Below are 57,671 nucleotides of genomic sequence, written 5' to 3'. Positions count from 1 at the left end.
GCGGCTGCGGCGCAGTTCGGTGAGTTCGTTCTCGTTCATCGCGGTGATCTCGGTGCCGCCGAGGCGGACGGAGCCCTCGGTGGGCAGGTCGAGTCCGGCGGCGCACTGCAGGAAGGTGGACTTGCCGGAGCCGGAGGGGCCCATCACGGCGGTGAAGCTGCCGCGCGGCAGGCTGAGGTCGATCCCGCGCAGCGCGTGCACGGCTGCGGACCCCCGGCCGTACTGGCGGCGCACTCCGCGCAGTTCGACGGCGGCGGTGGTGCCGTACCGCTCCCCCGCGTCGTCTGTGCGCCGCTTGCTCCGCAGGAACCCCATGGTGTGCCGCCTTCCGCGTTCGCCGGCCACGTCTTGACCGTGCCTCCGACGCTACGGATCACCGGGTGGCGGGGGCCATGGCGGGGGCTGGCCGGTCGGCGGTGGGGAAAACCCCACCTCGGGGCGGGGGTCAGGCGGAGCGGCGGATCAGCAGCAGGGCCCGGTCGTCGTTGACGTCCTTGGCGACCTTCTCGATCAGGTGCCAGGCCGCGCCGTCCCAGCCGGCGGCGACGTAGCGGTCGGCCTCGCCGGTGAGCCGGTCGATGCCCTCGCTGATGTCGCGGTCGGCCGTCTCGACCAGGCCGTCCGTGAACAGCATCAGGACGTCGCCGCGCCGCAGGTTGCCGCGGGCGGGTTCGAACTCGGCGCCGTCGTAGACGCCGAGCAGCGGGCCCTCGCCGGACTTCTCCTGCCAGCGGCCGGTTCCGGCCGAGAGCTGGAGGGCCGGGAGGTGGCCGGCGGAGAGGAGTTCGTAGTCGCCGGTCTCCAGGTCCAGGACGAGGTGGATCGAGGTGGCGAAGCCCTCGTCCCAGTCCTGGCGGAGCAGGTAGCCGTTGGCGGCGGGCAGGAAGCCGTGCGGGGGCAGCGCGCCGAGGAGGCCGCCGAAGGCGCCGGACAGCAGCAGGGCCCGGGAGCCGGCCTCCATGCCCTTGCCGGAGACGTCGGTCAGGACGATCTCCAGGGTCCGGCCGCCGTTGGTGCGGGCCGCGACGACGAAGTCGCCGGAGAAGGACTGGCCGCCGGCCGGGCGCAGCGCCATCTCGCGGTGCCAGCCGCGGGGCAGCGCGGGCAGCTTGCTCTGGACGCGGATGCGTTCGCGCAGGTCGAAGAGCATGGTTCCGCCGCGCCGCCAGGGCACGCCGACGCGGCTGCGGAACTGTGCGATGACCAGCCCGAAGAACCCGCAGGCGGCGACGACCAGGACGGTGCCGGGGGTGACCCTGGCCGGCCCCTGGGTGTACGGGCCGAGGACCAGCGCCTCCACGATGAGCGCGGCCGCGGAGGCCGCGTACAGCGCGAGGAGGCTGGCGGGGCGCAGCAGCAGCCCGCCGGCCACGATCGGCAGGACGAGCGCGGCCGGCGAGAACCAGACGGGCAGCATGAGGGTGCCGCAGGCGATGGCGGGGATGGTCAGCAGCAGTCCGCCGAAGGCCAGCCAGTCCGAGGCGTCGCCGCGGAAGTAGTCGACGGCTGATTTGCGCAGGGCGGTGCGGGCCCGGTGCGACAGCATGCGCGTCCGGGCCAGGAGGGTTTCCACACGTGCTCCGGCCATTGTTCCGGACCCTATCCATCCTCGCTGTGAGTGCGCAGGGGTACCCCCGGACCTGGGGGCCCTCGGGCGGAGGAAAACCCTTCGACCGGGGCGGAATGCCCTGATAGGGATGGCTGTATGGCTCTTGAGATGCGCGTATTGCAAGCTGATGAGTGGGATGTCTGGTACGACCATCTGGAACTGGCGTTCGGTGGTGTGCCCGATTCCCCCGCGGAGCGGAAACTCTACAAGTCGTTGATCGAGGCGGAACGTTCTCTCGGCGTCTGGGACGGCGAGACCTGCGTCGGCTCGGCCGGGGCCTTCACCTTCCGCCTCTCGGTGCCGGGCGGCGCGCTGGTCCCCACCGCCGGGGTCACGACGGTGGGCGTCGCCCCCACGCACCGCCGGCGCGGGGTGCTGACGTCGATGATGCGCCGCCAATTGGACGACATCCGGGCGGGTGGCGAACCGGTCGCCGTGCTGACGGCCTCGGATCCGGCGATCTACGGGCGTTTCGGCTACGGCACCGCCGCCTACGCCGTGTCCGTCGACATCGACACCACGCGGGTACGCCTCTCCGTGCCGCCGGGGACCGACGACGTACGGCTGCGGCTCGCCGACCCGGAGAAGGCGCTGGCCGACTGCGAGCGGGTCTACGCCGGGCTCGTCGCGCGGCGCCCCGGGATGCCGGCCCGGCAGCCGGGCTGGGAGCGGCAGGGGCTGCTGGACCCGGCGGCCGTGCGCAACGGCGCGTCCCCGCTGAAGTGCGTGCTGGCCGAGGGGCCGGACGGCGAGGTCGTCGGGTACGCGCGCTACCGGGTCAAGGCGGACTGGGAGCAGTCGGGCTCGGACGGCAAGGTCCACGTCCAGCAGGTGGAGGCGCTGGACCCGGCGGCGTACGCGGCACTGTGGCGGTACTTCTTCGACATCGACCTGACCTGGCGGGTGCAGGCGTACGGGCGGCCGGTGGACGATCCGGTGCTCCACCTGGTCAGCGACATCCGGCGGACCCAGGTGCGGCACCGGGACGCACTGCACGTACGGCTGGTGGACCTGCCCGCGGCGCTCGGGGCGCGGACCTACGGGGCTCCGCTGGACGTGGTCATGCAGGTGGAGGACGCGTTCTGCCCGTGGAACGGGGGCCGGTGGCGGCTCGCGGTCGACGCCGGGGGCTCCGCCGTCTGCACCCGGACCGAGGAGCCCGCGGACCTGGAGCTGTCGGTCCGGGAGCTGGGCTCGGCGTACCTCGGCGGGGTCACCCTCACTTCGCTGGCGGCGGCCGGGCACGTGCGCGAGCTGCGCCCGGGCGCGGTGGCCGAGGCTTCGCGCGCCTTCGCGGGCGATGTGGCGCCCTGGCTCCCGCACGGGTTCTGACCCGGGCTACCCGACCCTGATCCGCCAGACATCCCCTAGCGGGGCTGGCAGCCCGGGCACCAGAAGAGGTTGCGGGCGGCGAGACCGGCGGTGCGGATCTCGCCCCCGCAGATGTGGCAGGGCATGTTCGCCCTTCGGTACACGTACACCTCGCCGCCGTGGTCGTCCACCCTCGGCGGCCGGCCCATGGCCTCGGGCAGGTGCTCGTCGCGGACGGTGTCGATGCGGTTCTTGCGTACGCCCTCGCGCATCAGCGCGGCCAGGTCCGCCCACATGGCGTCCCATTCGCCGCGCGCGAGGTCCCTGCCGAGCCGGTACGGGTCGATGCCGTGCCGGAAGAGGACCTCGGCGCGGTAGACGTTGCCCACGCCCGAGACGATCTTCTGGTCCATGAGCAGGGCGGCGATGGTGGTGCGGGAGCGGGAGATCCGGGCCCAGGCGCGGTCCGGGTCGTCGCCGGTCCGCAGGGGGTCCGGGCCGAGCCGGTCGCTGACCGCCCGCTTCTCCTCGTCCGTGATCCACGCGCAGGTGGTCGGACCGCGCAGGTCGGAGAACCAGTCGTCGTTGGCCAGGCGCAGCCGGACGGTGTCGGTGGCCGGCGGGGCCGGTGCGGGGCCGAGCGCGTACTTGCCGAAGAGCCCGAGGTGGATGTGGATCCAGCCGTTCTCCCCGAAGCCCAGGAAGAGGTGCTTGCCGTGGGCGTCGACGCCGTCCAGGGCACGTCCGTCGAGCAGGGCCGCGCTCTCGGCGAACCGCCCCTGGGGGCTGCTGACCGAGACCTCCCGGCCGGCGAACCGCCGGCGGTGGTCCTGGGCGAGGCGGTGGATCGTATGCCCCTCGGGCACGGCGGTGCTCCTTGAACGGAAACGGCCGTGCCACCCCCGGGGGCGGCACGGCCGGAAAGCGGAATCAGCCCTGCGGGTGGTGGGCCGGGATCGGGGGGAGCTCGCCGGTCGTCTCGTAGGCGGAGAGCATCTCGATGCGGCGGGTGTGGCGCTCCTCGTCGGAGTACGGGGTCGCCAGGAAGGCCTCGATGAAGCTGACGGCCTCGTCCTGCGTGTGCATCCGGCCGCCGACGGAGATGACGTTGGCGTTGTTGTGCTCGCGGCCGAGCTTCGCGGTCTCCACGCTCCAGGCGAGGATGGCGCGGACGCCCTTGACCTTGTTCGCGGCGATCTGCTCGCCGTTGCCGGAGCCGCCGATCACGACGCCGAGGCTGTCGGCGTCCGCGGCGGTCTTCTCCGCGGCGCGCAGGCAGAACGGCGGGTAGTCGTCCACCGCGTCGTAGATGTGGGGCCCGCAGTCGACGGGCTCGTGGCCGTTGTTCTTGAGCCAGTCCACCAGGTGGTTCTTGAGCTCAAAGCCGGCATGGTCGGAACCGAGGTACACGCGCATGGTTCGAGTGTGGCACGAGCGGGCCCGGTGGCCCGCAGCGGGTGTCGCGTAAGTCACTTCTAAAGCTCAAGTAAACCCAAAGAACGCAGATGGGACACCGCGGGACCGAGGTCCCGGACGTTCGCCCCTGCGCAACGATCCGGATTGGGGTCTTCCGCCCTGCGTTCATCTCAGGTTTGAATGCCGGGGCTCGCAACCCGAGAACCTAAGGATCCGTCCATGAGCTCCACGACGACCCTTCAGAAGGCAGGCGACCCCACCGGTGAACCCGGTGACGCCCAGTCCTCCGACGGTCTGAAGGCCGGTCTCAAGAACCGCCACCTGTCCATGATCGCCATCGGCGGTGTCATCGGCGCCGGCCTCTTCGTCGGCTCCGGTGGCGGTATCGCCAAGGCCGGCCCCGCCATCCTGGTCTCCTACGCGCTGGTCGGCGCGATGGTGGTCTTCGTGATGCGCATGCTCGGTGAGATGGCCGCCGCCAGCCCGAACTCGGGCTCCTTCTCCGCCTACGCCGACCGCGCGCTCGGCCGCTGGGCCGGCTTCTCCATCGGCTGGCTGTACTGGTTCTTCTGGGTCGTCGTCCTCGCGGTGGAGGCCACCGCCGGTGCCGCCATCCTGGAGAGCTGGATCCCGTCCGTCCCGCAGTGGGCCTGGGCGCTGATCGTGATGGCGGTCCTGACCGTCACCAACCTCGGCTCGGTCGCCTCCTACGGCGAGTTCGAGTTCTGGTTCGCGGGCATCAAGGTCGTCGCCATCGGCGCGTTCGTGATCGTCGGAATGCTGGCCGTCTTCGGCGTGCTGCCCGGCTCGGACAACCCGGGCTCCGGCTTCGCGCACCTGACCGACGCAGGCGGCTTCATGCCGAACGGCTGGGGCTCCATCCTCACCGGCGTGCTGATGGTCGTCTTCTCCTTCATGGGCAGCGAGATCGTCACCCTGGCGGCCGGCGAGTCGGAGGACCCGCGCCGCGCGGTCACCAAGGCCACCAACTCGGTGATCTGGCGCATCGGCGTCTTCTACCTGGGCTCGATCTTCATCGTCCTGACGCTGCTGCCGTGGAACGACCCGTCGATCACCGAGAAGGGCTCCTACGTCGCCGCCCTCGACTCGATCGGCATCGCGAACGCCGGCACGATCATGGAGGTCATCGTCCTGACCGCCGTGCTGTCCTGCCTGAACTCGGGCCTGTACACGGCGTCCCGGATGGCCTTCTCGCTCGGTGAGCGCGGGGACGCCCCGAAGGCCTTCGCCAAGGTGAGCAAGCGGGGCGTGCCGACCGCCGCGATCCTCGGCTCCGTGGTGTTCGGCTTCGTCGCCGTCTACTTCAACTACGCCTTCAAGGACACGGTCTTCAACTTCCTGCTGAACTCCTCGGGTGCGATCGCGCTCTTCGTGTGGCTGGTCATCTGCCTGACCCAGCTGCGGATGCGCGGGATCCTCATGCGCGAGGCGCCGGAGAAGGTCACCGTGAAGATGTGGTTCTTCCCGTACCTGACCTGGGCCACCGCGGCGATGATCGTCTTCGTCCTGGGCTACATGCTCTTCGACGACGCCAACCGCGAGGTCGTCCTGCTGTCGCTGCTGGTCGCGGCCGTGGTGCTGGTCATCGGTGTGGTCCGCGACGCGCGCCGCAAGGCCGCCGAGCGCCTCTCCGCGTAACCCGCTGATCCACAAGAAACGCCGGCAGCCCCGGACCGCCGCTCGCGGTCCGGGGCTGCCGTGCGTCGTGGCCGGGTCAGCCGCGGCGGCCCACCAGCTTCCAGGCGGCCGGCAGCACGCCCATCGCCAGCGCGGCCTTGAGCGCGTCGCCGATCAGGAACGGGGTCAGGCCCGCCGCGACGGCCGCGGACAGGGACATCCCGGTGGCGCCCATCAGGTAGGGCACGCCCACCGCGTAGATGACGGCGGAGCCGAGCACCATCGTGCCCGCGGTACGCAGCACCGAGCGGTCGGCGCCGCGCCGCGCGAGGGCGCCGGCGAGGGTGGCGGCGAGCAGCATGCCGAGCACGTAGCCGAAGGAGGCGCCGCCCGCACCGGAGGTGCCGCCCGCGAACCACGGCACCCCGGCCATGCCGACGAGGGCGTAGAGGGCGAGCGAGAGGAAGCCGCGGCGGGCGCCGAAGGCGGTGCCCACCAGCAGGGCCGCGAAGGTCTGGCCGGTGACGGGGACCGGGGAGCCGGGAACGGGCACGGCGATCTGCGCGGCCAGGCCGGTGAGTGCGGCTCCGCCGGCGACGAGCGCGATGTCGCGGACGCGGCTCGCGGGCAGCAGGTCGGCGAGGACGGCGCCGGGCCGGAAGGAGACGGAAGCAGTGCTCATCGGGGGCTCCGCGAGGTGGTGGTGACAGGACGATCACCGACGTTAGTGCGGGGCCCGGCGCCGCCCCAGCGTCGCCCGGGACAAAGCCCTACTCCCCGGTTTGGTGGGGACCGGACAAAGGTCCTGACTTACACCCGAGTTGAAGTGATCCGTGTCACGGCCCACATTCGACGACACGTCCTTTTTGCTCCTACGGGCTTCCTCCAGCGAGACTGTAGGTTCCCGCCAATCCCTTGTGCAGCCCCCAGCGCCGCTTGGCCGACCGAGAGTACGAGCATCCCCCTCATGCGCGACCACCTGCCCGACCCGGCCGATTCCCCGGAACCCCTGAGCCACAGCCTCAAGCAGCGCCACCTGACCATGCTGGGCCTCGGCGGCGTGATCGGCGCCGGGCTCTTCGTCGGCTCCGGCGCCGGCATCGGCATCGCCGGTCCCGCGATCATCTGCTCGTACCTGCTCGCGGGCGTGCTCGCGATGCTGGTGATGCGGGCGCTGGGCGAGATGTCGGCGGCGATGCCCGCCTCCGGCTCCTTCTCCGTCTACGCCGAGAAGGCCCTGGGGCGCTGGGCCGGCTTCTCCGCGGGCTGGCTGTACTGGTTCCTGCTGGTGGTGGTGCTGGCGGTGGAGGCCACCGGCGCGGCGGACATCGCGAACCGCTGGGTCCCCTCGGTCGACCAGTGGGTGTGGGTCCTGGTCTTCATGCTGGTCTTCACCGTGGCCAACCTGGCGGCCGTGCGGAACTTCGGCGAGTTCGAGTTCTGGTTCGCGGCGCTCAAGGTCGGCGCGATCGTGCTGTTCCTGATCCTGGGCACCCTCGCGGTCTTCGGCCTGCTGCCGGACACGGAGCCCGTCGGCCTGGCCAACCTCACCGGCCACGGCGGCTTCTTCCCGGCCGGCCTCGGCGGCGTCGTCGCCGGCATGCTCGCCGTGGTCTTCGCCTTCGGCGGCCTGGAGGTCGTCACGATCGCGGCCGCCGAGTCCGACGACCCGGCCCGGTCCGTGGCCCGCGCGGTGCGCAGCGCGGTGTGGCGCATCCTCTTCTTCTACGTCGGCTCGATGCTGGTCATCGTGGCCCTGCTGCCGTGGGACTCGCTGAAGCCGGGCCAGAGCCCGTACGTCGCGGTCCTCGACTCCATCGGCATCCCGAAGGCCGGCACGATCATGGAGATCGTGGTGTTCGTGGCGCTGCTTTCGGCGCTGAACGCGAACCTCTACGGCTCCTCGCGCATCGTGTTCTCGCTGGCCGAGCGGGGCGAGGCGCCGAAGTCCCTGCTGAAGGTCTCGCGCGGCGGGGTGCCGCGCATCGCGGTGTGCGCGTCGGCGGCGTTCGGCTTCGTGTCGGTGGTGCTGAACCTGCTGTGGCCGGACACGATCTTCCTCTACATGCTCAACGCGGTCGGCGCGGTGCTGCTGTTCGTATGGGCGCTGATCGCCGTCTCGCAGTTGAAGCTGCGCCGCCGGATCGAGCGGGACATGCCGGAGCGGCTGACCCTGCCGATGTGGCTGTTCCCGTACGCGACGTGGGCGGCGCTGCTCGGGATGGCGGCGGTGCTGGTGCTGATGCTGTTCGACGACTCGGCGCGGCCGCAGCTGCTGTGGTCCTCCGGCGCGGCGGCGGCGGTGCTGGTGGTCGCGGGCGTGCGCGAGCTCCGCGCGCGCCGGGCCGCCTGACGCCCCGGCACGGCACGCCCCGGCACGGCCTGCCCCCGGGCCGGCGCGGGCCGTACGAGGGGGATCACGGCCAGTGAGTCCGATGTCCGGATAATGGACAAGATCCGTCCGATTATCGGACGGTAGGCAGACTTGTCCGCATGATCCCGAGCACCATCACGCCCACCGAGCCCGAGGCGCCGTCCCAGACCGGCGCCGGATCCCCCCTCGGCAGCGGACTCAAGCAGCGCCACCTCTCGATGATCGCCCTCGGCGGCGTCATCGGCGCCGGACTCTTCGTGGGCTCCGGCGCCGGCATCGCCGCCGCCGGTCCCTCGATCGTCATCGCGTACGCCGTGTCCGGGCTGCTCGTGATGTTCGTGATGCGGATGCTCGGCGAGATGTCCGCCGCCAACCCCGTGTCCGGCTCCTTCTCGGTGCACGCGGAGCGGGCCATCGGCCCGTGGGCGGGCTTCACCGCGGGCTGGATGTTCTGGACGCTGCTGTGCGTCGGCGTCGCCATCGAGGGCATCGGCGCCGCGCACATCATGACCGGGTGGTTCCCGGGCACCCCCTCCTGGATGTGGGTGCTGGTCTTCATGCTGGTCTTCACCGGGTGCAACCTGGCCGCCGTCTCCAACTTCGGCGAGTTCGAGTTCTGGTTCGCCGCCCTCAAGATCGGCGCGATCGCCCTCTTCCTGGGCCTGGGCGTGCTGGCCGTCATGGGCGTGCTGCCCGGCACCGACTCCCCCGGCTCCGCCAACCTGCTGCACGACGGCGGCTTCCTGCCCAACGGCATGGACGGCCTGCTCGTGGGCCTGCTCGCCTCGGTGGTCGCGTACGGCGGCCTGGAGACGGTGACCATCGCCGCCGCCGAGTCGGACAACCCGGTCAAGGGCGTGGCCAAGGCCGTGAAGACCACCATGTGGCGGATCGCCGTCGTCTACGTCGGCTCCATGCTGGTGATCGTCACGCTGCTGCCGTGGAACGACCCTGCGGTGACCGAGGCCGGCCCGTACGCGGCCACCCTGGACCACCTGGGCATCCCGCACGCCGGCCAGGTCATGAACGTGGTCATCCTGATCGCCCTGCTCTCCGCGATGAACGCCAACATCTACGGCTCCTCGCGCATGGCCTACTCCCTGGTCTCCCGCGGCCAGGGCCCCAAGGCGCTGGCCAAGGTCGGCGGCCGGGTGCCGCGGCGCGCGGTGCTGCTCTCCTCGGGCTTCGGCTTCGTCACCGTGCTGCTGTCCTACTGGTACCCGGACACCCTGTTCGCCTGGCTGCTGAACATGGTCGGCGGGGTCATCCTCATCGTCTGGGGCTTCATCGCCGTCTCGCAGTTCGTGCTGCGCCGCCGCCTGGAGCGCGAGGCCCCCGAGAAGCTGGTCGTGCGGATGTGGGGCTTCCCGTACCTGACCTGGGTGGCGCTGGCCGGGGTCGCCGGGGTGCTGCTGCTGATGGCCCTGGGCGAGGACACGCGGGTCCAGGTGGTCTTCACCGGCGGGCTGACCGTCGTACTCGCGGCGACCGGCTACCTGATGCAGCGTCGGGCGGCCGCCAGGGCCTGACCCGGGGGTAGGTGACCCTTACGTGCCGGCCGGAATAGATGCTGCTAGCGTGCAGTTGCGCATTAATTGCAATAGCAGTTGGCAGGCTGAGGGGACCGGATAACACGCATGGCCATCTACACGCTTCCTGAGCTTCCTTACGACTACGCGGCGCTCGAGCCGGTGATCAACCCGCAGATCATCGAGCTGCACCACGACAAGCACCACGCGGCCTACGTCGCGGGCGCCAACACCACGCTGGAGCAGCTGGAGGAGGCGCGCGACAAGGAGAACTGGGGCGCGCTGAACGGCCTGGAGAAGAACCTCGCGTTCCACCTCTCCGGCCACATCCTGCACAGCATCTACTGGCACAACATGGCCAGCCCGAAGACCGGCGAGGGCGGCGGCGAGCCCACCGCGGCCGACGGCCTGGGCGACCTGGCCGACGCGATCACGGAGTCCTTCGGCTCCTTCGCCAAGTTCAAGAAGCAGCTGACCTTCGCGTCCTCCGCGACGCAGGGCTCCGGCTGGGGCGTGCTGGCGTACGAGCCCGTCAGCGGCCGTCTGGTCGTCGAGCAGGTCTACGACCACCAGGGCAACGTGGGCGTCGCCAGCACCCCGGTCCTGGTGTTCGACGCCTGGGAGCACGCCTTCTACCTGCAGTACAAGAACCAGAAGGTGGACTTCATCGAGGCCATGTGGAACGTCGTCAACTGGCAGGACGTGGCCAAGCGCTACGCCGACGCCAAGGCGAACACGCCGCTGCTGATCCCCGCCAAGGGCTGATCCGCGCCCGAAAAGCCGTCCGCCTCGTGATCGTCTTCTCAACCTTCACTTGCGGGCGTTTCCACCAGAAGGCCCCCGCGAGGACGTGACTCGCGGGGGTCTTCTGCGTCCACCAGACCGTCGACCTCGGCGACCCTCGCGGGCGCGCCGGGTGATCAGCACCCCGCGCCAGCCGCTGTCCGCCGCGTGCGGGATCCCGAGGGCGGTCCACAGCGGGGGCACCGCGACGCAGGCTGCCCGCAGCACCCGATCTCGGGGGCGTGCGGGCAGGCTGGCGTGCGGTGCGTTGTCGCGCGGGTCATCGCTCCCCATACCGGGACGTTAAGGGAGGATGCGGACGCGGGCTACTCGAAGGAGGGGCCCTGGGTCCGGGTGCGCTTGATCTCGTAGAAGCCGGGGACGGAGGCGACCATCAGGGTGCCGTCCCACAGCCGGGCGGCGGCCTCGCCGCGCGGGGCCGGGGTGACGACCGGGCCGAAGAAGGCCACGTCGCCGCCGTCGGCGCCGGGCACGGAGATGACCGGGGTGCCGACCTCCTGGCCGACGCGGTCGATGCCGTCGTTGTGCGAGGCGCGCAGCACCTCGTCGTACTCGTCGGAGTCGGCGTAGTGGATGAGCTCGGCGGGCAGGTCGACCTCGGCCAGCGCGGCGGCGATGGCCTCGCGGGTCGGGCCCTGGTCCTCGTTGTGGAAACGGGTGCCGAGCGCGGTGTAGAGCTTGCCGGTGACCTCGTCGCCGAACTTCTGCTGGGCGGCGACGACCACGCGGACCGGGGCCCAGCCCTTGGGGCCGAGGAGCTCGCGGTAGCGCTCGGGCAGTTCGTCGAGCTTGTTCTCGTTCAGTACGGCGAGGCTCATCACGTGCCAGCGGACCTCGACGTCACGGACCTTCTCGACCTCCAGCATCCAGCGGGACGTCATCCAGGCCCAGGGGCAGAGCGGGTCGAACCAGAAGTCGACCGGGGTCTTCTCGCGCACCTGGGTGTCGGTCATGTCTCTCCTCAAGTCGAAGCGTCCTCCTGCCCAACCGGCCCGGATCCGGCCGCATTCCCCATGGGAGGATTCGGTGAGGTCAGGATTCGCGATCACACCGAGGAGTGCATGTGCCCGGCAAGAGTCTGTCCCGTGACGAGGCGCGCGAGCGGGCCGAGTCGCTGTCGGTCGACGGCTACGAGCTGTCGCTGGACCTGAGGTCCGCGGTGGACGAGGCCGAACCGGCCGAAGGCCCCCGCACCTTCCGCTCCGTGACGAAGATCCGCTTCCGGGCCACCGCCCCCGCCACCTTCGTCGACCTGATCGCCCCCTCGGTCAACAGCGTCACTCTCAACGGGCGCGAGCTGGACGTGGCCGCCGTCTTCGACGGCTCGCGGATCGCCCTGGACGGGCTGGCCTCCGAGAACGAGCTCGTGGTGGACGCGAACTGCGCCTACAGCCGTACCGGCGAGGGCATGCACCGGTTCGTGGACCCCGAGGACGGCGAGGTCTACCTCTACACCCAGTACGAGCCGGCCGACGCCCGGCGGGTGTACGCGAACTTCGAGCAGCCGGACCTCAAGGCGCCCTACCGCGTCGAGGTGACCGCGCCCGAGGACTGGCAGGTCTGGAGCAACGGGGCCGAGGAGTCCCGCGAGGGCGGGACCCGGCGCTTCGCCGAGACCGCGCCCATCTCGACGTACATCACCTGCGTGGTGGCGGGGCCTTACCACTACGTGACGGACACCTACACGCGCGGGGACCTGACCATCCCGCTGGGCGCGATGTGCCGCAAGGGGCTCGCGAAGCACTTCGACGCGGACGACGTCTTCCTCGTCACCAAGCAGGGCTTCGACCTGTTCCACGAGCTGTTCGACTACCCGTACCCCTTCGGCAAGTACGACCAGGCCTTCGTGCCGGAGTACAACCTGGGCGCGATGGAGAACCCGGGGATGGTGACCTTCAAGGAGGAGTACATCTTCCGCGGGAAGGTCACGCAGGCGTCGTACGAGCGGCGCGCGAACACGATCCTGCACGAGATGGCCCACATGTGGTTCGGCGACCTGGTCACCATGAAGTGGTGGGACGACCTGTGGCTGAAGGAGTCCTTCGCGGACTTCATGGGCTCCTTCGCGCTCGTGGAGGCCACCCGCTTCGACCAGGCGTGGGTCACCTTCGCCAACAACCGCAAGGCCTGGGCCTACCGCGCCGACCAGCTGCCGTCCACGCACCCGATCACGGCGGACATCCCGGACATCGAGGCCGCGAAGCTGAACTTCGACGGGATCACCTACGCCAAGGGCGCGGCCGTGCTCAAGCAGCTCGTCGCGTACGTCGGGCGGGAGGCGTTCCTGGAGGGCTCGCGGCGGTACTTCAAGGCCAACGCGTACGGGAACACCACCCTGGACGACCTGCTGTCGGTGCTCGGGGAGGTCTCCGGCCGGGACATGGCCGAGTGGTCCCGGGCCTGGCTGCAGACGGCCGGCGTGAACTCGCTGACGCCCGTGGTGACCTGCGACGCGGGCGGCCGGGTGACGGAGCTGGCGGTGGTCCAGGACGGCGACGAGCTGCGCCCGCACCGGGTCGCGGTGGGCCTCTACCGCCTGGAGGCGGGCGCCCTGGTGCGGTACGCGCAGGCCGAGGCCGACGTGGCGGGCGCGCGCAGCGTGGTCGCCGAGCTGGCGGGGCAGGAGCGGCCCGACCTGGTGATGGTCAACGACGAGGACCTCACCTACTGCAAGGTCCGCTTCGACCAGGCGTCGGCGGACACCCTGCGCACGCACCTGGGCGCGGTGGCGGACCCGCTCACGCGTGCGCTGTGCTGGTCCGCGCTGTGGAACCTGACGCGTGACGGCCTGATGCCGGCGCGGGACTTCGTCTCCATGGTCCTGGCCCACGCGGGCCGGGAGAGCGATGTCGGCGTCCTGCAGATGCTGCACTCGCAGGCGCTGACCGCGGTCACCCACTACGCGGCCCCGGACTGGCGCGAGCAGGGCGGGCGGGTGCTGGCGGCGTGCGCGCTGCAGGAGCTGCGCTTCGCGGAGCCGGGCTCGGAGCACCAGCTCACCTGGGCCCGCTTCTTCGCGGCGAGCGCGGCGACGGAGGGCGACTTCCAGCTGCTGCTGGGGCTGCTGGAGGGTTCGGCGCGGATCGACGGCCTGGAAGTGGACCAGGAGCTGCGCTGGGACTTCCTGCTGCCGCTGGCCGCGCACGGGGCGGTGGACGAGAGCGTCCTCGCCGCGGAACTGGCCCGGGACGACACGGCGTCGGGCAAGCGCTACCAGGTGCGGTGCCTGGCGGCCCGGCCGTCGGCTGCGGTGAAGGACCAGGCGTGGGCGGCGGTGGTCGAGTCCGACGCCCTGTCCAACGCGCTGGTGGAGGCCACCGTCGCGGGCATGGACCAGTCCTCGCAGCGCGAGCTGCTGGCCGGGTTCGGGGAGCCCTACTTCTCCGTCATCGAGCGGGTCTGGGCGGAGCGGTCGATCCAGATCGCGATGACCGTCGTACGGGGCCTGTACCCGTCGCTGCAGGACTCGCAGTCCACCGTCGAGGCGACGGACGCCTGGCTCGCGGAGCACGAGTCGGCCCCGGCGGCCCTGCGCCGCCTGGTGCTGGAGTCCCGGGACGACCTGGCCCGCGCCCTGCGCGCGCAGGGCTGCGACGCGGCGGCCGGCGCCGAGTAGCCGTGCGGTCCGCTCCCGGGGTCGCACCCGGGAGCGGATCCCCCATCGGCAGTCGAACGCCCGTACTTTAGCCCTGGCTTGTCCGGGTTTGTCGACGAGCGCGTAACAGGCGTTAGCAGGGCCATGGCCTGAGGGAATCACCGCGTCATGAACCACAACGCACCCCTCCCCCTCGCCCACCTCACCGGCACCCGCCCCCGGGTGCTCTCCGTCGCCCAGCTCCGCGAGCACGGCGTCTCCCCCTCCGAGGCCGCCGAGCGCCCGTGGCAGCAGGTCCTGCCCGGGGTGTTCCTGCTCCACTCCGGGCCCGCGACGAGCGAGGAGCGGCTGCACGCCGCCCTGCTGTACGCCGGCCGCCGCGGCGACGAGGTCATGATCACCGGCCTGGCCGCACTCGCGCTGTACCGGTTCAGCTCCGCGCCCGCCCTGCTGGGCCTGGGCCACATCGACGTACTCGTGCCGAACACGCGGCGGCTGCGGTCCACCGGGGACGTGCGGATCGTCCGGGCGCACACCGCGCCCCGCCCGATGGAGGTCACCGGGCTGCCCGTGGCCCCCGTCGCGCGGGCCGTCGCCGACGCCGTCGCCCAGCTCTCCGACGCCGGCACCGTGCGCCGCCTGCTCAGCGAGGCCGTCCGCGGCGGGCACTGCGAACCCGCGGCCGTCGTACGGGAGCTGACGGTGGCCCGGCTGCTGAACCGGCCGCACGTGGTGGACGCGGTCGAGTCCCTGCTCGCCGAGGGCCGGGCCATCGCCGAGGACCGGCTGTACCAGCTCGTACGGGGCTTCGACCTTCCCGAGCCGGTCTGGAACGTGGACCTCCGGCTGCCCGGCGGCCCGCACCTGGGCGGGGTCGACGCGTACTGGCCCGAGCACTCCGTGGCCGTGGAGATCGACACCCGGGCCCCGCGCCAGGGCGAGGACGAGCAGTGGTCGGAGTCCGTCCGCAAGCGCGAGACCCTGGAGCGGCTCGGGGTGACCGTCCTGCACATCACCCCGCGCAAGCTCCGCGACTGGCCCGAGCAGCAGGCCGCGGTCGTCCGGACCGCCCTGACGGCGTCCGGCGACCGCGAGCCCGCCGCCTACCTGGTCGTACTCCCGAGGTGACGCGGCAGCGGCGGATTGGCCGGGGAGTACTCCGGGGCGCTCCACAGCAGCCGCCCCGGGTGCAGGCTCTCCACCACCGACTCCACGGCGAAGTGCACCCGCCTGCTCCCGTCCGCGTCGAACTCGGTCCGGGCCCGGCCGCTGATCTGGAGCAGCCTCCCGCTCTCCCAGTGCGGGAAGAGCAGCCCGGCCCGCGGGTCCGCCGCCAGGTTCCCCAGGGTCAGGAACATGGCGTTGCCCGCATAGTCGGGCCAGCTCAGCGCGGTCGGGGAGGTCACCTCCACGAAGCCCGGGAACCCGCCCCGGTGGCTGGCGTCGGCCCCGTCCCCGGCGGTGGTGGCGACGAAGAAGGTGTCGGCGGAGCGGACGGCCCGCTCCTGGTCGGGGGTGAGCGCGTCCCCGCGCCGCACGACACCGGCTCCTTGGGCGGCGAGCTCCAGCGGCTGCCGCTTCTGCAGGTACTTCGGACAGTTCGAGAAGACCCGCTGCGCCGCGATGGCGAAGCCGCGCGGTGTCACCTCCAGGGTTCCGCCCAGGCGCATCCGGCGCCGGGTGCGCGGGTCGAGGGAGATGGTCCCGACGCTGGTCCCCTCGGTGGCCAGGGCCTGCGCGAGGGGGTCGCCGTCCGGGACGCCGCCGGCGACCGCGATCCGGTCCGGCCCGGTGGCCCGTACGAACCCGGGGGCGCCGGTCAGCAGCGAGGCCCAGAGCCGGCCGTCCGCGTCGGCGGCGCCGACCACCAGGTGCGGCTGCTGCGCCAGGAAGGCCGCGGCGACGTCCCGGATGCCGGTGCCGATCGAGCGGCCCACGTGCTCGGCGAGCTCCCGTACGCCCACCCGCTCCTGCATGGCCAGCGAACCCCAGTGATAGCCGGACATTAGAAGAACCCGCAGGTCGGAGCCCCCGCGGTCGGGGCCGGGGCGCCCTCGGCGCCGGTGGGTACGGAGATCTCCAGCCGGACCCCGTCGGGGTCGTGGAAGAAGATGCCGCCGGAGGCCGCACCCTCCGCGTGGGCGACGACTCCCTCGTACGCGAACTCGACCCCCAGGCCGCGCAGCCGCTCCTCGTACTCCCGGACCTCCTCGATCGTGCCCGCGGAGAGCGCGAGGTGGTGCAGCCCGGCCGCGGCCGGCGCGTAGCCGCCCGAGGCCTGCTGCCACAGCGTGAGGACGAGCTCGCCGTCCTGGCCGAGGAAGGCGAAGCGGCGGTCCCCCTCCTTGCCCTCGCCCAGCAGTCCGAAGCCGAGCACGTCCCGGTAGAAGACGAGCGAGCGGTCGAGGTCGGTGACGTTCAGACCGACGTGGCCGGTGCGCAGCTTGCCGATGACAGCCGTCACGGCTGCCCCCTTTCTTAGGGCCCCCAGCGAGGCGTTCTAACCTTCTAAATCAAAGTTAAGGGTTAGGGCGGCCAGAGTCAACCGGTCACGTACCCTTGAGGGGTTAGCAGGCGGCGCCGAGGCGGCAGCAGAGGGAGTACGGCGATGACGGCACAGGTGACGGACCCGCGTCCGCTGACCGGCGAGCCCGTCGCGCTCGACCTGCTGAACACCCGCTGGATGCATGAGGGCGAGCTCGTCGACCTCTTCGCGGGCGCCTTCGGGCTCACCCGGGTCGAAGGGCTCGCGATCTGGCTGCACAGCGCGGGGCTGGCCGACCGCTTCCGCGCCGACGCGGCGACCCTCGTCCACCTGCTCACCGCGCGCGAGGCACTGGCCCGCGCGGTCGCGGACCCAGCCGACGGGAGCGCCCGCTCCCTGGTCGACTCCGTCCTGGAGCACGGCCGGATCCGCGCCACGCTGACCGCCGAAGGTCCGGGCGAGCGGGCCGAGTTCGCCGATCCCGCCTGGGGTCCGGCCTGGACGGCCGCCCGCGACTACCTCGACCTGCTGGGCTCCGCGCCCGACCGGATCCGCAAGTGCGCCTCCGAGACCTGCGTACTGCGCTTCCACGACACCTCGCGCAACGGCACCCGGCGCTGGTGCTCGATGGCCGCCTGCGGCAACCGGGCCAAGGCCTCGCGCCACTACGCGCGCACGCGCGAGCGCTGAACGCGCGAAAGTTGTCACACCCGATTCGAGACGGAGCTCCGCTCCGCGGCTGACTCGCGGTCGGGAAATCTACAAATCAACTCGTCAACCCCTGCGGGTCGTACCGGTTCATCACGGTACGGCCCGTCTGGCGTTCACTCCGCATTGGCGAGTGTCCGCCATGGCAGGTATCGGTCAATGACAAGGCTCCCCAAACAGCTGTCACTTGCGCAAAGCTGACCGGTCATCCGGCACCGAAATCCGGACCGTTTCTTTCACTTACCAGGGATGCTGATGACCCTCGAATCCCCCAGCTCCATATCCGGGGCCCGGCGCGTCGCACGCGTCGCGGCCGCGGCCGGTCTGGTGGCCGCCCTCGCGGCCACCGGCGCCGTGCCCGTATTCGCGGCCACCGGCGCCGACAACCCGGGCACCACTCCGGCGGTCAAGTCGGCCGACCAGAAGCTCGGTTCGGCGGATGCCGAGCTGCTCCAGGAGGCCAAGGCCAAGGGTGACGCGAACGTCACCGTCATGGTCGCGACCGCCCCCGGGCAGACCAAGCAGGTGGCCGACCAGCTCGACGCCGTCCAGGGCGCCTCGGTCGGGCAGACGTACGACAACCTCGGCTACGTCCGCGCCACCCTGCCGACCGACAGGGCGGAGGCCGCGCTGAAGTCGGCCGCCAAGCTGTCCTCCGTGCACGGCATCGACCTGCGGCACGAGATCCAGCTGCCCGACCCGCGTCCCGACGCCGACCGCGAGACCGGCACGGTCAAGCGGACCGCGGGCGCGACCTTCGCGGCGCCGGACAAGAACACCCCGGCGAAGAACCCGTACAACCCGTCCTTCGAGACCGGTGCCGTCGACTTCGTCAAGGACAACCCGCAGGCCGACGGCCGCGGCGTGACCATCGGCATCATGGACTCGGGCGTCGACCTCGGCCACCCGGCCCTGCAGACCACCACCACCGGCGAGCGCAAGATCGTCGACTGGGTGACGGCGACCGACCCGATCACCGACGGCGACGCCACCTGGCGCGCCCAGATCACCCCGGTCACCACCGCCGCCGGCACCTTCACCGCGGGCGGCCAGAGCTGGAAGGCCCCCGAGGGCTCCTTCCAGTGGAGCCGGTTCAGCGAGTCGATCACCGCCAACGGCGACATGAAGGGCGACGTCAACCGGGACGGGGACACCACCGACCGGTTCGGCCTGCTCTACGACGCCGCCGCCGGCACCGTCCGCGTCGACACCGACCAGGACGGCGACTTCACGAACAACGAGCCGATGAAGCCGTACAAGGACGGCTACCAGATCGGCTACTTCGGCACGGACAACCCGGCGACCCAGGTCGCCGAGCGCATCCCGTTCGTGATCGAGATCCGCAAGGACGTCCCGATGGACCCGCTGGGCGGTGACTGGGTCGGCAAGAAGGCCGACTTCGTCAACGTCGGCATCATCGAGTCCGAGCACGGCACGCACGTCGCGGGCATCACCGCCGCCAACAGCCTCTTCGGCGGCAAGATGAACGGCGAGGCGCCCGGCGCCAAGCTCGTCTCCTCGCGCGCCTGCTCCTGGTCCGGCGGCTGCACCAACATCGCGCTGACCGAGGGCATGATCGACCTCGTCGTCAACCGCGGCGTGGACATCGTCAACATGTCCATCGGCGGCCTGCCGGCGCTGAACGACGGCAACAACGCGCGCTCCGAGCTCTACAAGAACCTCATCGACACCTACGGTGTCCAGCTCGTCATCTCGGCGGGCAACGAGGGTCCCGGCATCAACACCATCGGCGACCCCGGCCTCGCGGACAAGGTCATCTCCGTGGGCGCCGCGGTCTCCAAGGAGACCTGGGCCGCCAACTACGGCTCCGCCGTGGACAAGAAGTACAACATGTTCCCCTTCTCCTCGCGCGGTCCGCGTGAGGACGGCGGGTTCACCCCGACCATCACCGCCCCCGGCGCCTCGATCAACACGATCCAGACCTGGCTGCCCGGCGCCCCGGTGAAGGAGGCCGGCTACGACCTGCCGGCCGGTTACGGCATGCTCCAGGGCACCTCGATGTCCTCGCCGCAGGCGGCGGGCGCCAGCGCCCTGCTGATCTCGGCCGCGAAGCAGCAGAACATCAAGCTGACGCCGGCCGCCCTGCGCATCGCGCTCACCAGCACCGCGAAGAAGATCGACGACGTCCCGGCGCACGCCCAGGGCTCGGGTCTGATCGACGTTCCCGGCGCATGGGAGTCCATCCAGCGCGACGCGAAGGCCAACGAGTTCACCGTCAAGGCGCCGGTCGACACCGCGATCGACCAGTTCCTGAAGACCCCGGGCTTCGGCACCGGCATCTACGACCGCGAGGGCGGCCTCAAGGCCGGCCAGAAGAAGGTCTACAACGTCGTCGTCACCCGCACCACGGGCGTCAAGTACGGCACCCCGCACAAGCTGTCGTGGCGCAACAACGACGGCACGTTCAAGGTCCTCAGCGACTACGACTACGTCACGCTGCCCCTGAACAAGCCGGTCACCATCAAGGTCGAGGCCAAGGCCAAGACGGCCGGCGTGCACAGCGGCATCCTGCAGCTGGACGACCCGACCACCGAGGGCATCGACAAGCAGATCCTCTCCACGGTCGTCGTCTCCGCCCCGCTGGCGAAGCCGTCGTTCGCCTACTCGGACACCTCGTCCGTGCAGCGCAACAGCCACAAGTCGTACTTCGTCACCGTCCCGCAGGGCGCCAAGACCCTTGAGGTCGCCCTCGGCGGTCTGAAGCCGGGCAGCCAGACGCGCTTCATCTCGATCCACCCGTACGGTGTGGGCGTCGAGGACAGCGCGACCACCCAGTGCTACCCGAACTACGACAACCCGGCGAACCTCTGCCGCCCCGACCTGCGTTCGTACGAGAACCCGCAGCCGGGCGTCTGGGAGATCGAGGTCGAGTCGCGCCGTACGTCGCCGCTGCTCGACAACCCCTTCAAGCTGGACATCTCGGTGCTCGGCGCGGCCTTCGACCCCGCGGTCAAGGTCCTGCCCGAGGTCAAGAAGGGCACCCCCGCCCCGGTCCAGTGGAGCATCAAGAACGAGGCCGCGGCCATCGCCGGCGGCAAGCTCCAGGGCGGCCCGCTCGGTTCCGCGAAGGTCGCCAAGCCGACCATCGCCAACGGTGAGACCCAGACCACCGAGGTCGTGATCGGCGAGGGCGTCTCCCGCCTCGACGTCGCGATCGGCGGCGTCTCCGACACCGGCGCGGACCTCGACCTCGAGGTCTACAAGGACGGCGTCAAGGTCGGCACCTCCGCCGACGGCGACTCCGAGGAGGCCGTGAGCCTGGTCAACCCGGCCGCGGGCACCTACAGCGTCAAGGTGATCGGCTACGCGGTCCCGGCCGGCACCACCACGTACGACTACCGCGACGTGTTCTTCTCGGCCGCCCTGGGCTCCGTCCTGGTCGACGAGACCGCCGCGGTGAACCTCGCCAACGGCGCTTCGGCGAACGTCTCGGCGAACGTCCTGGTCAACAGCGAGGCCCCCGCGGGCCGTCAGTTCTTCGGCCAGGTCAAGCTGCTCAACGGCCGCGGCACCGCCGCGGGCACCGGAAGCGTCCAGATCGACAAGGTCCTGCCGTAGCGCGTACGCGCGTGACGGTGTGACCGCATGAAGAAGGGGCCGGTGCTCAACGCGAGCACCGGCCCCTTCCACTTGTCCCATGCGGCTGCGAGCTGGAGGAAAGGCCGTTGGGTGTGCCATCCGTTTCAGGGAACTAGAGTTCCTCGGTCGGATGGGTGACCTGTTGTCCGTTGGTTCGTTGATGTGATCGATGACATCAGCGGGTCCCGGTGACAGGGGGGTGGGGTGGTGGGGTCGCCCGTGTTGCGTTCGCTTGCCGCACCTTTCGTGGCCCCGCCCCCTGCGGCTGTGGCGGTACGGACCCGCCTGAGGCTGACAGCCGGGGATGAGCGGGTGCTGCGAGAGGTAGGCGGCTTTCTGGGCTCTCTGGCATCGCGGGATCTGAAGGCGCGGTGCGCTCTCGGCCTGGGGCATGGCGCGGCCGGGTGGGCGGAACGTAAGCGGGCACTGACGCCGCAGTCGTCCTCGCGGTGGGCAGGATCAGTCACGAGGGCCACCCATGATCAGTGGGCTCTAGCGATCGCGGTTGAGGACCTGGACTTCGCCGAGTCCAAGACCCGGGAGAAGCACGGGCGCAGGAAGCGCTTCCGGCGATTGATCTCCCGATTCCCCACCGCACGCCTGGCCGACCGGCTTACCGCTATGGCCGCCGAGTAAGAGATCGCGGTCATTGCGGTCGACCCCGCGTGCACCAGCCGATGGGGCGGCGAGCACTGGCAGCAGCCGCTCACCGCCTCCGGCCGAAAGACCACCCGCCACGACGCCGCGAGCGTCGTGATCGGAAGGCGCGCCCAGGGGTACGGGGCGCGGCGACGGACGGCACCGCCCCCACGTGACCGGAGTGATCACGTGGGGCATCGGACCGCCCAGGCCGCACTCCACACCCCAGGGCGTGAGGGAAGCTGTCCACCCCGGACCGGACCACCGCCTAGAGCGGTGAAGCCGCCAGGCTCGCGAAAGCAGCAACCCAGCCCGTCTCACACCGCCCGGGACGAGCACAGTGATCAGAAGTGGGTCCACGGCCTACTCCCGCTCGCTGAAGTAGAACGGTCCGCAGGAGACACTGTCCGATCCGCGGACAATGGATTGGACAAGGACCGGACGGTCGAACGCATGATGGCTACAGCGCCCGCGTCGTACGTACTGAAGGAGTCACCGTGAGGGTCGGAATCGTCGGAGCCACCGGACAGGTCGGCGGAGTCATGCGCGGCATCCTGGCCGAGCGGAAGTTCCCGGTGGACGAGCTGCGGCTGTTCGCCTCGGCCCGCTCCGCGGGCTCGACGCTCCAGTGGGAGGGCCGGGAGATCACCATCGAGGACGCCTCCACGGCCGACTACAGCGGCCTGGACATCGTGCTCTTCTCGGCCGGTGGCGCCACCTCCAAGGCCCTCGCCGAGAAGGTCGCCTCGCAGGGCGCCGTCGTGATCGACAACTCCTCCGCCTGGCGCAAGGACCCCGAGGTCCCGCTCGTCGTCTCCGAGGTCAACCCGCACGCGATCAAGAACCGCCCCAAGGGCATCATCGCGAACCCGAACTGCACCACCATGGCCGCGATGCCGGTGCTGCGCCCGCTGCACGAAGAGGCCGGTCTGACCGCGCTCGTCGCCACCACCTACCAGGCCGTCTCCGGCTCGGGCCTGTCCGGCGTCGCCGAGCTGCGCACCCAGGCCTGCGCGGTCTCCGAGGCCGCCGACCAGCTGACCTTCGACGGCGGCGCGGTGGACTTCCCGGAGCCGGCCGTCTACAAGCGGCCCATCGCCTTCAACGTCATCCCGCTGGCCGGCTCGATCGTGGACGACGGCTCCTTCGAGACCGACGAAGAGCAGAAGCTCCGCAACGAGTCCCGCAAGATCCTCGAAATCCCGGAGCTCAAGGTCTCGGGCACCTGCGTGCGCGTGCCCGTCTTCTCGGGCCACTCCCTCCAGGTCAACGTCCGCTTCGAGCGCCCGATCAGCGTGGAGCGCGCGTACGAGCTGCTGAAGGACGCCCCCGGCGTCGAGCTCTCGGAGATCCCGACCCCCCTCCAGGCCGCCGGCAGGGACGCCTCGTACGTGGGCCGCATCCGCGCCGACGAGACGGTCGACAACGGCCTCGCGCTGTTCCTCTCGAACGACAACCTGCGCAAGGGCGCGGCGCTGAACGCGGTGCAGATCGCCGAGCTCGTCGCCGAGGAGCTGCGCGGCTGATCCCGCTCGCACGACCGAGGGGCGGCGCCGTCACGGCGCCGCCCCTCGGTCGTGCCGGCCGCCTCAGCCGCGGCGGACCTCGTAGAGGAAACAGCCGAACTCGACGGCCCGGACGTGCACGAGGGCGACCTCCGGATCGGCGAAGGCCTCGTCCAGGGCGCGTCCGAGCTCGGCATCGGCCTCGGTGTCCGCGGCGAAGCCGAGGACGCGGCCGCCGAGGATGTGCCCGCGGGCGCTGTACCGCCGGGCGGCGCGCTGCACGCCGGGCCGGACGAAGGGGTACGCGCCGCCGGCGGCAGGTCCGCCGCAGTCCTCGGCGTGCACGAACACGGGCCCCTGCTCGTCGTACGCCCCCGGCTCCGCGCCGGTCGCGGCGGCCCAGCGCCGCAGCGGTGCGTAGGAGATGAGCGCGATCCGCTCGCCCGCCGCGCTGGGCCGCAGGCAGCACCTGAGCGGCGCGCCGCCCTCGTCGTCGGTGTACGGGACGCAGCTGCGCCCGGCGTCGTCACGGACCCGCAGTGCGGCGAGGGCATCGGGGGCGATGGGGAGCACGGTGTGCCTGGTCACGGTGGTCATGGCTCCAGGGTGCGGGTCCGGGGCCCGGCAGGTCTGGCAGGAATCGGACGTCGCGTTCGCCCCTGGATGACTCCGGCGCGGTGGCGCCGACCGCGTGGAAGGATGGCGGGGCAACGTCACCATCAAAGGAGATGAACGCGTGCCTGGCACGAACCTGACCCGTGAAGAAGCGCAGCAGCGGGCGAAGCTGCTCACCGTCGACTCCTACGAGATCGAGCTCGATCTCAGTGGGGCACAGGAGGGCGGGACCTACCGGTCCGAGACCACCGTGCGCTTCGACTCGGCCGAGGCCGGCGCCGAGACCTTCATCGACCTGGTCGCGCCGGCCGTCCACGAGGTGGTCCTGAACGGCAAGGCGCTCGACGTCGCCGCCGTGTTCCGGGACTCGCGCATCGCGCTGAAGCACCTCGCGGCCGGGGCCAACGAGCTCCGTGTCGTCGCGGACTGCGCCTACACCAACACCGGCGAGGGCCTGCACCGCTTCGTCGACCCGGTGGACCAGCAGGCGTACCTGTACACCCAGTTCGAGGTGCCGGACGCCCGGCGGGTCTTCGCCAGCTTCGAGCAGCCCGACCTGAAGGCGACCTTCCGGTTCACCGTGACGGCCCCCGAGGGCTGGACGGTCATCTCGAACTCGCCACGTGACACTTCCCAGGGGGCCGAGCCGAAGGACCGGGTGTGGGCCTTCGAGCCGACCCCGCGGATCTCCTCGTACATCACGGCCCTGATCGTGGGCCCGTACCACGCGGTGCACAGCTCCTACGAGGGCCCGGACGGGCAGTCCGTGCCGCTCGGCATCTACTGCCGGCCCTCGCTCGCCGAGTTCCTCGACGCGGACGCGATCTTCGACGTGACCCGGCAGGGCTTCGACTGGTTCCAGGAGAAGTTCGCCTACGACTACCCGTTCGCCAAGTACGACCAGCTCTTCGTCCCGGAGTTCAACGCGGGCGCGATGGAGAACGCCGGCGCGGTCACCATCCGCGACCAGTACGTCTTCCGCTCGAAGGTGACGGACGCGGCGTACGAGGTGCGCGCGGAGACCATCCTCCACGAGCTCGCGCACATGTGGTTCGGCGACCTGGTCACCATGGAGTGGTGGAACGACCTGTGGCTGAACGAGTCGTTCGCCACCTACACCTCGATCGCCTGCCAGGCGTACGCCGAGGGCTCGAAGTGGCCGCACGCGTGGACGACCTTCGCGAACTCCATGAAGACCTGGGCGTACCGGCAGGACCAGCTGCCGTCCACGCACCCGATCATGGCCGACATCCGCGACCTGGACGACGTCCTCGTCAACTTCGACGGGATCACGTACGCCAAGGGCGCCTCGGTGCTCAAGCAGCTCGTCGCGTACGTCGGTCAGGACGCCTTCTTCAAGGGCGTGCAGGCGTACTTCAAGGCGCACGCCTTCGGGAACACGCGCCTGTCCGACCTGCTCGGCGCCCTTGAGGAGACCTCGGGCCGCGACCTGACCGCCTGGTCGAAGGCGTGGCTGGAGACGGCGGGGATCAACATCCTGCGCCCGGAGATCACCACGGACGAGGACGGTGTCGTCACCGCCTTCGCCGTCCGCCAGGAGGCGCCGGCGCTGCCCGCGGGCGCCAAGGGCGAGTCCACGCTGCGCCCGCACCGCATCGCGGTCGGCCTGTACGACCTCCAGGACGGCCGGCTGGTGCGTACGGACCGCGTCGAGCTGGACATCGACGGCGAGCTGACCCCGGTGGACGCGCTCGTCGGCCGGCCGCGCGCGGCGGTCGTGCTGCTGAACGACGACGACCTGTCGTACGCGAAGGTCCGCCTCGACGAGGAGTCCCTCGCCACGGTCACCGCGCACCTGGGCGACTTCACCGAGTCGCTGCCGCGGGCGCTGTGCTGGGCCTCGGCGTGGGACATGACCCGCGACGGGGAGCTGGCCACCCGCGACTACCTCGCGCTGGTGCTGTCGGGCATCGGCAAGGAGTCGGACATCGGCGTCGTCCAGTCGCTGCACCGCCAGGTGAAGCTGGCCGTCGACCTGTACGCCGACCCGGCGTGGCGGGAGCAGGGGCTGGCCACCTGGACCGGGGCCACCCTGGAGCACCTGCGCGCGGCCGCCCCGGGCAGCGACCACCAGCTGGCCTGGGCCCGCGCGTTCGCGGCGACGGCCCGTACCGAGGAGCAGCTGGCGTACCTGTCGGGTCTGCTCGACGGGTCCGTGGAGATCGAGGGCCTGGCCGTCGACACCGAGCTGCGGTGGGCGTTCCTGGAGCGCCTCGCGGCGACGGGCGTCAGCGGCGAGGCGGCCATCGCGGCCGAGCTGGAGCGGGACGCGACGGCGGCGGGCGAGCGCCACGCCGCGACCGCGCGGGCCGCGCTGCCGACGGCGGAGGCCAAGGCGGCCGCGTGGGCCTCGGTCGTCGAGAGCGACTCGCTGCCGAACGCGGTGCAGGAGGCGGTGATCGGCGGCTTCGTGCAGACCGACCAGCGCGAGCTGCTCGCGCCGTACGCGGAGAAGTACTTCGCGGCGGTCAAGGGGGTCTGGGACAGCCGGAGCCACGAGATCGCACAGCAGATCGCGGTGGGCCTGTACCCCTCCCTGGCGGTGTCCGAGGAGACCCTGGCGGCGACGGACGCGTGGCTGGCCTCGGCCGAGCCGAACGCGGCGCTGCGGCGGCTGGTGTCGGAGTCCCGCGCGGGCGTCGAGCGGGCGCTGAAGGCCCAGGCGGCCGATGCCGCTGCCGCTCGGGTCTGACGCACCACCCCCGGGCGGGGGGTGCACCCCCCGCCCGGGCCCCATGGCGGGGCTGGATCTCGGCTGATGCCGCGTTTCGGCGGGATGGATTGCGCGAAGCGCAATTTCAGCCCCGCCGGCGATCGAGGCGCGGGTCCGGGCGGAGCCCGCGGGAAGCCCGCGCAGCGGCTACGTCCGGGCCGCGACCGTGCTCAGGGCCGCGAGGGCATGGGCCACCGCCGGGGCGGATTCGGAGCCGCGGCGGACCGCTGCGATGACGTGCCGCGTCGGGCGGTCGTGGGTGAGGACCCGGACCGCCACGCCCGATGCCCGGCTCGACACCATGCGCGGGACCAGCGCCACGCCCATGCCCGCCTCGACCATGGCCAGGATCGCGGTCCAGCCGGACGCCGAGTGCGCCTGCTCGGGGACGAAGCCCGCCGCCTCGCACGCACCCACCGCGATCTCCGACCAGGGGCCGCTGCCGCCGTAGATCCACGGGTCGCCCGACAGGTCCGCCAGCCGCAGGTCCGGCGCGGCCGCCAGCGGGTGGCCCGGCGGCAGGGCCACGTCCAGCGGGTCCTCCAGCAGCGTGACCCGGGTGAACCGCGCGTCCCGCGCGGTCGGCGCGTGCGCCGCCAGGGACAGCGCGAGGTCCACGCCCCCGGCGGAGAGCAGCTCGTACGATTCCGCGGCCTCGGTCTCCCGTACCCGTACCTCCACCCGGGGGTGGGTGCGCCGCAGCTCGGCCACGGCGGGGACCACCAGGGCCGGCACCGCGGTGGAGAAGGCCCCGACGCGCACCTCCCCCGCCTCCCCGGCGAGGTACCCGGCGAGCTCCGCGTCGGCCCGCTCCAGCTGCGCGAACACCGCCTCCGCGTGCCGCAGGACCAGGTGGGCGGCGTCCGTGAGCCGGACCCGGCGCCCCTGTGCCTCCAGCAGCGGCACCCCCAGCAGCCGGCCGAGGTTGGTCAGCTGCTGTGAAACGGCCGAGGGCGTCATGTGCAGCGCCTCGGCCGTCGCGGTCACGGTCCCCCGCTCGGCGAGGGTCCGCAGGATCCGCAGCTTCTTGATGTCCCACTCGGTCATGGGCCCGAACCTACCGCCGGGCACCGAGTCCCACGCCGCCCAGGATCAGCGCCATGCACAGCAGTTGCGCCGGGCCGGTCCGCTCGCCGATGAGCAGGAGGCCGAGGCCCGCGACGCAGACCGGCTGGAGGTAGTAGACGACCCCTGCGCGGGCGGCGCCGATGACCGAGACGGCCTTGTTCCAGGCGAAGAAGGCGACGGCGGAGGAGAAGACCCCGACGTAGAGCAGCGGTCCGACGGTGCCCGCGGTGACCTCGAAGCCGCCCTGGACGGTGACGGACACGGCGTACGCGGGGGCGAGCATCAGCGCGCCGAGGAGGAAGGTGGTGATCAGGAAGGCCAGGCCGCCCAGTTCGGCGGGCTTGCGCTTGAGCAGGGCGCTGTACGTGGCGAACGACAGCGCGGCGCCGAACATCCACAGGTCGCCGGCGCCGAAGTCGAAGCCGAGCGAGCCGTCCCCGACCAGCAGCAGCACGCCGAGGGCGGCGAGGGCGAGCCCGAAGGTGCGCCGGGCGCCGAGCCGTTCGCCGCCGAGGCGGGCGTACAGGGCCATGAGGACCGGCGAGGCGGCCATGATCATGCCCATGTTGGAGGCGGAGGTGGTCAGACCGGCCTGGTGGACCAGCGTGTTGTAGAGGGCGACGCCGAACAGCGTGGCGAGGGCGATGAATCCGAAGTGCCGCCGGATCAGGTCCCGCTGCTGCCAGGCCTGCCGGGCGGCGAAGGGGGCGACGGCGAGGGTGGCGATGATCCAGCGCCAGAACACGGCCTGGACGGGCGGGACGGTGTCGGCCATCCCCCGGGTGGCGACGAAGCTGCCGGACCAGACGACCGTCGCGAGCAGGGCCAGGAGCACGCCGACTCCGGCGGCCCCCTTCTTCCCCGTGCCCCGGGCGGTGGGCTTGCCTTGCGAAGCGGTGCGGACGCGGTCCATGACGGCCACTGTGTGTCTCCCCCTCGGAGTCCGGTGTGTCGGTCGAGGCTCTACCGTCCCACCGGCCCATCCGTCAGGTCCATCGAAATGTTTCGATCATTCTTTTCAGGAGAACTGAACGATTCGGTCTTCGGCGGCCGGGGCGCACCGATCGTCAGCTGGCCCGCGACGGTGGCGCCGAAGGCGATCGCCATGCCCGTCACCTGCACCGGCGTGAGCGCCTGGCCCAGGGCCGCCCAGCCGATGGCGGCGGCGGTCAGCGGGGAGAGCGGGCCGAGCAGGGTGACCGAGGTGGCGGTGAGCCGGCCGATGCCGCGGAACCAGAGCCAGTACGCGATACCGGTGTTGATCAGCATCATGTAGCCGTAGCCGAGGAAGGCCCTGCCGTCGAGTGCGGGCGGGGCCCCTTCGACGATCGCGGCGATCGGGATGATGATCAGCCCGCCCGCGGTGAGCTGCCAGCCGGTCATGGCCAGCGGCCCGACCCCTTCGGGCCGCCCCCAGCGCTTGGTCATGACGGTTCCGGCGGCCATGGAGGCGGAGGAGACGACGCCCGCGACGATGCCGACGAGGTCGAGCTCCGCCTCGGCGGTCAGGACGACCATGCTGACCCCGAAGGCCCCCACGACGGCGGCGAGCACGGTCCGCAGCCGCGCCCGCTCGCCCAGGACGAGGGCGGCGAGCCCCACGACGAACAGCGGCCCGGCGGAGCCGAGCACGGCCGCGACGCCGCCGGGCAGCCGGTAGGCGGAGAGGAAGAGCAGCGGGAAGAAGGCGCCGATGTTGAGCCCGCCCAGGACGGCGGACTTCCACCACCACTCGCCCTTGGGCAGGGTGCGGGAGAGGGCCACGAGCAGCAGCCCGGCGGGCAGGGCCCGCATCACGCCGGTGAACAGCGGCCGGTCGGGCGGCAGCAGTTCGGAGGCGACGGCGTACGTGGAGCCCCAGGAGACGGGGGCGAGGGCGGTCACTGCGACGGTGGCGAAGCGCTTCATGGCGGTTGACTCCTCGGGCGGGTGAGGGCAGCGGGAGCGGACGGCGGCTCGGGCGGTGGCGGGCTGAGGCGGAGGTGGCTCAGGCGGAGGTGGCTCAGGCGGAGGCGGGCACCGGCGGCCGCGGGGCGCCGGCCGGCGGCTCGGCGGGCGCGGCCTCGGCGGACAGGGCCTCGGCGTGCACGGCCTCGGCGGGCAGGTGCCGCTCCAGCCGGACCAGCGCCAGAGCGGCGCCCAGCGCGGCGACGGCGAGGACGGCCCAGGGCAGCCGGCCGTCGACGGCGAGCAGGGCGGTGAACAGGGAGGGGGCGAGCGCGGTGGCCAGCGAGTAGGACAGCTGGTAGGTGGCCAGGTAGCGGCCGCGGACGGCTTCGGGGGCGGCCGAGACCGACAGGGCGCCGCCGGAGGGGCTGTGGACCAGCTCGCCGAGGGTGTAGACGACGACGATGGCGAGCAGGGCGACCAGGGTCGCGGTCTGGCCGGGGCGCAGCGTGCCGAGCACGATCTGGCCGACGAAGGCGGCGGCGAAGAGCAGGGCGCCCAGGGCGGCCGAGCGGGTGCGACGGGCGCCGGAGCGGCGGACCCGGCCCGCGATCAGCACGCCGACCCCGGCGCACAGGACGGTGTTGACGGTGAAGGCGGCTCCGGTGAGGGAGTCGGGGGCCGTCAGCCAGGTGGAGAGGTAGAGCGGGAAGAGGACGGACAGGGCCGAGTAGCCGAGCGCGGTGAGGAAGTTGGCGGCGGTCAGGCCGAGGAAGGGCCGGTCCCGCAGGACCATCCGGTAGCCGGCGGCCGCCCGCCCCGCGGTGGCGGTGGCGGCGTCACGGACCGGGCGGACCCGGCTGACGAGCAGTCCGGCGAGGGCGAAGGCCAGGGAGTTGCCCCAGGCGGTGTACGTGAACCCGCCGGCTCCCCACAGGCCCAGCACTCCGGAGACGAGCAGGGCGCCCGCGCCCATCCCGGCGTTCTGCAGGGCCCGGATGGAGGCCTGGAGCCGGTCGCGGGCGGCGCCGCGCGCCACCTCGCCGATCAGCGACTGCTGGACGACGGAGAAGGAGCGGTCCGCGAGGGCGGTGACGAGGGCGACCGCCGCGAAGGCGGGGAGCGAGCCGGCGAAGGGGTACAGGGCGAAGCCGAGCGCCCGTACCGCGTAGAGCACCAGGTTGACCTTCTTGGCGCCGAACCGGTCGACGGCCGAGCCGGCCAGCGGCATGAAGGCCAGGCCGGCGACGCCGGTGACGGTCAGGACCAGGCCGACGAGGGTGAAGGAGAGGCCGGTGACGTGGTGGAAGAAGACGAGCGAGAACGGGACGTACATGCCGATCCCGACCGAGCTGATCCCGATGCCCACAAGCAGCGAGCGCTCCCCCGCGACCCGTGCTTCCTTCACCGGTGTACCGGTCTTCATGGTGTCCCCCCACGATCGATGGCCCGTGATTGCTTGCTTGGAAGTAGCTTAGCGCTAAGCTACTTTTCGTCAAGCTACTTTCTTGCGAACGACCGAGCGGAAACCGGATACTCCACCCATGAAGGACCAGCAGGACGCAGTCGACGCGATCACCGCCCAGTGGCACGCGGTGCGCCCCGACCTGGACACAGCCCCCATGGCCGTCTTCGGGCGGATCTACCGGATCGCCAAGGCCATGGGTGATGCCATGGAACGGACCTACTCGGGCTTCGGGATCTCGCGCGGGGAGTTCGACGTCGTGGCCACCCTGCGCCGCTCCGGCGCCCCCTACACGCTCTCGCCGCGCCAGCTGTCGGCCACTCTGATGCTCACCACGGGTGGCATGACGGGGCGTCTGGACAAGCTGGAGAAGGCCGGGCTGCTCTGCCGCAAGCCCGATCCGCACGACCGGCGCGGACTCCAGGTGACCATCACAGACCGCGGGCTCGCCCTCATCGACGAGGCCGTCTCCGCCGGCCTGGAGGTGCAGCGCGCCTCGCTGGCCGGTCTGAGCGAGGCGGAGGTGGAAGTGTTCACCGGCCTGCTCCGCAAGCTGCTGGCCGGGGTCTGAGGACGCGACAGGGCGCCGGAGGCCGCACACGGCCGATTCACATCGGCGTGCGGACCCCCGGCGCCCCGGAAGTATTCAGTTCAGAGGGAGCGGACCCGTCGGGTCAGCTGTCCTTCTGCTGCTTTCGCGACTGGTCGCCGACCATCACGAGACCCGCGATGACCAGGAACAGCACGATCGGCGCGGCCACGTACAGGCCGAGCGTCTCGCCAATGCTCAGGCCCGGGCCCGGGTCGTCGCCGTCGTCGCGGGTCAGCGCCAGGGCGGGAGACGTCATCAGCAGCATCATCAGCGTCGTTCCGGCCGTGACGGCGCCGGCGCGCAGAGCGTTCTTCTTGTCCACGGTGCAAACGTAGCGAACGCCTAAAGGGGGCGCGCGCCCGGGGGTGCCGTACGGGTCTGCGCCCCCTCCCGCACCGCGCCCAGCAGGGCGTTCGCCCGGGGCGAGGAGGCCAGCGCCTCCAAGGTCAGCGGCCGGCCCTCCCCGTCGGCGAGCGGCAGCCGCCAGTTGGGGTACTGGTCCCAGGTCCCCGGCAGGTTCTGCGGCCGCCGGTCGCCCACCGCATCGGGCAGCCACACGCCGACCAGCCGGGCCGGGGTGCGCAGCAGGAACCCGTACAGGGCCCGTACGGCGGCCTCCTCGCCCTTGGCGTCCAGGCCGAGGTCCTCCAGCACCTCGAGCCACCGGGCGGTGTCCGCGGCGTCGTCGGCCCGCTCCCGTTCCACCGGGCGGGTCAGCAGGCCGAGCCGGTCGCGCAGTTCCACATGGGCGCCCGCGAGCTTGGCGGCCGTGGGCGGCAGGTCGTGGGTGGTGACGGTGGCCAGGCAGTCGGCCCGCCAGGCCCCGGGCTCCAGCGGGTCTCCGTCGCCCGTCCAGTCCCGCTCGAACCACAGCACGGAAGTGCCGAGCACCCCGCGCCGGGCCAGGGCCTGACGGACCCCCGGCTGCACCGTCCCGAGGTCCTCGCCGATGACCAGCGCCCCGGCCCGGTGCGCCTCCAGGACGAGGACGGCCAGCATGGCCTCGCCGTCGTACGAGACGTACGCGCCTTCGGCGGGCGGGGCCCCCTGCGGGATCCACCAGAGCCGGAACAGCCCCATGACGTGGTCGATGCGCACGGCGCCCGCGTACCGGAACACCCCGCGCAGCAGCTCCCGGAAGGGCGCGTACCCGGACTCGGCGAGCGCGTCGGGACGCCACGGCGGCAGCCCCCAGTCCTGGCCGCGCGCGTTGAAGGCGTCCGGCGGGGCGCCGACCGACACCTCGCGGGCGTGGCAGGAGCCGGTGCGCGCGTCCGAACCCTCCGGGTGCACCCCGACGGCCAGGTCGTGCACGATCCCCACGGCCATGCCCGCCTCCCGGGCGGCCCGTTGGGCGGCGGCGAGCTGGGTGTCGGTCAGCCAGACCAGCCAGCGGTGGAAGTCGAGCCGCTCCCGCGGATCCTCCCCGGCCGCGGCCGCGCACCAGGCGGCGTGCTTGTCGAGCGCGGGCCCCTGCGCCGCGCGGAACTCCCGGTAGGACGCCTCGCGTTCCGCGGTGCGCGGCACGGCGTACAGCAGCTCCAGGGCGGCCCGCTTCAGGGCCCACACCGCGTCCCGGTCGATCAGGGCGCCCTTCTCCAGCACCTCGCGGCGCAACTCGCCTCCCTTGGCGGCAAGTTCGTCGAGGGCCGTCCGCTCGGGGCACCGGGCCTGCTCGGGGACGTCCTCGATCCGCAGGTGCACCGGGTCGGGGAACCGGCGGGAGGAGGGCCGGTAGGGGGACGGGTCGGTCGGAGTCCCGGGTACGGCCGCGTGCAGCGGGTTGACCTGGATGAACCCGGCGCCGTGGGTGCGCCCCGCCCAGCGCGCGAGCGCCGCCAGGTCCCCGAGGTCGCCCATGCCCCAGGAGTGCTCGGAGAGCAGCGAGTACAGCTGGACGAGCAGCCCGTGCTCCCGCTCGGGCGCGGCGGGCGCCCGGTCCGGGGCCACGATCAGGGCGGCCGTCGCGGTGCGCCCGTCGGGGGCCTCGACATGGACCCGGTGCACGCCGTGCGGGGGCACCCCGCCGGGCGGCCGGCCGCCCGGCTCCTCGCCCTCCAGCTCCAGCCGGGTCCGCGTCCCGGGCGGCAGCGCGGCCAGCTCCACGGGCGGCCCCGACCCGGCCCACCAGACCAGCACGGGCGGCAACAGCCGCTCGGCCGCGCCCCGTTCACCGATGTCGGCCCACGCCCGGATGGACTCGGGGGTCTCGGTGGACACCCCGAGCGTGCCCAGCACCGATCGCACGGTGGCTTGCGGGACCTGGACCGTGACGTCCTCGGCGGGCTGGTAGGTGGTGGCGACGCCGTACAGGGCCGCGAGCCGGGCGAGGTCGTCCATGTGTCGAATCCCTGTCTAGTCTCCCGCCGCGGCGGCCGCGGCGGATGTGGTCGGCTCGCTCGTCAGCGGCGCCTCGTCGGCGAGCGGGGGCTCACTGGTCAGCGGCGCGTGCGCGGAGCCCGCGAGCGGGGGCTCGCTGGTGAGGGGTCCCCCGTCCGGCCCGGCCTGCGCGGGCAGGTGGGCGAGCAGGGGGCGGCGGGTCGGGTCGGTGGTCTCTGCGGCGGGCTGTCCGGCGATCTGTCCGGCGTGGGCAGCGGTGTTCACGGTCGGCACTCCTTTGTGCGTGAGGAACAGTCAGAACCATGGAACAACGCCGGAGAACACCGCAGCCATACCCAGTCGGCCGCACCGCATTCCTGACGTATCCAGGTCAGATCACCCACCCGCGTTGACACCCCGCCCGCACGGATGGTGGGCTCGGGCTCATTCGTACGAGCAGGGGACGACTCGGGACGGGGAGGCTCCGTGCAGCTCAGGGGCGGGAAGCGGACCACGGCAGCGGCCGTGGCGGTCATCGGGACGCTGCTGGGCGGCGCGACGTCCGCGGGCCCGCCCGGGGCCTCCGCGCTGCCCACCGCACCGGCCGTGCCCCGCGCGGACACCGCCGCCGGCGCGGTGCCCGGACCCGTGCTCGACCCCGGCTCCGATGTGGTGCGAGCCCCCGCCGAGGGCCCGGCCGTGTGGCCCCGGCCGCAGTCGATGACCGCCGACCCGGCGCGCGAGGTGGCGCTGGGCGCCGAAGCCGTGCTCGTGCTGCCGCCGGACACCGACCCGTACGCGGCCCGGGTGGTGCGGGACGCCCTGCGCGGAGCGGGCGTACGGACCCTGCACGAGCGGGCCCCCGGGGCGCCGCTGCCCGAACGGGGCACCGTCGTACGGCTCCAGGGGCCGGACGCGGAGGCCGCGCTGCGGTCCCTGGGCGCGGCCGGAGCGGGAGACCTGCCGGACGGCGGCTACCGGCTGGCCGTGGGGCGCTCCGGCGGCCGGGACACGGTCGCGCTGGCCGGTATGGGCGAGGACGGCCTCTTCCACGCGGCGCAGACGCTGCGCGCCCTGCTGGCGCCGGGCCCCGCCAAGGTGCCCGGCGTACTGGTGCGGGACTGGCCGACGGCGCCCGTGCGCGGGATCACCGAGGGGTTCTACGGCACTCCCTGGACGCGGGAGCAGCGGCTCGCGCAGGTGGAGTTCATGGGCCGCACCAAGCAGAACCGGCTGCTCCTCGCGCCCGGTGACGACGCGTACCGCACCGTGGACTGGCGCGAGGAGTACCCGCGGGAGCGGCAGGAGGAGTTCCGGGAACTGGCCGAGCGGGCCAGGGCCAACCGGGTGGTGCTGGCCTGGGCGGTGACCCCCGGGCAGTCGATGTGCCTGTCCTCGGACGCCGACCGGGCGGCGCTCGCCCGCAAGCTGGACGCCATGTGGGAGCTCGGATTCCGGGCGTTCCAGGTCCAGTTCCAGGACATCAGCTACACGGAGTGGGGCTGCCGGGCCGACCGGGAGCGCTACGGGAAGGGCCCGGCGGCCGCCGCGAAGGCCCACGCGGAGGTGGCGGGCGAGCTGGCGGCGCACCTCGCGGACCGCCACCCGGAGGCGCCGGCCCTGTCGCTGCTGCCCACGGAGTACTACCAGGAGGGCGCGACGGCCTACCGGACGGCGCTCGCGGCCGCGCTGGCCGGGCGCGTGGAGGTGGCCTGGACGGGGGTCGGCGTACTGCCGCGCACGATCACCGGGAAGGAACTGTCCGGGGCGCGCTCGGCGCTGGGGCATCCGCTGGTCACCATGGACAACTACCCGGTCAACGACTGGGACCCGGGCCGGATCTTCCTCGGCCCGTACGCCGGACGGGACCCGGCGGTCGCGAGCGGCTCGGCGGCCGTGCTGGCCAACGCGATGCCGCAGGGGACGCTCTCGCGCATCCCGCTGTTCACGGCGGCCGACTTCGCCTGGAACCCGCGCGGTTACCGGGCCGGCGAATCGTGGTCGGCGGCGGTGGCCGAGCTCGCGGGGCCCGATCCGCGGGCCCGCAGGGCGCTGGCCGCGCTGGCCGGGAACACGGCGTCCTCGGGCCTGGCCCAGCCGGAGTCGGCGTACCTGCGCCCGCTGGTCGAGGAGTTCTGGCAGGCCCGCTCCGCCGGGGACCCGGCGGCGGGCGAGCGGCTGCGGGCCGCGCTGCGGGTGCTGCGCGAGGCCCCGGAGCGGCTGCCGGCGCTGTCCGGGGAGGCAGGGCCGTGGCTGTCGCGGCTGTCGCGCTACGGGGCGGCCGGGGAACTGGCCCTGGACGTCCTTCAGGCCCAGGCCCGCGGGGACGGCGCGGCCGCCTGGCGGTCCGCGCAGGCCCTGACGGAGGCCCGCAGGGACCTGGCGCAGCCGGGCGACGTACGGGTGGACGGCGCGGTGCTGGAGCCCTTCCTCGCCAAGGCCGCGGAGGCGGCGGACGCCTGGACCGGCGCCGCCCGCCCGGCCGGCACGGTGGACCGTGAGCCGGACGCGTGGACGGTGCGGCTGGACGCGGTGCGCCCGGTGTCGGCCGTCACGGTGATGACGGACCCGCTCCCGCCCGGCACCCGGGCGAGGGTGGAGGCGCACGTGCCCGGCGAGGGCTGGCGCGAGGTCGCCGGGGCGGCGGCCTCGGGGTGGACCCAGGCGGACACGGGCGGGCTGCGGGCGGATGCGGTCCGGCTGGCCTGGACGGGACCGGCGCCGGCCGTGCACCGGGTGGTGCCGTGGTTCGCGGACGGCCCGGAGGCCCGCTTCGAACTGGCGGACGCCGCCGACGCGGAGATCGGCGGGGCCCCGCAGCGGCTCACGGCGCAACTCGCGCCGCTGCGCCCCGGCGAGGTACGCGGCCCGCTCTCGGCGGCGCCGCCGCCGGGCATCGAGGTGCGCCTCCCGGCGGAGGCGAAGGCTCCGCGCGGCACGCAGGTGTCCATCCCGGTGGAGGTCACGGTCCCGGCCTCGACCCCGCCGGGCAGCTACCGGGTCGCGGTGACCTTCGCGGGCGAGTCCCGGACACTGACCGTCCGGGCGGTTCCCCGTACGGGCGGGCCGGACCTGCTGCTCTCGGCCCGCGCCTCCTCCTCGGCGGACGAGGCGCCGCAGTTCCCCGCCTCGGCGGCGCTGGACGGCTCCGCCGCCACCCGCTGGTCCTCGCCGCCGGTGGACGGCGCGTGGTGGCAGGCCGAGCTCCCGGCCCCGGCGCGGCTCGGCCTGCTGACCCTGCACTGGCAGGAGGCGTACCCTTCCGCGTACCGGGTCGAGACCTCCGCGGACGGCGTGGCCTGGCTCCCGGCGGCCTCGGTGGCGTCCCGGGGCGGTGTGGACTCCGTACGGCTGGACGCCCCGGGGACCCGCTTCGTCCGCGTGACCTGCGACGTACGGGCGACCCGCTTCGGCTGCAGCCTGTTTGCGGCCGAGGCCCGCGCGGTCGTTCCGTAGGCCGGCCCGGGCCGCACGGGCGGGCAGGCGGGCGGTCAGGAGGCGGCGACTCCGATGCGGTCGAGGGCGTCCTCGGCGCCGTACGGCTGGAGGTACGGCATCCACCGGGGGTCCCGGTGGCCCGTGCCGATGATCCGCCAGGCCAGTCCGGACGGCGGGGCCGGCTGGTGGCGCAGCCGCCAGCCCAGCTCCAGCAGGTGCCGGTCGGCCTTGACGTGGTTGCAGCGGCGGCACGCGGCGACGACGTTGTCCCACACGTGCTGCCCGCCCCTGCTGCGGGGGATGACGTGGTCGACGCTGGTGGCGACGGCGCCGCAGTACATGCAGCGGCCTCCGTCGCGCGCGAACAGGGCGCGCCGGGTGAGCGGAACGGGCCCCCGATAGGGGACCCGCACAAAGCGCTTGAGCCGGACCACGCTGGGCGCGGGGACGGCTCTCGTCGCACTGTGCAGAAAGGCGCCCGATTCCTCCAGGGAGACCGCTTTGTTCTCCAGGACGAGGACGAGCGCGCGGCGGAGCGGTACGACGCCGAGGGGCTCGTACGACGCGTTGAGGACCAGGACGTGCGGCACGGACTGCCTCCTTGTACGCCGGCGGCGCGTGGCTCGCGCCGGGACGATCTGCTCTCCAGTCTCTCCTTACGGCAGGTCGAAGCGCCACCACGCGCCCGTAACGGGTCCGAGGTGTTTTCAACCACACCCGGATCATGGGGCGGCCGCAGCCCCGGGCGGCTCCGGTCCCTCGCCGAGCACGGCAACGGAGTCGGGGCGATGCCCCGTTAGTGTGGATGCTCTGCCCGTACACCCCTTCCGCGGGCAGGACGCTACATCTGGAGGTACCAGCCGTGCCCTGGCCTGCCGCACTGCTTCCCCTCGCAGCCGACACCCCGGACGCGACCGACACACTGAGAGAGACGCACCAGAACGTCACCAACGCCGCCAGTTTCATCGAGGAGAACTGGGCCGGATGGCTGTACCTCGGCCTGCGGATCCTGCTGATCGTCGTGATCGCGGCCGCGCTGCGGTCGGTGGTCCGCAAGTCGCTGACCAAGCTGATAACGCGGATGAACCGCAGCGCGGAGGCCGTCGAGGGCACGGCGCTGGGCGGACTGCTGGTCAATGCCGAGCGGCGGCGCCAGCGTTCCGAGGCGATCGGCTCCGTCCTGCGCTCGGTGGCCTCGTTCCTGATCCTCGGCACGGCCGGCCTGATGGTGCTCGGTGCGCTCGACATCAACCTCGGTCCGCTGCTCGCGAGCGCCGGTGTGGCCGGTGTGGCGATCGGTTTCGGCGCCCGGAACCTGGTCACGGACTTCCTCTCCGGCGTGTTCATGATCCTTGAGGACCAGTACGGCGTCGGCGACAAGATCGACGCCGGGGTGGCCTCGGGCGAGGTCGTCGAGGTGGGCCTGCGCGTCACCAAGCTGCGCGGGGACAACGGCGAGATCTGGTACGTCCGCAACGGCGAGATCAAGCGCATCGGCAACCTGAGCCAGGGCTGGGCCACCGCGGGCGTGGCCGTGCAGGTCAAGCCGACCGAGAGCCTGGCCCACATCCGCGAGGTGGTCCAGGAGGTCGCCGACGGCCTGGCCAAGGAGTCCCCTTGGGACGAGCGCCTGTGGGGCCCGGTGGAGGTACTGGGCCTGGACGAGGTGCTGCTGGCCTCGATGACCGTGAAGGTGTCGGCGAAGACGATGCCGGGCCAGCAGTTCGCCGTGGAGCGGGAGCTGCGCTGGCGCATCAAGGAGGCGTTCGACGCCGCGGGCATCCGCATCATCGGCGGTGCGCCGGCCGTCGACGAGGCCGAGGACGCGGCCCCGGCCGACCCCGCGGCCGCCGTCGCCCCGCCGTCGGCGCTGGCGAACCCGTCCTCCCCGCAGTCCCTCGCCGCCACCCCGATCCCGGCGGCGCAGATCCCGCCGCCGGCTGCCGCGGGGCCGCGCATCTCCAAGTAGCGGCGGTCGGCGCCGCCCCGCCGCAGCCGCCGCTCCCGCGGTCACCACCACCACCGTCCAACCCGGTGCCCCCACAGGTTCTCCTGCGGGGGCACCGGTGTTTGCGCAGTTCCATTGACACGGATCAAACAGCGATAGGAAACTTACCTAACAGTTTCTGACGGCGACGCGCCGCCGAAGAGGGAGAGAGACGCCCCATGCCAGGCACCACCCCCGGAACCACCCCCGGCACGCCGAGCCTGCTGCGCGTCATGAACGACCGGGCCGCCCTGGACCTGTTGCTGACGCACGGCCCCCTGTCCCGCACCCGCATCGGCAGGCTCACCGGCCTCTCCAAGCCCACCGCCTCCCAGTTGCTGAGCCGGCTGGAGGCCGCCGGGCTGGTCATCGCCACCGGCACCGCCGCGGGCCGCCCCGGCCCCAACGCCCAGCTCTACTCGGTCAACGCGCGCGCCGCCCACGTCGCCGCCCTCGACGTCACCCCCGGCCGGATCCTCGCCGCCGTCGCCGACCTCACCGGCGAGGTCGTCGGCAGCCACGAACTCCCGTACGCCAAGGGCACCGGCGCGGTCGAGCAGGTCAGCCGGGCCCTCGGCGAAGCCGTCAAGGACGCGGGGATGCTCCTCACCGACATCCACCGGGTGGTCATCGCCACCCCCGGCTCCTTCGACCCCCGCACCGGAGTGCTGCGCTACGCCGACCACCTCGTCGGCTGGCAGTCCCCCACCCTCCTCGACGAGCTGGCGGCGGCCCTGCCGATGCCGGTGGAGTACGAGAACGACGTGAACCTCGCCGCCGTCGCCGAGCAGCGGCTCGGCGCCGCCCGCGGCCACGAGGACTTCGTCCTGCTGTGGAACGAGGAGGGCCTCGGCGCCGCCCTCGTGATCGGCGGCCGGCTGCACCGCGGCTGGACCGGCGGCGCGGGCGAGGTCGGCTTCCTGCCGGTGCCGGGCCACCCCCTGGTCCGGCAGGTGGTACGGGAGAACGGCGGCGGGTACCAGGCGCTGGCGGGCGGGGAGGCGCTGCCCGGGCTCGCGGCCGCACTCGGGGTCGAGGCGCCCCAGGTGCCCGCGTCCGGAGCCGGATCCGGCGCCGAGCACGGAGCCGTGCACGGGCCCGTGTCGGGGGCCGAGGTGGCACAGGCCGTGGCCATCCTGTCCCGGGCCGCCACCGCGCCCGAAGGGGCCAACCTGCGCCTGCTCCAGTCGTACGCCACCGCGCTCGCGACGGGCCTCGCCGCAGTGGTCGCCGTACTGGACCCGGAGATCGTCGTCCTCTCCGGCGCGGTGACCGACGCCGGCGGGGATCCGCTGCGCGAGCTGATCGAGGCCGAGCTCGCCGACCTCGCCCCCTCCCAGCCGCACCTGGTGGCCGGCGAAGTACGGGAACGGCCCGTGCTGCGCGGGGCGCTGGAGAGCGCCCTCGCCGCCACCCGCGACGAGGTCTTCGACACCTCGCGCCGCTGAACCGCACCACCGCCGCACCGCCGCACCGCACTGCACCCCCGTTCCACTCGTCCGTCCGTTCTCCTGCACCGCCCCCTTCCGGAAAGACCTCCCGCGCAGAGAGTGACACCGCCATGCCCAGAACGCGCCGCCTGACCACCGCAGCCACTGCCCTCGCGGCGATATCCGTACTCGCCACCGCCTGTGCGGGCCAGAGCGGGAACGAAGCCGCCGACGACCCGAGCAAGGAAGTCACCCTCAACTTCTGGCACGGCTGGTCCGCCCCCAGCGAGGCGAAGGCCATCGAGGACAACATCGCGCGGTTCGAGAAGGCCCACCCGAACATCAAGGTCAACGTCACCGGCAACATGACCGACGACAAGATCAACCAGTCCCTGCGCGCGGGCGGGGACAAGGCCCCCGACGTGGTGTCCTCCTTCACCACCGACAGCGTCGGCAAGTTCTGCAACACCGGCGCCTTCGCAGACTTGAACCCCTTCCTCAAGAAGTCCGGGATCGACAAGGAGAAGGTCTTCCCCCGGACCCTGCTCCAGTACACCCAGTTCAACGGCAACCAGTGCACGCTTCCGCTGCTCAACGACGCGTACGGCCTCGTCTACAACAAGACCGCCTTCGCCGCCGCCGGCATCGCCGAAGCGCCCAAGACCTGGAGCCAGTTCGTCGAGGTCGCGCAGAAGCTGACGGTGGCCCGCGGGGACGGCTACGAACGGCTCGGCCTGATGCCCACCTACCACGGCTACGAGACCACCCCGATGCGGCTGGCCGCGCAGTGGGGCCCGACGTACTTCGGCGCCGACGGCAAGTCGAACCTGGCCAAGGACCCGGCCTTCGCGAAGATGCTGACGGCGCAGAAGGACCTCGTCGCCAAACTCGGCGGCTACGAGAAGCTGGAGAAGTTCCGCACCACCTTCGGCGACGAGTGGAGCGCCGAACACCCCTTCCACCAGGGCCTGGTCGCGATGCAGATCGACGGCGAGTGGCGGGCGCCGATGGCGAAGGAGGCCGGCGTCAAGTTCGAGATCGGCACGGCGCCGCTGCCCGTGCCCGACGACCAGCTCGCCGACTACGGCAAGGGCTACCTGTCCGGCACCATCATGGGGATCGCCTCCGGCAGCAAGAAGCAGAACGCGGCCTGGGAGCTGGTCAAGTACATGACCACCGACACCGACGCGGTCGTGGACTTCGCCAACGCCATCCACAACGTGCCCTCGACGCTGGCCGCGCTCGAATCCCCCAAGCTCCAGGTGACCCCGGAGTTCAAGACCTTCCTCGACATCGCCAGGCACCCGAAGTCGACCACCACCCCGGCCCAGGCCGACGGCGGCACCTACCAGCTGACCTTCACGGACTTCGCGTACGCGGTCGAGAAGGGCGACGTCGCGGACATCCCGGCCGGACTCGCCAAGACCGACCAGCAGATCGACACGGACATCGCGAAGGCGAAGTAACCCGATGACCGGCACGCTCACACCTCCCCGCACGAGCGGCGCGGACCCGCTGCGCTCCAAGCGCCGCAGGTCCGCGCTGCGGACGGCGGCCTTCATGTCGCCCTGGCTGATCGGGTTCGGCGTCTTCTTCGCCTACCCGCTCCTCTCCACCGTGTACTTCTCCTTCACCAAGTACGACGGCTTCCGCCCGCCCGCCTTCAACGGCCTGGACAACTGGTCGTACGTCTTCGGCGACTATCCGCTGTTCTGGCCGGCCATGCGCAACACCCTGTGGCTGGTCGTGGTGATGGTCGCCTGCCGGGTCGTCTTCGGCCTCGGCATCGGCCTGCTGATCACCAGGATCAAGACGGGCGCGGGGGTCTTCCGCACCCTGTTCTACCTGCCCTACCTCGCCCCGCCGGTGGCCGCGACCCTGGCCTTCGTCTTCCTCCTCAACCCCGGTACCGGCCCGGTCAACACCCTGCTGGACGGGGTCGGACTGCCCGCGCCGGGCTGGTTCACGGACGCCGACTGGTCCAAGCCGGCCCTCACCGCCCTCGCGTTGTGGGGAGTGGGCGACCTCATGGTCATCTTCATGGCCGCGCTGCTCGACGTACCGAAGGAGCAGTACGAGGCCGCCGAGCTCGACGGGGCCGGGGCGCTCCAGCGCTTCCGCCACATCACCCTGCCGAACATCTCCCCGATCATCCTGTTCGCGGTGGTCACCGGGGTCATCCAGGCCATGCAGTACTACACCCAGCCGCTGGTGGCGGGAAAGGTCGCCGCGGGCGTGATCGGCGGCTCGGGCCAGCAGTTCGAGCCCGGCTACCCGGACAAGTCCACGCTGACCCTGCCCCAGGTCATCTACAACGTCGGCTTCCAGCGCTTCGACTACGGCACCGCGTGTGTCGTGGCCCTGGTGCTGTTCGCCCTCTCCATGGCCTGCACCGCACTGCTCATGCGCCGCCGCGGTGGACTGATCGAAGCAGGTGACTGAACGCCATGACCCAGGTGATCGAACGCTCCGACCGCACGGCACGCGGCCGGCAGGCCCGGCGCGGCCGGGGATCCTCCGGCCCCTCGGACCCCGCACGGGCGGCCCGCACCGCCCGCCGCAAGGACGTCCTGCACTGGATCGCCGTGCACTCCCTCGGCATCGCGGCGGCCCTCTTCTTCCTACTTCCGTTCCTCTTCCTCTTCCTCACCTCCGTGATGAGCGACCAGCAGGCGCTGACCCGCGACCTGTGGCCGCGCACCTGGGAGTGGGGCAACTACGCCAAGGTGTGGGACACCCCCGGCTTCCTGACCTGGTGGCGCAACACCCTGCTGTACGCGGGGCTGGGCACGCTGCTGACCGTGGTCTCCTCGGTGCCCGTCGCCTACGCGCTGGCCAAGTTCCGCTTCCGCGGGCGGCGGCTCTCGCTGCTGCTGGTGATCGCCATGATGATGCTGCCGCCCCAGGTGATCGTCATCCCGATGTACCTGTTCTGGGCCAAGCAGCTGGACCTGTCCGGCACTCTCTGGCCGCTGATCATCCCGATGGCCTTCGGCGACGCGTTCTCCATCTTCCTGCTCCGCCAGTTCCTGCTGACCATCCCCGACGAGTACCTGGACGCCGCCAAGGTCGACGGCTGCGGCGAGGTCCGCACCCTGCTGCGCGTCGTCCTGCCGATGGCCAGGCCCGGGCTCGCCGCCGTCGCGCTGTTCCAGTTCTTCGCCGCCTGGAACGACTACTTCGGCCCGCAGATCTACGCCTCCGACAACCCGGCCGCCTGGACGCTCAGCTACGGCCTCGAATCCTTCAAGGGAGCCCACCACACCAACTGGAACCTGACCATGGCAGCAACCGTGCTGGTCATGGCGCCGGTGATCGTCCTCTTCTTCTTCGCCCAGAAGGCGTTCGTCGAGGGAGTCACCCTGACCGGAGTGAAAGGCTGACGACGTTGAAACTCGCAGTGGTGGGCGGCGGTTCCACCTACACCCCCGAACTGATCGACGGCTTCGCGCGGCTGCGCGACACCCTGCCGATCGGCGAGCTGGTCCTGATCGACCCGGCCGCCGAGCGCCTCGAGCTCATCGGCGGCCTCGCCCGGCGGATCTTCGCCAAGCAGGGCCATCCCGGCCGCGTCACCGCCACCTCCGACCTCGACGCGGGCGTCGCGGACGCCGACGCGGTGCTGATCCAGCTGCGCATCGGCGGACAGGCCGCCCGGCTCCAGGACGAGACCTGGCCGCTGGAGTGCGGCTGCGTCGGCCAGGAGACCACCGGCGCCGGCGGCCTCGCCAAGGCGCTGCGCACCGTCCCGGTCGTCCTGGACATCGCCGAGCGGGTCCGGCGCGCCAACCCGGACGCCTGGATCATCGACTTCACCAACCCGGTCGGCATCGTCACCCGCGCCCTGCTGCGGGCCGGCCACAAGGCCGTCGGGCTGTGCAACGTGGCCATCGGCTTCCAGCGCAGGTTCGCGAAGATGCTCGACCTGACGCCGGCCGACATCCACCTCGACCACGTGGGACTCAACCACCTCACCTGGGAGCTGGGCGTCCGCAAGGGCGGCCCGGAGGGCGAGAACCTGCTGCCCGGCCTGCTCGCCGCGCACGGCGACTCGATCGCCGGGGACCTGCGCCTGCCGCGGGCCGTGCTCGACCGGCTCGGCGTGGTGCCCTCGTACTACCTGCGGTACTTCTACGCGCACGACGAGGTCGTCCGGGAGCTCGGCACCAAGCCCTCCCGGGCCGCCGAGGTCGCGGCCATGGAGCGCGAACTCCTCGGCCTGTACGGGGACCCCGCGCTCGACGAGAAGCCCGAGCTGCTCGCCAAGCGCGGCGGGGCCTTCTACTCGGAGGCGGCCGTGGACCTGGCGGCGGCGCTGCTGGGCGACGGCGGGCCCTCGGTGCAGGTGGTCAACACCCTCAACAACGGGACCCTGCCCTTCCTGCCGGACGACGCGGTCGTCGAGGTGCAGGCCCGGGTGGACCGGTCCGGGCCCGTCCCGCTGGCCGCGCCCCGGCTGGACCCCCTGTACTCCGGACTGATCTCGCACGTCACGGCGTACGAGGACCTCGCACTGGACGCCGCCGTGCGCGGCGGCCGCGAGCGGGTCTTCAGGGCACTGCTGGCGCACCCGCTGGTGGGGCAGTTCGACCTCGCCGAGGGGCTGACCGACCGGCTCCTGGCGCACAACAAGGAGCACCTGGCATGGGCATGAGCCGGCCTGCCGTTCTCGCGGTCGACGCGGGCAACAGCAAGACGGACGTGGCGCTGATCGCCGCGGACGGCACGGTCCTCGGCACCGGGCGCTCCGGGGGCTTCCAGCCGCCCCGGGTCGGCGTCGGGGCGGCCGTGGACGTGCTCGGCCTGGCCGTCGCGGAGGCGGTGGGGGCGGCCGGGCTGCCCCCGCTCGCGCCCGGGGCCCCGTACGCCGACCGGGTGTCGGCGTGCCTGGCCAACGCCGACCTGCCGGTGGAGGAGCGGCAGCTCGCGGAGGCCATCGGCGGGCGCGGCTGGGCCCCGGCCACCGAGGTGCGCAACGACACCTTCGCGATCCTGCGGGCCGGGCTGACCGAGGCGGGTTCCGGAACCGCAACCGGAACCCCGCCCGGGGCCGGGTCGGGGTCCGGGGCCGGCTCCGGCTCCGGCTCCGGGTCCGTGGGCCGCGGGCCGAGCGGGGTGGCGGTGGTGTGCGGGGCCGGCATCAACTGCGTGGGCATGCTGCCCGACGGAACCACGGCCCGCTTCCCGGCGCTCGGCCAGATCTCCGGCGACTGGGGCGGCGGGGGCGGCCTGGCCGGGGAGGCCCTGTGGTGGGCGGCGCGCGCCGAGGACGGCCGGGGCGGCCCGACCGCCCTGGCGGCAGCGCTGCCCGGACACTTCGGGCTGGGCTCCATGTACGAGCTGATCGAGGCGCTGCACCTGGGCTCGCTCGCGCAGCGGCGTCTGCTCGAACTGGTGCCGGTGCTGTTCGCGGTGGCCGCGGCGGGCGATCCGGTGGCCGCGGCGCTCGTGGACCGCCAGGCCGAGGAGGTGGTCGCGCTGGCGGTGGTGGCACTGGAGCGGCTCGGCCTGCTGGGCGAGGCGACGCCCGTCCTGCTGGGCGGCGGGGTGCTCGCGGCCCGGCATCCGCTGCTGAACGGGCGGATCGAGGAGCTGCTGGCCGAACGGGCCCCGCACGCCCGGGTGTCGGTGGTGACGGCTCCGCCGGTGCTGGGCGCCGGGCTGCTGGGGCTGGACGCGCTGGGGTCCGCGCCCGAGGCCTACGGAAAACTCCGTGCCCATTTCGGGTGAACCCGCCCCGTAGGGCCTGCGGTCTGGAACCGTGGCGGCCGTAGGGACGTATTGACGGTGAAGGGGGTGGCGGGGGGCCGCCCCGCGTGGATCCGCACCTGGTGGTGTGGCGGACCGTCCGTACGGCCATACTGCTGCGGTGCAATGAGGACCGAGGGGGAGGTCACGGTGGCTGTCACATCACGCGCGCCCGCGCCGGGGGGCGGCCTCGCCGTGCCGCCCGACGGGCCGCCCGACGCGCCGCCGGGGCGGGTCACCGCCTGGGCGGAGGGCGTGGAGCGGCTGCGCGCGGCCGCGACGACCGAGCCCGGACGGCTGCGGATCATCGGCGCGGCCCTGGCCGCGCTGGTCCTGCTCTTCGGGTCCGTCGCCGTCTGGGAGATCTCCGACCGGGTCGCGGCGGCCGAGGGCGTGGTGGGCCGCAGCCAGCCGCTGAGCGCGGACGCGGCGAACATCTACCGCTCCCTCGCGGACGCCGACACGGCCTCCTCCAGCGGGTTCCTCGCGGGCTCCGACGAGCCCCGCGAGGTCCGCGGCCGGTACGAGAAGGACATAGCCAACGTCTCGCGGCTGCTGGTGAGCGCCGCCGCCAACACCGGGGCCGGCGAGGACTCCCGCAAGCAGATCACGCTGCTGAGCGAGCAGCTGCCCCGCTACACCGGCCTGATCGAGCAGGCGCGGGCCACCAACAAGCAGGGCCTGCCGCTGGGCGGCGCCTACCTCCGGTACGCGAACGAGCAGATGAGCACCCAGCTGCTGCCCGCGGCGCAGCGGCTCTACGAGGCGGAGACCGGCCGGCTCTACGACGACTACGACGACGCCCGCTCGCTCCCCCTGTTCTCGCTCGGTACGGGGCTGCTCGCGCTCGCCCTGCTGGTGTGGGCGCAGCGGCGCAACTACCGCCGCACCAACCGGGTCTTCAACCACGGGCTGGTCGCCGCGACGGCCGCCTCGGTGGTGGTGCTGCTGTGGCTGGCCGTGGGGCACACGGTCGCCCGGGCGGAGCTGAGCCAGGCCCGCACCGACGGGCAGGAGTCGCTGAAGGTGCTCAACGACGCGCGCATCGCCTCGCTCCAGGCGCGGGCCAACGAGAACCTGACGCTGATCGCGCGGGGCGCCGTACTGGCCGCGGACAACAAGTCCGACAAGTACGACGTGGACTTCACGAACAACATGAAGGACCTGGACGCCGGGCTCGCGACGGCGCTGGCACTGGCCGACGACGCCGAGGGCCGCAGCCCCGTCGCGGGCGCCGCGGACGGCGTGAAGGAGTGGAAGCAGCGGCACGCGGTGGCCCGGGAGACGGACCTGCGGGGCGACTACCAGGCGGCACTGCCCCAGGTCATCGGGGACAAGGACCACAAGGACAGCAGCGGGGCCGCGTTCGACACCGTGGACGCCTCCCTGGAGCAGGCCGTGGCCCACGAACAGGCGGAGTTCACGCGGTCGGCCCGCAGCGGGCTCGGAGCGCTGGGCGGTCTCATGACGGGCTCGGCGGCCCTGGCGGTCGTCGCCGCGGGGGCGGCCGTGCTCGGCATCGGACGCAGGCTTTCGGAGTACAGGTGAGAGCGATGCACGGACGCGTGAGGCACGAGGACGAGGGCCACGCCGGGCCGCGGGCCGCGGTGTCCGGCGTGCGGCGGCTCGCGGGCCGGCTGCGCGGCTGGGGCGGGGTGAGTGCGATGGCCGCCGCCTGCGCGGTGACGGCGGCGGCCGTCCTGCTGCCGCTGGCCCAGGCGGCGCCCGAGACCGGCCGCCCGTCGGCGGTCCGCGGTCCGGGCGTCGGCGCGGCGGCCCCGGCCGCCCCCTGGGCACCCGACGACACCTGCCAGGACCCGGACGCGAGCCTGCGGCCGTCCGGGGTGGACGGGCCCACCATCGAGCGGATCCGCGCCGCGGGCAAGCTCGTCGCGGGCGTGGACCAGAACAGCTTCAAGTGGGGTTACCGCAACCCGGTCGACGGCCGCCTCGACGGTTTCGACATCGCCCTGGTCAAGGCCATAGCCAAGGACATCCTGGGCGACGAGAACGCGGTCATCTACCGGGCCATCCCCACCAGCCAGCGCATCCCCGCGCTCCAGGAGGGCCGCGTCGACGTGGTCGTGCGGACCATGACGATCAACTGCAAGCGGCTGGAGGACGTCGCCTTCTCGACGGCGTACTTCGAGGCCGGGCAGCAGGTGCTCGCCCCCAAGGACTCGGCGATCACCGGCTACGACGCCTCCCTGAAGGGCCGCAGGATCTGCACCGCGGCCGGTTCGACCGCCGAGGCCGCCCTCAGGTCCGAGTCGTACGGCTCGGTGTCCGTCAGCGTGCCCAACCAGCTGGACTGCCTGGTCCGGCTGCAGCTGGGCGAGGTCGACGGGATCATCACGGACAACGCGCTCGCGGCCGGCCAGGCCGCGCAGGACCCCTCGATCCGGCTGGTGGGCTCCCCGTTCACCAAGGAGTTCTACGGGGTGGCCATGAAGAAGGACGCCGGCGATCTGGTGCGCCGCGTCAACAAGGTGCTGGAGAACTACCGCGCGGGCGGCCAGCAGAGCCCGTGGATGAAGGCCTACGAAACCCACCTCAAGCCCGTGCTGCCCGGTGTGAGCGGGCCGCCCGAACCCAAGTACCGGGACGGCTGAGGCCGGTGGCGGATTCGGAGCCCCAGGCAAGGAAAGCAACGGCGGAGGCGGGTTCTGCGGTGTCGGCAGTGATGGACCGGGACGACGTCGACCGCGCGCTCGCCCGGCTGGGGGCGGAGCACGAGGCCGTCGAGACCTCGTTGCTCGCGCTCCAGGACCACGCCGGGCGCCGGCTGCTGGAGGGCGCCGGGCTCACCGGGGTCACCCGGGAGCGGTGGGCCGCGGCCGACGCGGCCATCACCCGGCTGTGGACGTACTTCGACGCCTACAGCGGGGCGCTGACCGCCGCCCGGCAGATCCGCGAGCGGCGCCGCTGGCCCAGCCGTGAGGACCTGGTCGAACTGACCGACCGGCTGCGCGGGCCCGGCGTGACGATCGCCGGCGCCGGGGTGGAGGGCGCCCTGCTGGCCGAGCGGTTCTCGCTCGCCGAGCTGGTGGCCAGGATGAACGAGCTGTACGCCGGCTCGCTCGACGTGGTGGTAGCCGCCGACTCGGTGTGGTCGGCGCTGCCCGCCCGCATCGACCTGCTCGCCGCCGAGCTGCACCGCACCCGCTCGCTGGCCCACTCGGTGGGGGTGCGCCCCGGCGAGCACCCGTCGGGGGACGACCTGGAGGCCATCACCGCCGAGCTGGCGCGGCTGCGGGAGCAGGTGATCTCCGACCCGCTGGCGTTCTGGGTGCCGGTCTCGGGGAGTTCGGCGCCCGGGGGCGGCCGTCCCGACACCGTCCGCTACGACCGGGCCGCGCTCGCGCTGGAGGACGTACGCCGCGAGGTCGAGGCCGTGCTGGACGTACGGCAGGACTCCGAGCAGCGGCTGATCAGCCTGCGGGACGTGCTCTCGCGGGCCGACCGGACCCTGGCGGAGGCGCGGACGGCGCGCGGCGAGGTGCTCGCGAAGATCGCCGCGTCCGAGGTGCCCGCGGTGAGCGGCCCGCCGACCGCCCTCCAGGAACAGCTGGCCGCGGCCGCCGAGTACCGGCGGCAGTCGCAGTGGCACCGGCTCTCGCCGCTGCTGGAGTCCCTGGAGGAGCGTGCCGAGGAGGAACTCCAACGGGCCCGCGAATCGTTGACCGCGGTGACGGCGCCGCTGGCGGTACGGGCCGAGCTGCGCGGGCGTCTGGACGCCTACAGGGCGAAGGTGGCCCGGCACGGGCTGGCGGAGGATCCGCTGCTGATCGAGCGGTACGACACGGCCCGGCGGATGCTGTGGAGCGCGCCCTGCGACCTGCGGGCCGCCGAGCAGGCCGTCCTGCGCTACCAGTGGGCGGCGGCCGAGTCGCTGGTGCCGCAGCAGCAGCCGCTGCCCGAACACCACTGGCCCGACGGGCCGGGGAAGGAGGACGCATGAGCCTGATCGGAACCGCCTGCGTTCGCCCCGGCTGCCCGGGTGCGTACGAGGACATGGGCGCCGGCGAGGTGTACTGCGACACCTGCGGACTGGCGCCGATCGGTGCCGCGTCCGCGGGTGCGGAGGAGCTGGTGTCCGTACCGACCGCGATGACCAGCGCGGCGCGCCCCGGCGATTCGCAGGGCTCCGGGCGCTCCTCCTCGTCCTCGTCGCGCTCCTCCCGGTCCGCGCGCTCCTCCCGGTCCTCCTCCTCGCGCCGGTCGGTGTCGGGGCGGCTCTCGCGGGCGCTGTCGGGCTCCGCGTCCACCCGGTCGGTGTCGGTGCGCAGTTCGGGCTCGGCGGCCGCGTCCTCGGGGCGCAGCCGGCTCGGGGCCGGGCTGGTCAGCGTGCCGGAAGTGCCGCGCCCGGACCCCTCGGCGGCCGTACTGGAGAACCCGGAGGTGCCGGAGCGCAAGCGGTTCTGCTCGCGCTCGGACTGCGGGGCCCCGGTGGGCCGCGCCCGGGGCGAGCGGCCCGGCCGGACGGAAGGGTTCTGCACCAAGTGCGGGCACCCGTACTCCTTCGTGCCCAAGCTGCGCGGGGGCGACGTCGTCCACGGTCAGTACGAGGTCGCGGGCTGTCTCGCGCACGGCGGCCTCGGCTGGGTCTACCTGGCGGTGGACCGTGCGGTGTCGAACCGGTGGGTGGTGCTCAAGGGCCTGCTGGACACCGGTGACCAGGACGCGATGGCCGCGGCGATATCGGAGCGGCGCTTCCTCGCGGAGATCGAGCACTCGAACATCGTGCGGATCTACAACTTCGTGGAGCACCTGGACCAGCGGACCGGCTCGCTGGACGGGTACATCGTCATGGAGTACGTCGGCGGCAAATCCCTGAAGGAGATCGCCAACGACCGGCGCCGGCCGGACGGGCGGCGCGATCCGCTGCCGGTGGAGCAGGCCTGTGCGTACGGCATCGAGGCGCTGGAGGCGCTCGGCCACCTGCACAGCAGGAACCTCCTCTACTGCGACTTCAAGGTCGACAACGCGATCCAGCAGCAGGACCAGCTGAAGCTGATCGACATGGGTGCGGTGCGCCGGATGGACGACGACGAGTCGGCCATCTACGGCACCGTCGGCTACCAGGCGCCGGAGGTCGCGGAGCTGGGCCCCTCGGTCGCCTCGGACCTGTACACGGTGGCGCGGACGCTGGCCGTCCTGACCTTCGACTTCCAGGGGTACACGAACGTCTTCGCGGACTCGCTGCCCGATCCGGAACACATCGAGGTCTTCGGGCGGTACGAGTCGTTCTACCGGCTGCTGGTACGGGCGACCGACCCGGACCCGGGCCGGCGGTTCGCGTCCGCGCAGGAGATGGCGGACCAGCTGACGGGCGTGCTGCGGGAGGTCGTCGCGCTCCAGACCGGCAGACCCCGGCCGCAGGTCTCCACCCTGTTCGGGCCGGAGTTGCGGGTCCCGGACGACAGGCTGTTCGCCGACGCGGCCGGCGCGGAGGTGTCCCGGCTGGGGGACCGGCCCGGCTCGCGGGCGGGTTCCCGGTTCGGTTCCCGGTCGGGTTCCCGCTCCGGCGGGCGCCGGGGGACGGCTGCTGCCCTGCCCCCGGTGGCGGCTGCTCCGGTTCCGGCCCCGGCGGCGCCCGCCGGGAGCCCGGGGGGCGTGGCCGCGGCCCCGTCCGCCCCGCTCGGGACGACGGCGACGCACAAGGCCGGCGCGCCCGGTGCGGCCGCCGGGGCCGCCGCGGCCGTCCCCGCGCCGCGCACGGCCGCAGCGGCACCCGCAGCCGTGCCGTTCCCGGACCCGGACCCGGGCTTCGGCCTGTCCGTGCCGCGTCACACGCCGCCCGGAACGCTGGACGCCCGGGAGGCGGCGCTCGCGCTGCCCGTGCCGCTGGTGGACGCGGGCGATCCCAACGCCGGTTTCCTCGCGGGCCTGCTGGCCTCCGCGCCGGGCGACCTGCTGGGCGCGCTCGGCACAGCCCCGGCCGACTCCCCCGAGCTGCGGCTGCGGGAGCTGCGGGCCCGGCTGGAGCTGGGCGAACGGGCCGTGGCCGCGGCCGCCCTGGACGAGCTGGAGGACCTCTACCCGGACGACTGGCGGGTCGTGTGGGCCCGCGGGGTCGCCTCCCTGGCCGCCGGGGAGGACGAGATGGCGGCCCTGTCCTTCGACGCCATCTACGACGCCTTCCCGGGCGAGCCGGCCCCGAAGCTGGCGCTCGGGCTGTGCGCCGAGGTGCTGGGGCAGTTGGACAACGCGGCCGACTACTACCGCCTGGTGTGGGCCACCGACCCCGGCTTCGTCAGCGCGGCGTTCGGGCTGGCCCGGGTGCAACTGGCCGCCGGGGACCGGGCCGGAGCCGTGGAGACGCTGGAATCCGTGCCCGAGGCCTCGATCCACCACACCGCCGCCCGGGTGGCCGCCGTACGGGCACGCCTGCGCGACCGGTCCCCGCAGGACGAGCTGCTGCCCGACCTGACGGCGGCTGCCGCGCAGGTGGAGGCGCTGGCGCGGTTCGGTCTGGACTCGGTGCGCCACGTCCGGCTGTCGACGGAAGTTCTGGGCTCGGCCCTGGACTGGGTACTGTCGGGTAGCCGGGGTTCCGACCCCGGCCGGACCTCGCTGCTCGGAAGCCAACTGGACGAACGGGGGCTGCGCTTCGGATTGGAGCGCTCGTACCGCGTGCTCGCACGGCTGGCGCAGCAGGGCGAGGAGAGGATCGAACTGGTGGAGCGGGCAAACCGTTTCCGTCCCCGGACGTGGGTGTGATTGATGTCGAAGCATCGGCTGTCGGGCTGCCCCAGCTGCGCGGAGCCCCTGGAAGAGGGTGACCGTTTCTGCGGCGTCTGCGGCCAACCCGTCCCGCCCTCGCCGCAGTCCGGCGCCCGCCCCACCCTGCCCATCACCCCGCCCCCACCGGCCCCGGCCCCGGCCCCGGCCCCCACGGTGCACGGGTACGGCAGTGCGGTCGGCGCCGCGGCCGCCGCTCCCGGCTGGGGCAGCGTCAGCACGGCGGCCCCGACCCTGGTCGAGGGCCCGGGCGGCTGGGCGGACACCCCCGGGGGCGAGGACCCGTACGGCGAGGGCGCCCCGCAGGCCGTGGCCCCGGGCCACGAACCGGCGTACGGCAGCGGCCCGGGCGGCGACGGCGGCACCACCGGCCCGCAGGGCCCGGTCCCCGCGGGCGGGGCCCCCCACCCGGCGCCCGCCACGCCCCCGCCGCCGGCACCCCCGGCGCACGGGCCCGCGTACGGCAGCGGCGACGACGGCGCGCCCGCGCGCTACGACCTGCCCGGCGGCGCCACGACCCCCGCGACGCCCCCCGACGCGGCTACCGGGGCCGAGGCCGCGGAGGACACCGGCAAGACCTGCGTCGCCTGCCGCGCCGGGCGGGTCGACACCGACGGCTACTGCGAACACTGCGGCCACGCCCAGCCGAGGGAGCGCGACCACCAGGAAGAGGAGCTCGGCAGCGTCGCCGCCGTCAGCGACCGCGGGCTGCGCCACCACCGCAACGAGGACGCCTTCGCCGTGGCGGCCACCGCCCTGCCCGACGGCTCCGCCGCCACCGTGGCCATCGTCTGCGACGGTGTCTCCTCCGCCAGCCGCCCCGACGAGGCATCGGCCGCCGCGGCCGGCGCCGCCAACGAGGCGCTGCTCGACGCCCTGCCGCGCGGCGCCCACCCCCAGGAGGCCATGCACGAGGCGATCCTGGCGGCGGCCGAGGCCGTGAACGCCCTGGCCCCCGAGGTTCCGGGCGCCCAGAACGCCCCCGCGTGCACCCTGGTCGGCGCCGTCGTCAGCGGCGGCCTGCTCACCATCGGCTGGGTCGGCGACAGCCGCGCGTACTGGGTCCCGGACGACCGCGCCGCGCTCCCCCGGCGCCTCACCGAGGACGACTCCTGGGCCGCCCAGATGGTCGCGGCCGGCCTGATGGGCGAGGCCGAGGCCTACGCCGACGTCCGCGCCCACGCCATCACCGGCTGGCTCGGCGCCGACGCCTACGACCTCGAACCGCACACCGCCACCTTCAAGCCGGACCACGACGGCGTGGTGGTGGTCTGCACCGACGGGCTGTGGAACTACGCCGAATCCGCGCGCGACATGGCCCAGGTGCTGCCCGCCGACGCGGCCGTCCGCCCCCTGCACAGCGCACAGGTCCTGGTGGGACACGCCCTCGACGGCGGCGGACACGACAACGTCACTGTGGCCGTGGTGCCGTTCGCCGCCCGGCCGGAGCCGGCTGCCGGAGCACATCCGGAAACGGAAGCGGAACCGCATCCCCAGGTCTGACCAGCCTGTCCCCAGCTCCCGAGGAGTCCAACCGATGGCGAACTTCGCCAAGCCGAGCGCGGCGCGCTTCAGCGTCGAGGTGTACCAGAACGAGTTCCTCCCCGAGGGCGGCCGCGACGTCCACGCCATCGTCACGGTCACCTCGACCGGCGGCGCCACCGCCACCCGCACCGCCGCGGACCGGGGCGGCGCCGCCGTCGTGATCATGGTCGACTGCTCCGGCTCGATGGAGTACCCGCCGGAGAAGATGCGCGGCGCCCGCGAGGCCACCGCAGCCGCCATCGACACCCTCCGCGACGGCACCGCCTTCGCCGTGATCGCCGGCACCCACGTGGCCAAGGAGGTCTACCCCGGCCAGGGCCGCCTCGCCACCGCCGACCCGGCCACCCGCGCCCAGGCCAAGGAGGCCCTGCGCGGCCTCACCTCCGGCGGCGGCACCGCCATCGGCACCTGGCTGCGCCTCGCCGACGGCCTGCTGCGCCGTTCCCCCGCGGCCATCCGCCACGGCATCCTGCTCACCGACGGCCGCAACGAACACGAGGACCCCTCGGTGCTCCGGGCCGCCCTGGACGGCTGCGCGGGCCGCTTCACCTGCGACGCCCGCGGGGTGGGCACCGACTGGGAGGTCAAGGAGGTCACCGGCATCGCGAGCGCGCTGCTCGGCACCGCCGACATCGTGGCGGACCCGGCCCACCTCGCCGAGGACTTCACGCTCATGATGGAGAACGTCATGGGCAAGGAGGTCGCGGACGTCGCACTGCGCCTGTGGACCCCGGTCGGCGTGGAGATCCAGTACGTCAAGCAGGTCGCACCCGCCATGCAGGACCTGACGGCCCGCCGCACCGAGGCGGGCCCGCGCGCCGGGGACTATCCGACCGGGTCGTGGGGCGACGAGTCCCGGGAGTACCACGTGTGCGTACGGGTCCCCGCCGCGGCCGTGGGGCAGGAGATGCTAGCGGCGCGTGCCACCTTGATCCTGCCGGGAGCGGCGGGCGAACCGCCCGCCACGCTCGCTCAAGGGCTGGTCCGCGCGGTGTGGACGAACGATCTGGCCGCGTCCACCGCGATCAACCCCCAGGTCGCCCACTACACGGGCCAGGCGGAACTCGCGCAAGCCATCCAGCAGGGGCTGGAAGCGCGCAAACTGGGCGATGTCGGCGGCGCAACGGCGAAACTCGGCCGGGCCGTTCAGCTGGCGAGCGCCTCGGGGAACGCCGACACTGCCAAACTGCTGGCGAAGGTGGTGGATGTCGTCGACGCGGCGGCGGGTACTGTGCGGCTGAAGGCGAAGGTCGCCGATGCCGACGAGATGACTCTTGAAACGCGTTCGACCCAGACCGTCCGAGTGAAGAAGAACTGACCACAGAGAAGAAGACCTGACGCGATGACGCAGGGAGAAGGGGGAAGAGCCGCCATGCCGACCTGCCCGAACGGGCACCAGTCCGCCTCCGACGACTGGTGCGAGGTCTGCGGCCACCGCATGGCTGCCCCCGCGGGTGCGCCCGCGGCGCCCTCCTACGGCTACGGCTACCCTCCCACCGCCGGTGAGCCCACCGCCCAGGCCGAGCTCTGCCCGCAGTGCCGGACCCCGCGCGAGGCTATGGCCCCGTTCTGCGAGGAGTGCCGGTACAACTTCCTGACCCGTACGGCGACTTCGTACACGCCGATCGCGCCGGACACCGGCCAGGGCCGTGGCCAGGCATCCGCCGGCGCGTCGGTCCCGCCGCCCCCGGCACCGCCCGCGCCGCCGGTCGCGCCGCAGACCCCGCCGGCGTACTCGCAGGACCACTTCGAGTACCAGGGCTCGCGGCCCTCCCGGGTCAACCGCCCGGCCGAGCCGCTGCAGCGCGAGGACGACTGGCTGCTGCCGCCTCCGGCGCACGAGCAGCCCGGTCAGCCCGGTCAGCCCGGTCAGCAGCAGCCTCCGCAGCGGGAGTACCAGCAGCCCCAGTACCAGCAGCAGCCCCCGCCGCCGCAGCAGCAGGAGTACCAGCCGTACCAGCCGTTCCCGTCCCAGCAGCAGCCCGGCGCCGCCTGGACCGCGACGATCGGCCCCGACCGCTCGTACTTCATGGCGATGATGCAGCGCAGCGGACCCGAGGCGGCCGGCCTCAACCTGCCCGCGTACTCCCCGGAGCAGCACCTCCCGCTCGCCGGCGGGCAGATCACCATCGGCCGCCGCCGCGCCTCCACGGGCGAGTCCCCGGACATCGACCTGTCGGTGCCCCCGGAGGACCCGGGCGTCTCGCACCAGCACGCGGTGCTCGTCCAGCAGCCCGACGGCGGCTGGGCCGTGGTGGACCAGAACTCCACCAACGGCACCACCATCAACGGCGGCGAGGACCCGATCCAGCCCTACGTGCCGGTCCCCCTCGCCGACGGCGACCGGGTGCACGTCGGCGCCTGGACCACGATCACCGTCCGCCGGGGCTAGAGCTCTCCCAGCCCGGCCCGCCCTCCTCCCCCAGGGGCCACACGTACGGCCCCTGGGGATCGTCGAGCCACGACCACTGCCCCTCGGCGCTGACCGTCACCCCGAAGCGCTCCCGCGCCGGCCGGTCCTCGCGCCGCCACAGGTCCAGCGCCTCCCTCGGGTGCAGTGCGCCTGCGGTCAGCAGCAGCATGAACTGGAAGCGTTCGTTCTCCACCATCTCGTACGGGAGCCCCTGCGGCAGGCCGAACGCCCCGGGCGGCGCCGCCGTGGCCCCGCGCAGCGGCACGAAGTACGCCGAGGTGTGCAGGAAGCGGCCCTCCGCCAGCTCGGCGTCCCGGACCGTCAGCGCGATCAGCCCGGTCGACAGCGGGGCCAGGATCCGCGCCCCCGGCCGGCACTGCCCCAGCCAGGCGTACGGGATCAGCGGCAGCGTGCAGGTCACCAGGATCCGGTCGAAGGGGGCGCGGGAGGGGCAGCCGCGCGCCCCGTCGCCG

General features: G+C 72.8%; 45 protein-coding genes and 1 pseudogene (2 of these 46 only partly in view). 28 read left to right on the top strand and 18 right to left on the bottom strand.

What is annotated here, in order from left to right:
- Together AB0M99_RS15125 and AB0M99_RS15120 are read right to left on the bottom strand one after the other, a co-directional pair.
- Window positions 1-315, bottom strand: partial view of an ABC transporter ATP-binding protein gene (locus AB0M99_RS15125; protein WP_365920341.1) — the start only. 507 nt of this gene lie to the left of the window's left edge; only the first 315 of its 822 coding nucleotides appear in the window; the start codon lies at window positions 313-315; its stop codon lies beyond the left edge, outside the window.
- A gap of 130 nt (window positions 316-445) precedes the next feature.
- Window positions 446-1,588 (bottom strand): PP2C family protein-serine/threonine phosphatase, encoded by a 1,143-nt coding sequence (locus AB0M99_RS15120; protein ID WP_365920339.1) that lies wholly within the window; start codon window positions 1,586-1,588, stop codon window positions 446-448.
- 117 nt (window positions 1,589-1,705) lie between these two features.
- On the opposite strand from AB0M99_RS15120, the gene AB0M99_RS15115 reads away from it, so the two are divergent.
- Complete coding sequence (locus tag AB0M99_RS15115; RefSeq protein ID WP_365920337.1) at window positions 1,706-2,941, top strand: GNAT family N-acetyltransferase; 1,236 nt, start codon at window positions 1,706-1,708, stop codon at window positions 2,939-2,941.
- Between the two features lie 35 nt (window positions 2,942-2,976).
- Here the strand turns inward: AB0M99_RS15115 and AB0M99_RS15110 are convergent, their stop codons facing one another.
- On the bottom strand, window positions 2,977-3,786 hold the full coding sequence (locus tag AB0M99_RS15110) for a DNA-formamidopyrimidine glycosylase family protein (protein ID WP_365920335.1): 810 nt from the start codon (window positions 3,784-3,786) through the stop codon (window positions 2,977-2,979).
- 64 nt (window positions 3,787-3,850) lie between these two features.
- Entirely contained in the window at window positions 3,851-4,336 is a 486-nt protein-coding gene (locus AB0M99_RS15105) for a ribose-5-phosphate isomerase (RefSeq protein WP_365920333.1), read from the bottom strand.
- A 219-nt stretch (window positions 4,337-4,555) separates the two neighbouring features.
- Between AB0M99_RS15105 and AB0M99_RS15100 the strand changes: the two genes are divergently transcribed.
- The gene (locus tag AB0M99_RS15100; protein ID WP_365920331.1) at window positions 4,556-5,995 is read left to right on the top strand and encodes an amino acid permease; all 1,440 of its coding nucleotides are present in this window, start codon (window positions 4,556-4,558) and stop codon (window positions 5,993-5,995) included.
- Between the two features lie 76 nt (window positions 5,996-6,071).
- Here AB0M99_RS15100 and AB0M99_RS15095 read toward each other — a convergent pair whose 3' ends face one another.
- Window positions 6,072-6,656, bottom strand: a complete 585-nt coding sequence (locus AB0M99_RS15095; RefSeq protein WP_365920329.1) for a biotin transporter BioY — start codon at window positions 6,654-6,656, stop codon at window positions 6,072-6,074.
- Between the two features lie 285 nt (window positions 6,657-6,941).
- Between AB0M99_RS15095 and AB0M99_RS15090 the strand changes: the two genes are divergently transcribed.
- From AB0M99_RS15090 to AB0M99_RS15080, 3 genes are all read left to right on the top strand, one after another.
- Window positions 6,942-8,327 carry an amino acid permease gene (locus AB0M99_RS15090; RefSeq protein ID WP_365920327.1) on the top strand — a complete coding sequence of 462 codons (1,386 nt, stop codon included), beginning with the start codon at window positions 6,942-6,944 and terminating at the stop codon, window positions 8,325-8,327.
- Between the two features lie 140 nt (window positions 8,328-8,467).
- Window positions 8,468-9,877, top strand: a complete 1,410-nt coding sequence (locus AB0M99_RS15085) for an amino acid permease (RefSeq protein ID WP_365920325.1) — start codon at window positions 8,468-8,470, stop codon at window positions 9,875-9,877.
- 108 nt (window positions 9,878-9,985) lie between these two features.
- Entirely contained in the window at window positions 9,986-10,642 is a 657-nt protein-coding gene (locus tag AB0M99_RS15080) for a superoxide dismutase (RefSeq protein ID WP_365920324.1), read from the top strand.
- 344 nt (window positions 10,643-10,986) lie between these two features.
- Here the strand turns inward: AB0M99_RS15080 and AB0M99_RS15075 are convergent, their stop codons facing one another.
- Complete coding sequence (locus AB0M99_RS15075; protein WP_365920322.1) at window positions 10,987-11,634, bottom strand: DsbA family protein; 648 nt, start codon at window positions 11,632-11,634, stop codon at window positions 10,987-10,989.
- A 110-nt stretch (window positions 11,635-11,744) separates the two neighbouring features.
- On the opposite strand from AB0M99_RS15075, the gene pepN (AB0M99_RS15070) reads away from it, so the two are divergent.
- Together pepN (AB0M99_RS15070) and AB0M99_RS15065 are read left to right on the top strand one after the other, a co-directional pair.
- Window positions 11,745-14,297, top strand: coding sequence for an aminopeptidase N (pepN, locus tag AB0M99_RS15070; protein ID WP_365920320.1), 2,553 nt, complete (start codon window positions 11,745-11,747; stop codon window positions 14,295-14,297).
- Window positions 14,298-14,444: 147 nt separating this feature from the next.
- On the top strand, window positions 14,445-15,404 hold the full coding sequence (locus tag AB0M99_RS15065) for a hypothetical protein (protein WP_365920318.1): 960 nt from the start codon (window positions 14,445-14,447) through the stop codon (window positions 15,402-15,404).
- Here AB0M99_RS15065 and AB0M99_RS15060 read toward each other — a convergent pair.
- Together AB0M99_RS15060 and AB0M99_RS15055 are read right to left on the bottom strand one after the other, a co-directional pair.
- On the bottom strand, window positions 15,380-16,282 hold the full coding sequence (locus AB0M99_RS15060) for a pyridoxamine 5'-phosphate oxidase family protein (protein ID WP_365920316.1): 903 nt from the start codon (window positions 16,280-16,282) through the stop codon (window positions 15,380-15,382). The genes AB0M99_RS15065 and AB0M99_RS15060 overlap by 25 nt on opposite strands.
- A complete protein-coding gene (locus AB0M99_RS15055) occupies window positions 16,282-16,740 on the bottom strand; it encodes a VOC family protein (RefSeq protein WP_365920314.1) in 459 nt (152 codons plus the stop codon). The genes AB0M99_RS15060 and AB0M99_RS15055 overlap by 1 nt, the downstream gene beginning before the upstream one ends.
- A 144-nt stretch (window positions 16,741-16,884) precedes the next feature.
- On the opposite strand from AB0M99_RS15055, the gene AB0M99_RS15050 reads away from it, so the two are divergent.
- The 4 genes and pseudogenes from AB0M99_RS15050 to AB0M99_RS15035 all read left to right on the top strand — a co-directional run bounded on the left by AB0M99_RS15050 (window position 16,885) and on the right by AB0M99_RS15035 (window position 23,234).
- The gene (locus AB0M99_RS15050) at window positions 16,885-17,451 is read left to right on the top strand and encodes a CGNR zinc finger domain-containing protein (protein WP_365920312.1); all 567 of its coding nucleotides are present in this window, start codon (window positions 16,885-16,887) and stop codon (window positions 17,449-17,451) included.
- 273 nt (window positions 17,452-17,724) lie between these two features.
- Window positions 17,725-21,048: a S8 family serine peptidase gene (locus tag AB0M99_RS15045; protein WP_365920310.1), complete on the top strand. Its 3,324-nt coding sequence runs from the start codon at window positions 17,725-17,727 to the stop codon at window positions 21,046-21,048.
- A gap of 225 nt (window positions 21,049-21,273) precedes the next feature.
- Window positions 21,274-21,957 (top strand): annotated as a pseudogene (locus AB0M99_RS15040) (hypothetical protein); the annotation flags it as partial.
- A 248-nt stretch (window positions 21,958-22,205) separates the two neighbouring features.
- Window positions 22,206-23,234: an aspartate-semialdehyde dehydrogenase gene (locus AB0M99_RS15035; protein ID WP_365920308.1), complete on the top strand. Its 1,029-nt coding sequence runs from the start codon at window positions 22,206-22,208 to the stop codon at window positions 23,232-23,234.
- 63 nt (window positions 23,235-23,297) lie between these two features.
- Here AB0M99_RS15035 and AB0M99_RS15030 read toward each other — a convergent pair whose 3' ends face one another.
- On the bottom strand, window positions 23,298-23,810 hold the full coding sequence (locus tag AB0M99_RS15030) for a DUF1203 domain-containing protein (protein ID WP_365920306.1): 513 nt from the start codon (window positions 23,808-23,810) through the stop codon (window positions 23,298-23,300).
- A gap of 139 nt (window positions 23,811-23,949) precedes the next feature.
- On the opposite strand from AB0M99_RS15030, the gene pepN (AB0M99_RS15025) reads away from it, so the two are divergent.
- Window positions 23,950-26,541, top strand: a complete 2,592-nt coding sequence (pepN, locus tag AB0M99_RS15025) for an aminopeptidase N (protein WP_365920304.1) — start codon at window positions 23,950-23,952, stop codon at window positions 26,539-26,541.
- A 168-nt stretch (window positions 26,542-26,709) separates the two neighbouring features.
- Here pepN (AB0M99_RS15025) and AB0M99_RS15020 read toward each other — a convergent pair whose 3' ends face one another.
- The 4 genes from AB0M99_RS15020 to AB0M99_RS15005 form a co-directional block, all read right to left on the bottom strand.
- Entirely contained in the window at window positions 26,710-27,609 is a 900-nt protein-coding gene (locus AB0M99_RS15020) for a LysR family transcriptional regulator (RefSeq protein ID WP_365920302.1), read from the bottom strand.
- A gap of 10 nt (window positions 27,610-27,619) precedes the next feature.
- Window positions 27,620-28,552, bottom strand: coding sequence for a DMT family transporter (locus tag AB0M99_RS15015; protein WP_365920300.1), 933 nt, complete (start codon window positions 28,550-28,552; stop codon window positions 27,620-27,622).
- Window positions 28,553-28,593: 41 nt separating this feature from the next.
- On the bottom strand, window positions 28,594-29,538 hold the full coding sequence (locus AB0M99_RS15010; RefSeq protein WP_365920298.1) for an EamA family transporter: 945 nt from the start codon (window positions 29,536-29,538) through the stop codon (window positions 28,594-28,596).
- Window positions 29,539-29,632: 94 nt separating this feature from the next.
- Window positions 29,633-30,943: an MFS transporter gene (locus AB0M99_RS15005; RefSeq protein ID WP_365920296.1), complete on the bottom strand. Its 1,311-nt coding sequence runs from the start codon at window positions 30,941-30,943 to the stop codon at window positions 29,633-29,635.
- 118 nt (window positions 30,944-31,061) lie between these two features.
- On the opposite strand from AB0M99_RS15005, the gene AB0M99_RS15000 reads away from it, so the two are divergent.
- Window positions 31,062-31,553, top strand: coding sequence for a MarR family transcriptional regulator (locus tag AB0M99_RS15000; RefSeq protein ID WP_365920294.1), 492 nt, complete (start codon window positions 31,062-31,064; stop codon window positions 31,551-31,553).
- A 103-nt stretch (window positions 31,554-31,656) separates the two neighbouring features.
- On the opposite strand, the gene AB0M99_RS14995 is transcribed toward AB0M99_RS15000, so the two are convergent.
- From AB0M99_RS14995 to AB0M99_RS14985, 3 genes are read right to left on the bottom strand one after another with little or no spacing between them, the layout of a single operon-like run.
- A complete protein-coding gene (locus AB0M99_RS14995; protein WP_365920292.1) occupies window positions 31,657-31,896 on the bottom strand; it encodes a hypothetical protein in 240 nt (79 codons plus the stop codon).
- A gap of 20 nt (window positions 31,897-31,916) precedes the next feature.
- Entirely contained in the window at window positions 31,917-33,914 is a 1,998-nt protein-coding gene (locus tag AB0M99_RS14990) for a 4-alpha-glucanotransferase (protein WP_365920290.1), read from the bottom strand.
- A 15-nt stretch (window positions 33,915-33,929) separates the two neighbouring features.
- Window positions 33,930-34,178, bottom strand: a complete 249-nt coding sequence (locus tag AB0M99_RS14985) for a hypothetical protein (RefSeq protein WP_365920287.1) — start codon at window positions 34,176-34,178, stop codon at window positions 33,930-33,932.
- A gap of 201 nt (window positions 34,179-34,379) precedes the next feature.
- Between AB0M99_RS14985 and AB0M99_RS14980 the strand changes: the two genes are divergently transcribed.
- Entirely contained in the window at window positions 34,380-37,349 is a 2,970-nt protein-coding gene (locus AB0M99_RS14980; RefSeq protein WP_365920285.1) for a beta-N-acetylglucosaminidase domain-containing protein, read from the top strand.
- A 35-nt stretch (window positions 37,350-37,384) separates the two neighbouring features.
- Here AB0M99_RS14980 and AB0M99_RS14975 read toward each other — a convergent pair whose 3' ends face one another.
- Complete coding sequence (locus tag AB0M99_RS14975; protein WP_365920283.1) at window positions 37,385-37,921, bottom strand: HNH endonuclease; 537 nt, start codon at window positions 37,919-37,921, stop codon at window positions 37,385-37,387.
- Between the two features lie 272 nt (window positions 37,922-38,193).
- Between AB0M99_RS14975 and AB0M99_RS14970 the strand changes: the two genes are divergently transcribed.
- The 14 genes from AB0M99_RS14970 (at window position 38,194) to AB0M99_RS14905 (ending at window position 57,177) form a co-directional block, all read left to right on the top strand.
- Entirely contained in the window at window positions 38,194-39,300 is a 1,107-nt protein-coding gene (locus tag AB0M99_RS14970) for a mechanosensitive ion channel family protein (RefSeq protein WP_365920281.1), read from the top strand.
- Window positions 39,301-39,497: 197 nt separating this feature from the next.
- A complete protein-coding gene (locus AB0M99_RS14965; RefSeq protein ID WP_365920279.1) occupies window positions 39,498-40,766 on the top strand; it encodes an ROK family transcriptional regulator in 1,269 nt (422 codons plus the stop codon).
- A gap of 113 nt (window positions 40,767-40,879) precedes the next feature.
- Complete coding sequence (locus AB0M99_RS14960; RefSeq protein WP_365920277.1) at window positions 40,880-42,214, top strand: extracellular solute-binding protein; 1,335 nt, start codon at window positions 40,880-40,882, stop codon at window positions 42,212-42,214.
- 4 nt (window positions 42,215-42,218) lie between these two features.
- Window positions 42,219-43,190: a sugar ABC transporter permease gene (locus tag AB0M99_RS14955; protein ID WP_365920275.1), complete on the top strand. Its 972-nt coding sequence runs from the start codon at window positions 42,219-42,221 to the stop codon at window positions 43,188-43,190.
- A 5-nt stretch (window positions 43,191-43,195) separates the two neighbouring features.
- Window positions 43,196-44,131: a carbohydrate ABC transporter permease gene (locus AB0M99_RS14950; protein WP_365920273.1), complete on the top strand. Its 936-nt coding sequence runs from the start codon at window positions 43,196-43,198 to the stop codon at window positions 44,129-44,131.
- Window positions 44,132-44,136: 5 nt separating this feature from the next.
- On the top strand, window positions 44,137-45,402 hold the full coding sequence (locus AB0M99_RS14945) for a 6-phospho-beta-glucosidase (RefSeq protein ID WP_365920271.1): 1,266 nt from the start codon (window positions 44,137-44,139) through the stop codon (window positions 45,400-45,402).
- Complete coding sequence (locus AB0M99_RS14940; protein WP_365920269.1) at window positions 45,393-46,478, top strand: BadF/BadG/BcrA/BcrD ATPase family protein; 1,086 nt, start codon at window positions 45,393-45,395, stop codon at window positions 46,476-46,478. The genes AB0M99_RS14945 and AB0M99_RS14940 overlap by 10 nt, the downstream gene beginning before the upstream one ends.
- A 168-nt stretch (window positions 46,479-46,646) precedes the next feature.
- Window positions 46,647-48,044, top strand: coding sequence for a hypothetical protein (locus AB0M99_RS14935; protein WP_365920267.1), 1,398 nt, complete (start codon window positions 46,647-46,649; stop codon window positions 48,042-48,044).
- 116 nt (window positions 48,045-48,160) lie between these two features.
- Window positions 48,161-49,108, top strand: coding sequence for a glutamate ABC transporter substrate-binding protein (locus tag AB0M99_RS14930; protein ID WP_365920446.1), 948 nt, complete (start codon window positions 48,161-48,163; stop codon window positions 49,106-49,108).
- 71 nt (window positions 49,109-49,179) lie between these two features.
- The gene (locus AB0M99_RS14925; protein ID WP_365920444.1) at window positions 49,180-50,457 is read left to right on the top strand and encodes a hypothetical protein; all 1,278 of its coding nucleotides are present in this window, start codon (window positions 49,180-49,182) and stop codon (window positions 50,455-50,457) included.
- Window positions 50,454-53,219 (top strand): tetratricopeptide repeat protein, encoded by a 2,766-nt coding sequence (locus AB0M99_RS14920; protein WP_365920266.1) that lies wholly within the window; start codon window positions 50,454-50,456, stop codon window positions 53,217-53,219. The genes AB0M99_RS14925 and AB0M99_RS14920 overlap by 4 nt, the downstream gene beginning before the upstream one ends.
- 3 nt (window positions 53,220-53,222) lie before the next feature.
- Window positions 53,223-54,743 (top strand): PP2C family serine/threonine-protein phosphatase, encoded by a 1,521-nt coding sequence (locus AB0M99_RS14915; RefSeq protein WP_365920264.1) that lies wholly within the window; start codon window positions 53,223-53,225, stop codon window positions 54,741-54,743.
- A gap of 34 nt (window positions 54,744-54,777) precedes the next feature.
- The gene (locus AB0M99_RS14910; RefSeq protein WP_365920262.1) at window positions 54,778-56,103 is read left to right on the top strand and encodes a VWA domain-containing protein; all 1,326 of its coding nucleotides are present in this window, start codon (window positions 54,778-54,780) and stop codon (window positions 56,101-56,103) included.
- Window positions 56,104-56,157: 54 nt separating this feature from the next.
- Window positions 56,158-57,177: an FHA domain-containing protein gene (locus AB0M99_RS14905; RefSeq protein WP_365920260.1), complete on the top strand. Its 1,020-nt coding sequence runs from the start codon at window positions 56,158-56,160 to the stop codon at window positions 57,175-57,177.
- Here AB0M99_RS14905 and AB0M99_RS14900 read toward each other — a convergent pair.
- Window positions 57,158-57,671: the 3' portion of a methyltransferase domain-containing protein gene (locus tag AB0M99_RS14900; RefSeq protein WP_365920258.1), read on the bottom strand. It continues 503 nt past the right edge of the window; only the last 514 of its 1,017 coding nucleotides appear in the window; the start codon falls outside the window, past its right edge; its stop codon occupies window positions 57,158-57,160. The two genes, AB0M99_RS14905 and AB0M99_RS14900, sit on opposite strands and share 20 nt — an antisense overlap.

The sequence above is a fragment of the Streptomyces sp. NPDC051183 genome (assembly GCF_040682455.1).
Taxonomy (GTDB): domain Bacteria; phylum Actinomycetota; class Actinomycetes; order Streptomycetales; family Streptomycetaceae; genus Streptomyces.
Note: the sequence above shows the minus strand (reverse complement) of the source record. Positions and strands in the feature narration are given on the sequence as shown.

Coding starts and splice junctions, on each gene's coding strand:
- AB0M99_RS15120 (WP_365920339.1), bottom strand. CDS start 1,588: ATGGCCGGAGCACGTGTGGAAACCCTCCTGGCCCGGACGCGCATGCTG.
- AB0M99_RS15115 (WP_365920337.1), top strand. CDS start 1,706: ATGGCTCTTGAGATGCGCGTATTGCAAGCTGATGAGTGGGATGTCTGG.
- AB0M99_RS15105 (WP_365920333.1), bottom strand. CDS start 4,336: ATGCGCGTGTACCTCGGTTCCGACCATGCCGGCTTTGAGCTCAAGAAC.
- AB0M99_RS15100 (WP_365920331.1), top strand. CDS start 4,556: ATGAGCTCCACGACGACCCTTCAGAAGGCAGGCGACCCCACCGGTGAA.
- AB0M99_RS15095 (WP_365920329.1), bottom strand. CDS start 6,656: ATGAGCACTGCTTCCGTCTCCTTCCGGCCCGGCGCCGTCCTCGCCGAC.
- AB0M99_RS15090 (WP_365920327.1), top strand. CDS start 6,942: ATGCGCGACCACCTGCCCGACCCGGCCGATTCCCCGGAACCCCTGAGC.
- AB0M99_RS15085 (WP_365920325.1), top strand. CDS start 8,468: ATGATCCCGAGCACCATCACGCCCACCGAGCCCGAGGCGCCGTCCCAG.
- AB0M99_RS15080 (WP_365920324.1), top strand. CDS start 9,986: ATGGCCATCTACACGCTTCCTGAGCTTCCTTACGACTACGCGGCGCTC.
- AB0M99_RS15075 (WP_365920322.1), bottom strand. CDS start 11,634: ATGACCGACACCCAGGTGCGCGAGAAGACCCCGGTCGACTTCTGGTTC.
- AB0M99_RS15065 (WP_365920318.1), top strand. CDS start 14,445: ATGAACCACAACGCACCCCTCCCCCTCGCCCACCTCACCGGCACCCGC.
- AB0M99_RS15060 (WP_365920316.1), bottom strand. CDS start 16,282: ATGTCCGGCTATCACTGGGGTTCGCTGGCCATGCAGGAGCGGGTGGGC.
- AB0M99_RS15050 (WP_365920312.1), top strand. CDS start 16,885: ATGACGGCACAGGTGACGGACCCGCGTCCGCTGACCGGCGAGCCCGTC.
- AB0M99_RS15045 (WP_365920310.1), top strand. CDS start 17,725: ATGACCCTCGAATCCCCCAGCTCCATATCCGGGGCCCGGCGCGTCGCA.
- AB0M99_RS15030 (WP_365920306.1), bottom strand. CDS start 23,810: ATGACCACCGTGACCAGGCACACCGTGCTCCCCATCGCCCCCGATGCC.
- AB0M99_RS15020 (WP_365920302.1), bottom strand. CDS start 27,609: ATGACCGAGTGGGACATCAAGAAGCTGCGGATCCTGCGGACCCTCGCC.
- AB0M99_RS15010 (WP_365920298.1), bottom strand. CDS start 29,538: ATGAAGCGCTTCGCCACCGTCGCAGTGACCGCCCTCGCCCCCGTCTCC.
- AB0M99_RS15005 (WP_365920296.1), bottom strand. CDS start 30,943: ATGAAGACCGGTACACCGGTGAAGGAAGCACGGGTCGCGGGGGAGCGC.
- AB0M99_RS15000 (WP_365920294.1), top strand. CDS start 31,062: ATGAAGGACCAGCAGGACGCAGTCGACGCGATCACCGCCCAGTGGCAC.
- AB0M99_RS14990 (WP_365920290.1), bottom strand. CDS start 33,914: ATGGACGACCTCGCCCGGCTCGCGGCCCTGTACGGCGTCGCCACCACC.
- AB0M99_RS14965 (WP_365920279.1), top strand. CDS start 39,498: ATGCCAGGCACCACCCCCGGAACCACCCCCGGCACGCCGAGCCTGCTG.
- AB0M99_RS14960 (WP_365920277.1), top strand. CDS start 40,880: ATGCCCAGAACGCGCCGCCTGACCACCGCAGCCACTGCCCTCGCGGCG.
- AB0M99_RS14955 (WP_365920275.1), top strand. CDS start 42,219: ATGACCGGCACGCTCACACCTCCCCGCACGAGCGGCGCGGACCCGCTG.
- AB0M99_RS14950 (WP_365920273.1), top strand. CDS start 43,196: ATGACCCAGGTGATCGAACGCTCCGACCGCACGGCACGCGGCCGGCAG.
- AB0M99_RS14940 (WP_365920269.1), top strand. CDS start 45,393: ATGGGCATGAGCCGGCCTGCCGTTCTCGCGGTCGACGCGGGCAACAGC.
- AB0M99_RS14930 (WP_365920446.1), top strand. CDS start 48,161: ATGGCCGCCGCCTGCGCGGTGACGGCGGCGGCCGTCCTGCTGCCGCTG.
- AB0M99_RS14925 (WP_365920444.1), top strand. CDS start 49,180: ATGGACCGGGACGACGTCGACCGCGCGCTCGCCCGGCTGGGGGCGGAG.
- AB0M99_RS14920 (WP_365920266.1), top strand. CDS start 50,454: ATGAGCCTGATCGGAACCGCCTGCGTTCGCCCCGGCTGCCCGGGTGCG.
- AB0M99_RS14915 (WP_365920264.1), top strand. CDS start 53,223: ATGTCGAAGCATCGGCTGTCGGGCTGCCCCAGCTGCGCGGAGCCCCTG.
- AB0M99_RS14910 (WP_365920262.1), top strand. CDS start 54,778: ATGGCGAACTTCGCCAAGCCGAGCGCGGCGCGCTTCAGCGTCGAGGTG.
- AB0M99_RS14905 (WP_365920260.1), top strand. CDS start 56,158: ATGCCGACCTGCCCGAACGGGCACCAGTCCGCCTCCGACGACTGGTGC.